The sequence below is a fragment of the uncultured Gilvimarinus sp. genome (assembly GCF_963975215.1).
Lineage (GTDB): Bacteria > Pseudomonadota > Gammaproteobacteria > Pseudomonadales > Cellvibrionaceae > Gilvimarinus.
The window spans coordinates 1-51,699 of the sequence record NZ_CAXBFW010000025.1; the positions used below are offsets into that span (position 1 = coordinate 1).

General features: G+C 55.2%; 51 protein-coding genes. 31 read left to right on the plus strand and 20 right to left on the minus strand.

Annotated elements, in window-relative coordinates; genetic code table 11:
- Positions 1-210: 210 nt before the first annotated feature.
- The gene (nadC, locus tag AAC019_RS14170) at positions 211-1,071 is read right to left on the minus strand and encodes a carboxylating nicotinate-nucleotide diphosphorylase (protein WP_339899716.1); all 861 of its coding nucleotides are present in this window, start codon (positions 1,069-1,071) and stop codon (positions 211-213) included.
- A 305-nt stretch (positions 1,072-1,376) separates the two neighbouring features.
- On the opposite strand from nadC, the gene AAC019_RS14175 reads away from it, so the two are divergent.
- From AAC019_RS14175 to AAC019_RS14190, 4 genes are all read left to right on the plus strand, one after another.
- On the plus strand, positions 1,377-3,842 hold the full coding sequence (locus AAC019_RS14175; RefSeq protein WP_339899717.1) for a DUF1631 domain-containing protein: 2,466 nt from the start codon (positions 1,377-1,379) through the stop codon (positions 3,840-3,842).
- Positions 3,843-3,962: 120 nt separating this feature from the next.
- Complete coding sequence (gene ampD, locus AAC019_RS14180; protein ID WP_339899719.1) at positions 3,963-4,535, plus strand: 1,6-anhydro-N-acetylmuramyl-L-alanine amidase AmpD; 573 nt, start codon at positions 3,963-3,965, stop codon at positions 4,533-4,535.
- A 12-nt stretch (positions 4,536-4,547) separates the two neighbouring features.
- Positions 4,548-5,456, plus strand: a complete 909-nt coding sequence (ampE, locus tag AAC019_RS14185) for a regulatory signaling modulator protein AmpE (RefSeq protein ID WP_339899720.1) — start codon at positions 4,548-4,550, stop codon at positions 5,454-5,456.
- An 11-nt stretch (positions 5,457-5,467) separates the two neighbouring features.
- On the plus strand, positions 5,468-5,950 hold the full coding sequence (locus AAC019_RS14190; RefSeq protein WP_339899721.1) for a YajQ family cyclic di-GMP-binding protein: 483 nt from the start codon (positions 5,468-5,470) through the stop codon (positions 5,948-5,950).
- 361 nt (positions 5,951-6,311) lie between these two features.
- Here the strand turns inward: AAC019_RS14190 and cysZ are convergent, their stop codons facing one another.
- The 5 genes from cysZ to gatC all read right to left on the minus strand — a co-directional run bounded on the left by cysZ (position 6,312) and on the right by gatC (position 10,651).
- Positions 6,312-7,058, minus strand: coding sequence for a sulfate transporter CysZ (gene cysZ / locus AAC019_RS14195; RefSeq protein ID WP_339899722.1), 747 nt, complete (start codon positions 7,056-7,058; stop codon positions 6,312-6,314).
- Positions 7,059-7,072: 14 nt separating this feature from the next.
- Positions 7,073-7,369, minus strand: coding sequence for a PA4642 family protein (locus AAC019_RS14200; RefSeq protein ID WP_339899723.1), 297 nt, complete (start codon positions 7,367-7,369; stop codon positions 7,073-7,075).
- Positions 7,366-8,814 carry an Asp-tRNA(Asn)/Glu-tRNA(Gln) amidotransferase subunit GatB gene (gatB, locus tag AAC019_RS14205; protein ID WP_339899724.1) on the minus strand — a complete coding sequence of 483 codons (1,449 nt, stop codon included), beginning with the start codon at positions 8,812-8,814 and terminating at the stop codon, positions 7,366-7,368. The genes AAC019_RS14200 and gatB overlap by 4 nt, the downstream gene beginning before the upstream one ends.
- A 12-nt stretch (positions 8,815-8,826) precedes the next feature.
- A complete protein-coding gene (gene gatA, locus AAC019_RS14210; protein WP_339899726.1) occupies positions 8,827-10,281 on the minus strand; it encodes an Asp-tRNA(Asn)/Glu-tRNA(Gln) amidotransferase subunit GatA in 1,455 nt (484 codons plus the stop codon).
- Between the two features lie 82 nt (positions 10,282-10,363).
- Complete coding sequence (gatC, locus tag AAC019_RS14215; protein ID WP_339899727.1) at positions 10,364-10,651, minus strand: Asp-tRNA(Asn)/Glu-tRNA(Gln) amidotransferase subunit GatC; 288 nt, start codon at positions 10,649-10,651, stop codon at positions 10,364-10,366.
- Positions 10,652-11,090: 439 nt separating this feature from the next.
- Between gatC and AAC019_RS14220 the strand changes: the two genes are divergently transcribed.
- From AAC019_RS14220 to AAC019_RS14245, 6 genes are all read left to right on the plus strand, one after another.
- On the plus strand, positions 11,091-12,125 hold the full coding sequence (locus tag AAC019_RS14220; RefSeq protein WP_339899728.1) for a rod shape-determining protein: 1,035 nt from the start codon (positions 11,091-11,093) through the stop codon (positions 12,123-12,125).
- A gap of 98 nt (positions 12,126-12,223) precedes the next feature.
- A complete protein-coding gene (mreC, locus tag AAC019_RS14225) occupies positions 12,224-13,045 on the plus strand; it encodes a rod shape-determining protein MreC (RefSeq protein WP_339899729.1) in 822 nt (273 codons plus the stop codon).
- 6 nt (positions 13,046-13,051) lie between these two features.
- On the plus strand, positions 13,052-13,549 hold the full coding sequence (gene mreD, locus AAC019_RS14230) for a rod shape-determining protein MreD (protein WP_339899730.1): 498 nt from the start codon (positions 13,052-13,054) through the stop codon (positions 13,547-13,549).
- A gap of 17 nt (positions 13,550-13,566) precedes the next feature.
- The gene (locus tag AAC019_RS14235) at positions 13,567-14,172 is read left to right on the plus strand and encodes a Maf family protein (RefSeq protein WP_339899731.1); all 606 of its coding nucleotides are present in this window, start codon (positions 13,567-13,569) and stop codon (positions 14,170-14,172) included.
- 57 nt (positions 14,173-14,229) lie between these two features.
- Positions 14,230-15,699: a ribonuclease G gene (rng, locus tag AAC019_RS14240; protein ID WP_339899733.1), complete on the plus strand. Its 1,470-nt coding sequence runs from the start codon at positions 14,230-14,232 to the stop codon at positions 15,697-15,699.
- Between the two features lie 53 nt (positions 15,700-15,752).
- Positions 15,753-19,766 carry a YhdP family protein gene (locus AAC019_RS14245; protein ID WP_339899777.1) on the plus strand — a complete coding sequence of 1,338 codons (4,014 nt, stop codon included), beginning with the start codon at positions 15,753-15,755 and terminating at the stop codon, positions 19,764-19,766.
- 36 nt (positions 19,767-19,802) lie between these two features.
- On the opposite strand, the gene yjgA is transcribed toward AAC019_RS14245, so the two are convergent.
- From yjgA to AAC019_RS14305, 12 genes are all read right to left on the minus strand, one after another.
- Entirely contained in the window at positions 19,803-20,324 is a 522-nt protein-coding gene (yjgA, locus tag AAC019_RS14250; RefSeq protein WP_339899734.1) for a ribosome biogenesis factor YjgA, read from the minus strand.
- A gap of 73 nt (positions 20,325-20,397) precedes the next feature.
- Positions 20,398-20,670, minus strand: coding sequence for an HPr family phosphocarrier protein (locus AAC019_RS14255; RefSeq protein ID WP_339899736.1), 273 nt, complete (start codon positions 20,668-20,670; stop codon positions 20,398-20,400).
- Positions 20,671-21,549, minus strand: coding sequence for an RNase adapter RapZ (gene rapZ / locus AAC019_RS14260; protein WP_339899737.1), 879 nt, complete (start codon positions 21,547-21,549; stop codon positions 20,671-20,673).
- Between the two features lie 12 nt (positions 21,550-21,561).
- A complete protein-coding gene (gene ptsN / locus AAC019_RS14265) occupies positions 21,562-22,017 on the minus strand; it encodes a PTS IIA-like nitrogen regulatory protein PtsN (protein WP_339899739.1) in 456 nt (151 codons plus the stop codon).
- Between the two features lie 13 nt (positions 22,018-22,030).
- Positions 22,031-22,321: a ribosome-associated translation inhibitor RaiA gene (gene raiA, locus AAC019_RS14270; RefSeq protein WP_339899741.1), complete on the minus strand. Its 291-nt coding sequence runs from the start codon at positions 22,319-22,321 to the stop codon at positions 22,031-22,033.
- Positions 22,322-22,445: 124 nt separating this feature from the next.
- The gene (locus AAC019_RS14275; RefSeq protein WP_339899743.1) at positions 22,446-23,975 is read right to left on the minus strand and encodes an RNA polymerase factor sigma-54; all 1,530 of its coding nucleotides are present in this window, start codon (positions 23,973-23,975) and stop codon (positions 22,446-22,448) included.
- 135 nt (positions 23,976-24,110) lie between these two features.
- Positions 24,111-24,836, minus strand: coding sequence for an LPS export ABC transporter ATP-binding protein (gene lptB, locus AAC019_RS14280; protein ID WP_339899745.1), 726 nt, complete (start codon positions 24,834-24,836; stop codon positions 24,111-24,113).
- Position 24,837: 1 nt separating this feature from the next.
- A complete protein-coding gene (gene lptA / locus AAC019_RS14285; protein WP_339899746.1) occupies positions 24,838-25,380 on the minus strand; it encodes a lipopolysaccharide transport periplasmic protein LptA in 543 nt (180 codons plus the stop codon).
- A complete protein-coding gene (gene lptC / locus AAC019_RS14290) occupies positions 25,370-25,906 on the minus strand; it encodes an LPS export ABC transporter periplasmic protein LptC (RefSeq protein WP_339899747.1) in 537 nt (178 codons plus the stop codon). The genes lptA and lptC overlap by 11 nt, the downstream gene beginning before the upstream one ends.
- 40 nt (positions 25,907-25,946) lie before the next feature.
- Positions 25,947-26,483, minus strand: a complete 537-nt coding sequence (locus AAC019_RS14295; RefSeq protein ID WP_339899748.1) for an HAD-IIIA family hydrolase — start codon at positions 26,481-26,483, stop codon at positions 25,947-25,949.
- A gap of 38 nt (positions 26,484-26,521) precedes the next feature.
- Entirely contained in the window at positions 26,522-27,493 is a 972-nt protein-coding gene (locus AAC019_RS14300) for a KpsF/GutQ family sugar-phosphate isomerase (RefSeq protein WP_339899749.1), read from the minus strand.
- Between the two features lie 49 nt (positions 27,494-27,542).
- Positions 27,543-28,505: a calcium/sodium antiporter gene (locus tag AAC019_RS14305; protein WP_339899750.1), complete on the minus strand. Its 963-nt coding sequence runs from the start codon at positions 28,503-28,505 to the stop codon at positions 27,543-27,545.
- A gap of 276 nt (positions 28,506-28,781) precedes the next feature.
- Here AAC019_RS14305 and AAC019_RS14310 point away from each other — a divergent pair, with 276 nt between their 5' ends.
- From AAC019_RS14310 to hisD, 5 genes are all read left to right on the plus strand, one after another.
- Positions 28,782-29,396: an ABC transporter substrate-binding protein gene (locus tag AAC019_RS14310; RefSeq protein ID WP_339899751.1), complete on the plus strand. Its 615-nt coding sequence runs from the start codon at positions 28,782-28,784 to the stop codon at positions 29,394-29,396.
- Between the two features lie 134 nt (positions 29,397-29,530).
- Positions 29,531-29,773, plus strand: a complete 243-nt coding sequence (locus tag AAC019_RS14315; protein WP_041522509.1) for a BolA/IbaG family iron-sulfur metabolism protein — start codon at positions 29,531-29,533, stop codon at positions 29,771-29,773.
- 12 nt (positions 29,774-29,785) lie between these two features.
- A complete protein-coding gene (murA, locus tag AAC019_RS14320) occupies positions 29,786-31,048 on the plus strand; it encodes a UDP-N-acetylglucosamine 1-carboxyvinyltransferase (protein WP_339899752.1) in 1,263 nt (420 codons plus the stop codon).
- 17 nt (positions 31,049-31,065) lie between these two features.
- Positions 31,066-31,698, plus strand: a complete 633-nt coding sequence (hisG, locus tag AAC019_RS14325) for an ATP phosphoribosyltransferase (RefSeq protein ID WP_339899778.1) — start codon at positions 31,066-31,068, stop codon at positions 31,696-31,698.
- Positions 31,699-31,710: 12 nt separating this feature from the next.
- The gene (hisD, locus tag AAC019_RS14330; protein ID WP_339899753.1) at positions 31,711-33,018 is read left to right on the plus strand and encodes a histidinol dehydrogenase; all 1,308 of its coding nucleotides are present in this window, start codon (positions 31,711-31,713) and stop codon (positions 33,016-33,018) included.
- A 38-nt stretch (positions 33,019-33,056) separates the two neighbouring features.
- Here the strand turns inward: hisD and AAC019_RS14335 are convergent, their stop codons facing one another.
- Positions 33,057-34,214 carry a trypsin-like peptidase domain-containing protein gene (locus tag AAC019_RS14335; protein ID WP_339899755.1) on the minus strand — a complete coding sequence of 386 codons (1,158 nt, stop codon included), beginning with the start codon at positions 34,212-34,214 and terminating at the stop codon, positions 33,057-33,059.
- A 48-nt stretch (positions 34,215-34,262) separates the two neighbouring features.
- Positions 34,263-34,757: a DUF1043 family protein gene (locus tag AAC019_RS14340; protein ID WP_339899756.1), complete on the minus strand. Its 495-nt coding sequence runs from the start codon at positions 34,755-34,757 to the stop codon at positions 34,263-34,265.
- Positions 34,758-34,920: 163 nt separating this feature from the next.
- Here AAC019_RS14340 and AAC019_RS14345 point away from each other — a divergent pair, with 163 nt between their 5' ends.
- The 16 genes from AAC019_RS14345 to AAC019_RS14420 form a co-directional block, all read left to right on the plus strand.
- Positions 34,921-35,580: an alpha/beta fold hydrolase gene (locus AAC019_RS14345; RefSeq protein ID WP_339899757.1), complete on the plus strand. Its 660-nt coding sequence runs from the start codon at positions 34,921-34,923 to the stop codon at positions 35,578-35,580.
- The gene (zapE, locus tag AAC019_RS14350) at positions 35,573-36,691 is read left to right on the plus strand and encodes a cell division protein ZapE (RefSeq protein ID WP_339899759.1); all 1,119 of its coding nucleotides are present in this window, start codon (positions 35,573-35,575) and stop codon (positions 36,689-36,691) included. The genes AAC019_RS14345 and zapE overlap by 8 nt, the downstream gene beginning before the upstream one ends.
- A gap of 150 nt (positions 36,692-36,841) precedes the next feature.
- Positions 36,842-37,270: a 50S ribosomal protein L13 gene (gene rplM, locus AAC019_RS14355; protein ID WP_339899761.1), complete on the plus strand. Its 429-nt coding sequence runs from the start codon at positions 36,842-36,844 to the stop codon at positions 37,268-37,270.
- Positions 37,271-37,284: 14 nt separating this feature from the next.
- On the plus strand, positions 37,285-37,677 hold the full coding sequence (gene rpsI, locus AAC019_RS14360) for a 30S ribosomal protein S9 (protein WP_041522518.1): 393 nt from the start codon (positions 37,285-37,287) through the stop codon (positions 37,675-37,677).
- A 306-nt stretch (positions 37,678-37,983) separates the two neighbouring features.
- Positions 37,984-38,577, plus strand: coding sequence for a ubiquinol-cytochrome c reductase iron-sulfur subunit (petA, locus tag AAC019_RS14365; RefSeq protein WP_339899763.1), 594 nt, complete (start codon positions 37,984-37,986; stop codon positions 38,575-38,577).
- A gap of 1 nt (position 38,578) precedes the next feature.
- Complete coding sequence (locus tag AAC019_RS14370) at positions 38,579-40,609, plus strand: cytochrome b N-terminal domain-containing protein (protein WP_339899765.1); 2,031 nt, start codon at positions 38,579-38,581, stop codon at positions 40,607-40,609.
- Positions 40,610-40,673: 64 nt separating this feature from the next.
- Positions 40,674-41,309, plus strand: coding sequence for a stringent starvation protein SspA (sspA, locus tag AAC019_RS14375; RefSeq protein ID WP_339899767.1), 636 nt, complete (start codon positions 40,674-40,676; stop codon positions 41,307-41,309).
- Positions 41,310-41,395: 86 nt separating this feature from the next.
- Positions 41,396-41,800, plus strand: coding sequence for a ClpXP protease specificity-enhancing factor (locus AAC019_RS14380; RefSeq protein ID WP_339899769.1), 405 nt, complete (start codon positions 41,396-41,398; stop codon positions 41,798-41,800).
- Between the two features lie 141 nt (positions 41,801-41,941).
- Entirely contained in the window at positions 41,942-42,559 is a 618-nt protein-coding gene (locus AAC019_RS14385; RefSeq protein WP_339899770.1) for a Yip1 family protein, read from the plus strand.
- Between the two features lie 199 nt (positions 42,560-42,758).
- A complete protein-coding gene (locus tag AAC019_RS14390) occupies positions 42,759-43,727 on the plus strand; it encodes a phosphate ABC transporter substrate-binding protein PstS family protein (RefSeq protein ID WP_339899771.1) in 969 nt (322 codons plus the stop codon).
- A gap of 154 nt (positions 43,728-43,881) precedes the next feature.
- Positions 43,882-46,167 (plus strand): ABC transporter permease subunit, encoded by a 2,286-nt coding sequence (locus AAC019_RS14395; protein WP_339899772.1) that lies wholly within the window; start codon positions 43,882-43,884, stop codon positions 46,165-46,167.
- A gap of 15 nt (positions 46,168-46,182) precedes the next feature.
- Positions 46,183-47,850 carry a phosphate ABC transporter permease PstA gene (gene pstA / locus AAC019_RS14400; protein WP_339899774.1) on the plus strand — a complete coding sequence of 556 codons (1,668 nt, stop codon included), beginning with the start codon at positions 46,183-46,185 and terminating at the stop codon, positions 47,848-47,850.
- Between the two features lie 142 nt (positions 47,851-47,992).
- Positions 47,993-48,757, plus strand: a complete 765-nt coding sequence (gene pstB / locus AAC019_RS14405) for a phosphate ABC transporter ATP-binding protein PstB (protein WP_339899779.1) — start codon at positions 47,993-47,995, stop codon at positions 48,755-48,757.
- A 59-nt stretch (positions 48,758-48,816) separates the two neighbouring features.
- Positions 48,817-49,551 carry a phosphate signaling complex protein PhoU gene (gene phoU, locus AAC019_RS14410; RefSeq protein WP_339899780.1) on the plus strand — a complete coding sequence of 245 codons (735 nt, stop codon included), beginning with the start codon at positions 48,817-48,819 and terminating at the stop codon, positions 49,549-49,551.
- An 82-nt stretch (positions 49,552-49,633) separates the two neighbouring features.
- Entirely contained in the window at positions 49,634-50,188 is a 555-nt protein-coding gene (locus AAC019_RS14415) for a thioredoxin family protein (protein ID WP_339899775.1), read from the plus strand.
- Between the two features lie 6 nt (positions 50,189-50,194).
- Positions 50,195-51,699, plus strand: a 1,505-nt coding sequence (locus AAC019_RS14420) for a mechanosensitive ion channel domain-containing protein (protein WP_339899776.1), incomplete at its 3' end; no start/stop codon positions are given.

Consider the following 51,699-nt stretch of genomic DNA (forward strand, 5'->3'; position numbering starts at 1 on the left):
GCACACACCTTCAAAATGGCGCCTAGATTACGAACCAGCCTGAAAGCCTGAGTACTTAAGGGGTTTTTCAGCAGTCTGCTAGCGTCCTGCACGCTAGGCATCAGGCTTGAGTGCTGCAGTCGCTGGATTCCCGCCTTCGCGGGAATGACGAGAGCCGTGGGGCGGGGGCACGTCGGGGCCTTGGGTGTAGGGCTTCGGCGACTGATGGCCTCACTCCACTCTCATCGACAAATCCACCGCCCGGCAGTGTTTGGTTAGTGCCCCCACCGATATCCGGCTGATATTTTTAAATAAGCTTTTCTGGGCGTTGATGTGCGCAATGTCTACCCCGCCCGATAGCTCTAGCTGCGCCGTAAAGGTTTTGCCTTCTAGGTGACGGTTTACGTCCTCTAAATCCATCTCGTCTAGCATCACGATATCCGCGCCGCTGGCCAGGGCTTGATTCAGCTCGGCGAGGGTTTCTACCTCTACCTCTAGCGGTTTGTCGGCGGCGATCTCGCGGGCTTTGGTTACGGCGGCCTCGATGCTGCCGGCGGCGGCTATGTGGTTTTCTTTTATCAAGAATGCGTCGTACAAGCCGATACGGTGGTTATGACAACCGCCACAGGCGACGGCGTATTTTTGTGCGCTGCGCAGCCCGGGTAGGGTTTTGCGGGTGTCGAGGATTTTTATGGGTAGGCCCGCTACCAGCTGGGCGTATTGCTGGGCGGTACTGGCCACGCCAGAAAGCAGCTGTACAAAGTTAAGGGCGGTGCGCTCGCCGGTAAGCAGGCTGCGGGCTGGGCCTTCTAGCTCAAACAGGGTGCTGTTGGCGGCGGCTTGCTGGCCGTCGGCAATGTGCCAGGTGATAGTAACCTCTGGGTCTAGTTGACGAAACGTCTCTTCGACCCAGCTTTTACCACAAAAAGTGCAGTCCTCGCGGGTAATGATGCGGGCTTTGGTGTGTTGGCCGGCAGGGATAAGCTGCGCGGTAATGTCGCCGCTGCCGATGTCTTCCTCTAGGGCGGCGGTTACATTTTTTATGAGGTCGCGGCGCAGGTTGGGGATTTGATCGGCGTATTGGCTAAGCATGGTGAGGCCCTGAGTGGTAAAGCGGTTATTGTATGAGATTTGTGGCCGGATGTGTGAGGGGGTGAAAGAGCGCGCGCCAGTGGCGCAATTTAACCTGATGTTGTAACGCGCGACGGCCCTTATAACCAAAAACGCAGATTGTTTTTGGTGTGGTCCATAAAGTTATAGTTGGCTGCTGTTTTTAGCCTTAAATGTGATAGATGCCGCATTTAAGGCTTTTGTTATTGGGAGTTTGTGTTGTGAAGCATATACTTATAGTTGTGAACAAGTCCTTATTTTGAGTTTTCCCTTAACGGGTTATCATCATGTCCGAATCGTCTAACCACGAAAATGTTGTGTCGCTCAGGGCCGAGCGTGAGGTAAAAACAACCCAGGGACGAGACCCCCAAGCTGTGCTGGCACGAATGCCCGCCGCTATGCACCTGCTGCGTGAAAAAGCGCGCCAGACGTTGCAGGGCTTGTTACGCAATTTGTTTGATAAAATCGATGACGCTTTATTTGAGTTGGCCGATCAGGCGACTAATAATCACGAACAAAACCTCTACTTTGACTCTATGCGCCAAGTGCGCCTGCACCGCAAAGACACCGAAGCGGAATTCTTTTACCAAGTCGATGTGGGCTTTGCCCGCATTATGGATGCGCAGGCCTTCCCCGAGGCGGGTAGCGATGATGAACCGGCCAACCTCGACAATCTCTCACTGGTAGCCAACGATGAGCTAGAAGAGATGGTTGCCAGCGAGACCATGGTTAACCGCGCCAATGAGCAGTACTCCGAGCGGGTGCAGCACTTAACCTTGCGAATGGATCAGCTGGTACCGGTTAAGGTGTATCAAAAGAACAACCCCGTGGGCTGCGACGCGGTTTGTGCGTCGTTTGTGGCGGCCTCTGGCAGTATTGATATCGACGTTAAGGCGCGCTTGGTACTGCTCAAATTGTTTGACCGGCTGGTTATGTGTCAGTTGGGCACCCTTTATGATCAGCTTAATCAGCACTTAATTGAAGCGAATATTTTGCCATCGCTGCGCGGTGGTGTGGCGGCGCGTAAGGAAAAGCCCAGTCCAGCAAAACGGGCTGAGCGGCCGCAACAGAGCGGTGCCCCTGAGCGTGACCAAGCGCAAGACGAAAACGCCGAAGAGCTGCTGGGCACCTTGCGCGAGCTGTTAAAAGCGCAGGGCGGATCGGCCGCTCAGCCACAGGCGGCGCCTGCCGGGCCTAGCCTGTCATCGCAAGACTTGCTGAGTATTTTAACCTTGGCGCAGCAGCGCTCGGCGCCCCAGGCGAGTGCCTCGCATAGCTTGAGTGCGGATGACATTAAAACTCAGGTGAGCCACCTGTTGGCGCGCGGCGGCGCTGGCGAGCGGCAGATTAACGATATTGACGAGGATGTGATTAACCTCGTGAGTATGATGTTTGAGTTTATTTTGGAAGATCGCAGTTTGGCCGCCCCCATGAAGGCGCAGCTTGCCCGTTTGCAGATTCCCATGATTAAAGTGGCGGTAGCCGACAAGTCGTTTTTTGGTAAAGGTGGGCACCCGGCGCGGCGCCTGCTGAACGAGATGGCAACCGCCGCTTTGGGGTGGCATGACTCGGGTGAAGAAAACCGCGGTAAAGATATGCTTTACCGCCAAATCGATCAAACGGTAGCCAAAGTGTTGAGCGACTTTAGCAAAGACGTGGGTATTTTTGATACTTTGCTACTGGAGTTTCGCGCGTTTCAAGAGAAAGAAAAGCGCCGCTCAAAGATCCTGGAGCAGCGCACCATTGATGCCGAAGACGGCAAGGCAAAATCTCAGCGCGCCCGCGCCGATGTCGATGCCGCGCTGGAAGAGATTACCGCCGGCGTTGCATTGCCGAGTGCGGCCGCCGAGCTTTTGGCCAGCGCCTGGTCGAATGTACTGTTTATTACCTGCTTAAAGCAGGGCCCCGAGAGCGAGACTTTTGGCAAGCAATTGCAAACCGCCCGCGAGCTGGTGTGGAGCGCAACGGCGCGTATGACAGGCGATAATCGCCAACGGCTGCTTAAACTGGTGCCACGTTTGCTGGCAGAGCTGCGCGGTGGGCTAGAGGATATCGCTTTTAACCCCTATCAAATGGGGCAGTTGTTTAAGTCACTTGAAAAGCTACACCTGGAAATCTTGCGCAGCAAACCTAAGGCCACTGCGCCAGTGGTCGAGCCGCCAGCGGCTCAGCCGGAGCCTCAACCGAAAGCGTCCGAGCCTCCGCAGTCGAGCTTAGAGCCTCAGGTGACTGATCAAGACGAGAAAGATGATGCGCCCGCTGCCCCAGTGGCTGCGGACGAATCGCCGGCACCGGAATTTTCTGCCGTAAAATCTGATGCGGTAGAGATGGTGCAGGCACTGGAGACGTTGGAGCCTTCTCAAGGCCTGGCTAGAAAACCTGAGGCCGCAAGCCCGGTGGAAGCCGGCGCCGAAGTGGCAGAGCCGGCAGTGAGCGATGTGCCCAGCACGGGTGATATTGATACCCAGCATCTGGCGCTGGTGTCTAACCTTACCCAGGGCAGCTGGTTTGAGATGGTCTCGGCCTCTGGTGAGGCCTACCGTTGTCGCTTGGCGGCGATTATCAAGCCCACCGGTAAATACATTTTTGTCAATCGCACCGGGATGAAAGTGGCCGAGGAAGATCGCCCAAGCTTAGCTAGAGCCCTACAAGAAGGGCGCATCCGGGTGCTGGATGACGGCATGCTGTTTGATCGGGCGCTAGAGTCGGTAATTGGCAGCTTGCGTCAACCGCGAGGCAATAGCGGTCGCTAACTAGCTGGCACGTGCGATTAGCAACACCGATGAGAACGGCAGGCTTAGGTCTGCCGTTGTCGTATCTGGCTGGCGCATTGATTATACTGGGGCAACTTAAGGGCCATCAGAGTCGTACCGTTGTTAAACACTCCACAGCACATTAAGATCAGTGAGTCCGGCTGGATTAACCCAGCGCGGCACGTTTGCTCGCCCAATTTTGGGGCCCGGCCCGCGGGCGCTGAAGTTAGCCTGCTTGTGGTTCATAATATCAGCCTGCCTCCCGGTGAGTTTGGCAACGGCTATATTGAGCAGTTTTTTACCAACCAGCTCGACCCCGACCTTCACCCCTACTTTGCGACCATCGCCGCCGTACGGGTTTCTTCGCATGTGCTGATTACCCGTGCTGGCGAGTTGGTGCAGTTTGTCTCGCTGTTTGATCGCGCCTGGCACGCGGGCCGCTCGTGTTTTGCCGGCGTTGCCGAGTGCAACGACTACAGTATAGGGGTAGAGCTGGAAGGCACGGATACGGATGCCTACACCGAGGCGCAATATGCGGCCCTGGGGCGTTTAACCGATGCGTTGCTGGCCTACTTTCCAAAAATGACGCCAGAGCGAATTACCGGCCATTGCGATATCGCGCCCGGGCGCAAAACAGACCCGGGCGAGGCGTTTGATTGGGCTAAATACTATTCACACATAACATTGCGTTAAGGCGGAGCGGCCGTGACATTTATAAGTTTAGTGATCGTGTTGTTGCTGGTGCAGTGGTGGGGCTCGGGTAAACCGCTGCATCGCGACCAATGGTTTTTTAATGGCTGGCAGAGGTTGCCGCACGCTAATCCGCGCGTGGCGCGTGGCCCTTGGTTGTGTGTGCTTGCGGTAGCCGTGCCGGTTGTGCTGCTGGCGGCGCTGGTTATTTATATTGCGCTGTGCGCCTCCGAGCTTTGGTTGTTGTTAATCAACATACCGGTGCTGCTGTATAGCTTGGGGCGTGGGGATTATGCCGGCGCGCTGCAGTCCTACACCGAGGCGGCCCACGCGGGTGACTCGGTTAAAGCGTCGAGCGTGCTCGACACGATGAATCTGGACCCGGATTTACGCGGCAGCCGCAATAGTGGTGACTGGACCGCGCTTAACCGCGAGGCGCTGCGGGTATTTACCTATCGCGGCTTCGAGCGGATGTTTGCGGTTATTTTTTGGTTTTTGCTGGCCGGTGCCCCCGGAGCATTGGCGTACCGGTTAACGGTGCTGCTGTGGGGGCATTTGCTGGATGTAAACGACTCCCGAGCTGGGCAAGTGGGGCGCTTTTTGACGATTATCGAGTGGCCTGCGGCGCGCTTGCTGGGGTTAAGCTGGGCACTGGTGGGGCACTTTGAGTGCTGCATGGTGCGCTGGCGGCACTTGTGGTTGTCGTTGCGTACGCTAACGCCGGTATTTTTGGTTTCGGTATTGGTAGGGGCGATGGGAGAGGAAAGCGATTGGTCTAAAAGTGGCGATGCTCGTCGGTTTCAGCCCGCGGCGCGAATCGAGCCTAGCTATTCATTACATTTGGTTGAGTCGGCGGCAAGTATGTTTTCGCGTGCTCTTTTGCTGTGGGTGTTTGCCGCAGCGGTCGTCACTTTAATGGTTTAACTGGAGATAATATGCCTTCGTTTGATGTGGTTTCTGAGGTAGAAAAACACGATTTAACCAATGCGGTTGATCAGGTAAAGCGGGTTATTGTAACGCGCTACGACTTTAAGGGCGTGGACGCCGATTTTGAGCTAAAAGACTATGTGGTTACCATGACGGCCGAAGCTGAGTTTCAGCTACAGCAAATGCTCGATATGCTACAAAGCGCGCTGCTTAAAAATAAAATCGATATCGCCTGTTTAGAGGTAAAGCCTGCGCGAGCTAGCGGCAAAAAAACGATACAGGATGTGGTGGTGCGTACCGGTGTCGAGACGGAATTGGCGAAAAAAATCGTTAAAATGATTAAAGAGCAAAAGCTTAAAGTTCAGGCGCAAATTCAGGGCGATCAACTGCGGGTGACTGGTAAAAAGCGCGACGACTTACAGGCGGTAATGGCGTTTTTGAAAAGCTCGGATATTGAGTTGCCGCTGCAGTTTACTAACTTTCGCGATTGATATTGGTGGGGGTGGGTGATGTGAAGCTCCTTTGCTCCATCGCCGTCGTCGTTCCCATGAAAATGGGAACCCAGTGTCTTTGGTTTATTTCACGCTGTAGACCCCCGAGCCGCTGGGTCGGCTTCGCTATCCCTGGCTCTTGCCGACATTAGTACTTCCCTGTACGTCATTCCGGGTCTCCGCTTCGCTGCGCCCGGGATGACGCTGTAGTTGGGGTGGTGGTGGGCTTCACGCTGCCCCTTTCCTCAATCGTCGTTCCCATGAAAATGGGAACCCAGTGACTTTGGGGCTAATTGATCACCCGTCGGTAGTCCACTTACTCATTATCAGGCAGGAATATTCTATTGAGTTCAGAGCGGCTTTATTGGGCGAGGTTTTGGTGCCTGAGCGACTCGACCCAGTATACAGTGGCGCCGGCAACGGCGATGGGCATGGCAAATATATTAACAATGGGGATCATGCTGGCAAGCATTACCATGCCGCCAAACGGGTAGCTGGTGAGGGGCGTCTGGCCTAACAGGTAACGCATACGGTCGAAGGGGGTTTGGTGGTTGTCGGCAGGGTAGTCGATATATTGCACGGCCATGCACCATGCGGACCAAAGCGCCCCTACCACGAGAACCACAAGGTTTAACCCAGGTATAAACCAGCTGACCAAAACGAGTAATAAGATCAGTATCCCGCGCGTAATAAAATACCAAATTTTTACCAGCTCGCGGCCAAGGGTGCGGGGGATAAGTTGCGCCCAGGTTTCTTCGGGCGGTGTTACGCCGGTGAGTTTTTGCTCGATTTTTTCGGCCAAAATGCCGTAAAAAGGCGCGGCAATTAAATTGGTGATGACGTTAAAGCTATAGCCGTACACAAATAAAATGACACAGGCAAAAATAGCCCACAGTAACCACGCCAGAAACTCTAACCAGCCGGGCAGCCAGCCCATTAAAAAGGTTAAAAAATCACTAAACAGGTGGACGAGTGCGAAGGTGGCTAATGCAAATACCACGATGTTGGCCAAAAGCGGTACGATGATAAACCGCTTTAACCCGGGGGAGACGAGTAGCCCCGCTCCCCGGGTTAAATAGTTTACGGCATGGGTTGGGTTGCCTTTCATTTTATGACGTGCCGTTACTTGGCTCCGGCTTGCTCCAGAGCGACAATATAGTCATCGGCTAAGCGGTGGGTTTTGATGGTTTGTAAAAAGGTTTTGCCATCAGCACCAGTGGCGTTTAGATCGTAGCCGGCCTCTTTGTAAAAGGTTAAGAAGGTGGCGAAGTTTTCTTCGCGCATACCCCGGTAGGCTTTTTCCAGTAAATGAAAGTCGCGGCTGACGCCCTCGGGCGCGGGGTATTGTAAAAAGCTTTTGATGCGTTTATCGTCAAAAACTTCGCCCAGTACTTTTTGCTTGTCTTTTTTCAGTGTCATTGCTCGTTCAACTTTTTCAGTAAGATTTCATTAACCGCTTGTGGGTTGGCCTGGCCTTTACTGGCCTTCATGATCTGGCCGACAAAAAAGCCGAGCATTTTGGGGCGCTTGGCCTCGTCGGCGTTAACGTAGTTTTGTACCTGCGCCTGATTGTTGGCAATAACGTCATCCACCATCTTCTCGAGTGCGCCGGTATCGCTGACCTGTTTCAGGCCGCGGGCTTCGATAATAGTGTCGGCGTCGCCTTCACCACTGCACATGCCCTCAAACACTTGTTTGGCAATTTTGCCCGAGATGGTGCCATCTTTAATGCGGCTGATAAGGCCGGCCAGATGCCCGGCGCTAAAGGGGCAGTCTTTTAACGCGGTATCGGTTTTGTTTAAGTAACCGGCCAGGTCGACCATGACCCAGTTGGCCGCAAGCTTAGGCTCGCCCGATTCTTTGGCCACGGTTTCAAAAAAGTCGGCGGTGGCGCGGTCGGTGGTTAATACGCTGGCATCGTAGGCCGACAGCTCGTATTCGCTGACAAACCGGTCGCGCTTGGCGTCGGGCAGCTCGGGTAGGGTGCTTTTAATGGCCGCGATGTAATCGTCGTCCAACATAACCGGCAGTAAGTCGGGGCAGGGAAAGTAGCGGTAGTCGTTGGCCACCTCTTTGCTGCGCATCGAGCGGGTCTCGTTTTTATCGGCATCGTACAGGCGGGTTTCCTGAGCGATACTGCCGCCATCTTCGATGATCTCGATTTGCCGTTCGGCCTCGACGTTAATGGCTTTTTCGACAAACTTAAACGAGTTGATGTTTTTAATCTCGCAGCGGTTGCCGAGCTTTTCTTCACCTTTTAAGCGCACGGATACGTTGGCGTCGCAGCGCATCGAGCCCTGGGACATTTCGCCATCGGATATGCCGAGGTAGGTAATGATCGAGTGGATCTTCTTCAGGTAGGCCACGGCCTCTTCGGCCGAGCGCATGTCTGGCTCCGAGACGATTTCAATCAGCGGCGTGCCGGCGCGGTTGAGGTCGATACCGCTCATGCCCTGATAATCTTCGTGCAGCGACTTGCCTGCGTCTTCTTCGAGGTGGGCGTGGTGTAAGCGTACCGAACGGGTCTCGCCGTTGGCCAGCTCGATGTCGATGACACCGGGGCCGACGATGGGCTCTTCCAGTTGGGTGGTTTGGTAGCCTTTGGGTAAGTCGGGGTAAAAGTAATTTTTGCGCTCAAAGACCGAGCGTTTGCCGATCTCGGAGTTCATGGCCAGGCCAAACATAACGGCGTAACGAAAGGCCTCTTCGTTGGCTACCGGTAAGGTGCCGGGCATGGCCAGATCGATCGCGCAGGCTTGGGTGTTAGCATCGGCGCCAAAAGCGGTGCTGGCGCCGGAGAATATTTTTGACTGAGTGGCGAGCTGGACGTGAATCTCAAGCCCGATAACAATTTCCCATTCCATCGTGTCGTCCTCTTAGGCGGTTGCCGGTGCCAGCTGCTGGTGAAAATCGGTCGCGAGCTGAAATTGGTGCGCGACATTCAGGAGTTTGCCCTCGGCAAAATAATTGCCGATTAGCTGTAGCCCAACAGGTTTGTTATCGACCATCCCGCAGGGGATCGATAGCCCGGGCAGGCCCGCCAGGTTGGTGGCGATGGTGTAGATGTCTTCGAGGTACATGGCGACCGGATCCTGGGTTTTGGCGCCAAACTCAAACGCCGGTGACGGCGATGTGGGGCCCAGGATGACGTCGACGTCTTTAAAGGCGTCGACAAAGTCTTGTTTGATCAGACGGCGCACTTGCTGCGCTTTGTTGTAGTAAGCGTCGTAGTAGCCGGCCGACAGCGCGTAGGTGCCCACCAAGATGCGGCGTTTTACTTCGTCGCCAAAGCCTTCGCTGCGCGAGCGTTTGTATAAATCAGCCAGATCTTTCGGCGCGTCACAGCGGTGGCCGTAACGCACGCCGTCAAAGCGTGACAGGTTGGCCGAGCACTCGGCCGGCGCAATCACGTAGTAAGCCGGTACTGCGAGGTCGGTGTGCGGCAGGCTGATTGAGCGCGTTTTAGCGCCCAGTGATTCGTAGGTTTTAATGGCGGCTTGCACGGCCTTGGCGGTATCCGGGTGCAGACCCTCGCCAAAGTATTCCTCGGGGATGCCGATGGTCAGCCCCGCGAGCGAATCGCCGAGATTGGCGGTGTAGTCTTCCAGCGGTTGATCGACACAGGTGGAGTCTTTGGCGTCGAAGCTGGCCATGGTGTTTAGCATTAAGGCGGCGTCTTCGGCGGTGCGGGTGAGGGTGCCGGCCTGATCGAGGCTTGAGGCAAAGGCAATCATGCCCCAGCGCGATACCCGGCCGTAGGTGGGCTTTATGCCGGTAAGGCCGCACAAGGCTGCAGGCTGGCGAATCGAGCCGCCGGTGTCACTGGCGGTGGCGGCAGGCGCCAGCAGCGCGGCTACGGCTGCCGCAGAGCCACCAGAGGAGCCTCCCGGCACACAGTTGGTGTTCCAGGGGTTTTTAACCGGGCCATAGTAGCTGGTCTCGTTGGAAGAGCCCATAGCGAACTCGTCCATGTTGGTTTTGCCCAGCATCACTGCGCCGGCGCGCTGGTAGTTTTCGACGATGGTGGCATCGTACGGGGCAATAAAGTTGTCCAACATTTTAGAGGCGCAGCTGGTGCGCACGCCCTGGGTGCAAAAAATGTCTTTGTGGGCGATGGGGATGCCACACAGCGGCGATGTATCGCCATTGGCCAAGCGCTCGTCGGCCGCTTTAGCTTGGGCCAGCGCGATCTCGGGCGTTACCGTGATAAAGCTGTTGTAGCGCGAGTCGAGCTCGGCAATACGATCCAGATAGTGCTGGGTGAGCTCGACACTGGTGATCTCTTTACTGCGCAGCGCTTTGCCGAGCTGGGCAATGGTTTTGGTGTGCATGGATTGTGTATCCTTTGGAATAACTTGCCGGTGGCGCGAATTCGCTCGCGCGTGGAGTTAGGGCGGTGTCGCAAAGGTGCGGTTATTCAATGACCCGGGGCACCAGGTAAAGACCGTCTTCCGTGGCCGGGGCCATAGCCTGGAGGGCCTCGCGTTGATTGGGCTCGGTCACTTCATCGCGACGCAGGCGCTGCACGGCATCCAGTGGGTGAGCCATAGGGCTAACGCCGCTGGTATCGGCCGCTTGCAGCTGATCGACCAGCGCGAGTACCTCGGAGATGCTCTGCGCCACGTTGGCGGCGGCTTCATCTGAGATGTCGATGCGCGACAATTCGGCCAGCTTTTCGATGTCGCTTTTGTTTACTGCCATGGGCGTGCTCCGTCTGGGGCGCAGACTCGTCTAAGGGCGGTCGGCGCAGGCGTACTCATCTTTAATTGGGCTAATTTTACGGGTAAATGGCCCATTGCGGCCATCATTCGCTAAAAAATAGCGAGATTCCCTCAAAAGGCGGTAAAGTTATCACATTTGTGCCTTGCCCTAAATCCCCGCCGTTGATAGAGTGCCAGCATCCCCAAGGGGTCTGTGGTTAGTGGCTCTTACCCTGGTGACCGGCGCAATGGTCAGCAGGTTACGTTAATACCCCGATAGGGCTATTAAGCACAGCATTTTTGGGACTCGTTAACTGTTTTCGGCGGGCGCCTAAGCGCTTACGCCGCCGTTTGCGTTAGTCCGTAACAACAAATAGAGCCCGGCTCGCCTGCGTTGGGGTGAGTTGAGCAAGACCAGTATCTTAAGGCCATCAACACTCATGTTTAAATATCTTCGCGGCGCGTTCTCCAATGACCTCTCTATCGATCTAGGCACAGCTAATACGCTGATTTACGTGCGCGGACGCGGCATTGTGCTCGACGAGCCCTCGGTAGTGGCGATTCGTCATCACAACGGGCAAAAAATTGTCGAGGCGGTGGGTATGGAGGCCAAGCGCATGTTGGGCCGCACCCCAGGTAACATTACCGCTATTCGTCCCCTAAAAGACGGTGTGATTGCCGACTTTCAGGTGACCGAGAAAATGCTGCAGCATTTTATTCGCAAAGTCCATGAAAACAGCTGGTTTGCCCCAAGCCCCCGGGTATTGATTAGCGTGCCGTGTCTGTCGACTGAGGTTGAGAAGCGAGCCATTCGCGAGTCGGCTTTAGGCGCCGGAGCACTGGAAGTTCGACTAATCGAAGAGCCCATGGCGGCGGCGATTGGCGCCGGCTTAAAAGTGGCCGAGGCTAACGGGTCGATGGTGGTAGACATCGGTGGCGGGACGACCGAGATTGCCGTTATCTCACTTAACGGCGTGGTTTACTCCGACTCCGTGCGCATCGGCGGCGATCGTTTTGATGAGGCCATTGTGAACTACGTGCGCCGTCACTACGGCAGCATCATTGGCGATGCTACCGCCGAGCGCATTAAGCAGGAAATCGGCTGTGCCTACGCCAGCAGTGAAGTGCGCGAGATCGATGTGCGCGGCCGCAATCTGGCCGAAGGGGTGCCCCGCAGCTTTACCCTTAACAGCGATGAGATTTTAGAGGCGCTGCAAGAGCCACTGGCTGGCATCGTGCAATCGGTTAAAAGTGCTTTAGAGCAGTCGCCTCCGGAGCTGGCCTCCGATATCGCCGAAAGCGGCGTTGTGTTAACCGGTGGTGGCGCGCTGCTACGTGATATCGATCGTTTACTGGCCAATGAAACTGGCCTGCCTTTTGTGGTGGCCGAAGATCCTTTGACTTGTGTCGCCCGTGGCGGCGGTATGGCGATGGAGATGAACGACAAACGTAACATCGATTTATTGTCTTCGTAGTTCCGCCCGGATATTGCTCGCGCGGCAACTAGGGGCCACCCTTTGATGCCGCGCCTATCGACGAGTGCGTTGCGCCAGGAGATGCCACCATTAAAACTTTGTTCACTAAAGGCCCTGCTGTCAGCTTTCGCTTTGCCTTTTTTGGCCTGATTGCTCTGGCGTTGGTGTTGATTAGCCTGTACACCGACTGGCTCGACCCGGTGCGACGTGAGCTCAGCACGTTGGCCAAGCCGTTTTATCAAATTACCGATGTACCCCGACGTATCAGTGACTGGAGCGATGAGACCTTTGTCTCTCGTGCCGCGCTGGTGCAAGAAAAAGAGCGCCTCGCCTCCGAGCTGCTAATTCACCAGCGCAAACTACAGCAAATGGCCGCCCTGGCCGCCGAGAATGTCCGTCTGCGGCAGTTGCTTAATGCCACCGAAATCCTCGAAGACGATGTTTTAGTGGCCGAATTAATCGGTGTATCACCCAACCCGCTCAGTCATACCCTAGTGCTTAATCGCGGCAGCGACGATGGCGTCTCGGTGGGGCAGCCGGTGCTGGACGCAAAAGGCTTGATGGGGCAAGTGATTGAGGTGGGGCCCGACAGTGCGCGGGTGTTGTTGCTTACTGACCCCTCCCACGCCCTGCCGGTGCAGGTTAATCGCAACGGTATACGTACCATTGCCGAAGGCACCGGCTCCCTGGATAGCCTGACACTGCGCCATGTGTCGAACACCACGGATATTCGGGTAGGAGACTTGTTGGTCAGTTCGGGCTTGGGCCAACGTTTTCCGGCGGGCTATCCGGTTGCCGTGGTCGAAAAAATCGAGCGCGACCCGGGCCAGCCTTTTGCGCAAATCAGCGCGCGTCCTATGGCTCAGATGGATCGCACACGCAACGTGTTGCTGGTGTTTGAAGCCCCTCAGGTTGATTAGCGCACTATGCTGCCCGATCGTTTCCCCGTTTACTTTTTAATCGTCTTAACCGTGTTTGTGGCTATGCTGCTGGATGTTTATCCACTGGCACTTGAGTATCGAATTTTTCGGCCACAATTCACCCTGCTGGTGGTGATCTACTGGGTTTATATTCTTCCGCAAAGCAGCAGTATGGCGCTGTTGCTGCTGCTTGGCATGTTGCTGGACGTAACGGTGGGGTCACCGCTGGGGCAGCACCCGCTGATGTTGGTGTTAGTGGGTTATTTGTGTCTGCGCAGTTACCGTCGCGTGCGTCACTTTGCCCGCTGGCAGGAGTCGCTGTGGGTGCTGCTGTTGGTTGCCTGTGCCCAGTTGCTGGCTTACTGGGTGCAGGCGCTCTTTGGGCGGCCGATGGATGGTTTTGAGTTTTTGCTGCCGGCGGTGGCCAGCGCTTGCTGTTGGCCCCTGTTGGCAATGGTGTTTGACCGGCTGCGGCGTTACTACCGCATTGCCCGTCAAGTGTAGCTGGAGCGGGTTTCGCCATGAGCCACACTTCTTGCCAATTGTTTCTCGCGTCCGGCTCGCCAAGGCGCGCCGAGTTGCTGCGCCAAATTGGCGTAAACTTTACCCGAGTACGCATCGATGTGCCGGAGGCGCTCGCGCCGGAGGAATCCCCCGAACAGTATGTTACCCGGCTGGCCCGCACCAAAGCCGAGGCGGGGTGGCGCGCACTGGAGTGTGCCGGCGCCAACCAGGTGGTGCTTGGGGCCGATACCCTTGGGGTGCTCGATGGCCAGTTGCTGGAAAAGCCCCAGGGGCAAGCGCACGCCGCGCAATTGCTGCGGGCGATGTCCGGGCGCAGCCACACGGTGATGACGGCGGTTGCCTTAACCAATGGCGCCTCCACGGATGTTGCCCTGGTGCGCACCCAGGTGCTGTTTCGCGAGCTCAGCGATAGCGAAATCGCCCAATACTGGCATACCGGAGAGCCCGTCGACAAAGCGGGAGGTTACGGTATTCAGGGGTTGGGGGCCGTGTTTGTGCGTGAAATTCGCGGCAGTTATTCCAACGTTGTGGGGTTGCCACTAGAGACGACAGCACCCCTGTTGAGCAAGTACAATGTTCCTTTTTGGCTTGGCCGGGAGTGAGTACACCACGCTTTTTGCGAGTGAGTACTGTCGGATGACACGGGTGGGAAGCGCACAGTGAGTGAAGAAATTCTGATCAATGTATCTCCGGTGGAAACGCGGGTGGCGCTGGTTGATAACGGCGTATTGCAAGAGCTGCATGTCGAGCGCAGCCACGGCCGCGGGTTTGTGGGCAATATCTACAAGGGTAAAGTGGTCAGGGTGTTGCCAGGAATGCAGGCGGCGTTTGTCGATATAGGCCTGGAGCGCACCGGTTTTATTCACGCTCAGGAGCTGGTGCCCGAGCACGCCGAAGGTGAGCCGCGCCCGTCCGAGTTGCCCGATATCCGCACCTTAGTGCGCGAGGGGCAGACACTGCTGGTGCAGGTTAGTAAAGACCCCATCAGCACCAAAGGCGCCCGCCTTACCACCCACATCACCTTGTCTTCACGCTACCTTGTTTATATGCCCAACAGCCCGCACATCGGTGTGTCGATACGCATCGACGACGATGCCGAGCGCAAGCGCTTGCGCGACGCGGTTGAGGCCAGTGTGCGGGAGCAGAGTATCAGCGGCGGATTTATCGTGCGCACCGTGGCCGAGGGCATCCCTGCCGATGCGATTGTCGGGGACATCCCTTTTTTGCAAAAACTCTGGCAGGATTTAACCGAGCGCTTGGCGGCTATCACTGCGCCGGCGGTGATTTATGAAGACATGCCGTTGACCTTGCGCTCGCTGCGGGATTTAGCGCGCTTACCCATTGAAAAAATTCGGGTGGACTCGCGGCAAAGCTGGTCGCAAATGCGAGAGTTTGCCAATGAGTACTGTCCGCAACTGATTAACATCATTGAGTGCTATCAGGGTGAGCGGCCTCTGCTGGATTTGTATGGTGTCGAGGATGAAATTGCCCGGGCACTGGACCCGCGGGTGCCGTTAAAATCCAATGGTTATCTGATTATCGAGCAAACCGAGGCGATGACTACGGTGGATGTTAACACCGGTGCCTTTGTCGGACGGCGCAACCTTGAAGAGACAATTTTTAAAACCAATATGGAGGCGGCCGGCGCCATCGCCCGCCAGCTTCGGGTGCGCAATATTGGTGGCATCATCGTGTTGGATTTTATCGATATGCAAGATCCCGAGCATCAGCGGCAAGTGTTGCGCACATTGGAGAAAGCGCTCGATCGCGACCACGCCAAAACTAAAATTACCGGTGTGTCGGAGTTAGGCCTGGTTGAAATGACCCGCAAGCGGACCCGTGAGTCACTGGGCCAGTTACTGTGCGAGAGTTGCTCGGTGTGCCGGGGGCGCGGCAAGGTGAAGTCAGCCGAGACGGTGTGCTACGAGGTGTTTCGCGAAATTTTGCGCGAGGCGCGGGCCTACGATAACGAAAAGTTTTTGGTCTTAGCCGCCTCGGTTGTGGTCGATCGCCTGCTCGACGAAGATGCCGCTTATGTGGCCGATCTTGAAGCCTTTATTGGCCGCACCATCGAGTTTCAGGTGGAGCCTTTGTTTACTCAGGAGCAGTACGACATTGTCTTGGTGTAAACGCGATATGCGCAATTGGCTGTCTGTTTGGGTGCGGGACGAGGTTTAACTTGATGCTTCGGGCTCTGGGCTACTTACTGCGTAAACTTTGCCTGACGTTGGCGGTGTTGGTGATCGCCCTCGCCGTGCTGATTCAGGCTGGCCGCAGTTTTTCGTATCTAGTGACCGACTACCGGCAAGAGTTAGAAACGCTTTTGTCCGAGCAAACCGGAGGGCGGGTAAAACTGGCCCAGGTAAACGCAGACTGGAGCGGGTTGCAGCCGGTGCTGGAGGTTAAGGGCCTGGAGGTAGACGCGGCCACTGGCGAGCGTTTATTGGCGATGGATCGGGCGCGCTTGCGCCTGGATATTGTCGGCTCGGTGCTCGCGTGGCGCCCGGTGTGGGGTAATGTTGAGTTGGCCGGTGGGGCTATGGCGCTGCGTCAAGATGAACAGGGCCACTGGCGCTTACAGGGTATTAGCAACGATGGTGCGCGCCCGGCGGGTAATTTGCACGATAAAATACTCGATATCTTATTGGCCTCTCGGCGCATCGCGTTTAAAGAAACCCATCTCGATTTTTATTTTACCAATGGCGAGCAAGTTCGCCTTGAATCCCCGTCACTGCTGTTGGAAAACAGTGGCGATTTTCATCGTCTGTTATTGCAGTTAGATGTTGCCGAGCGAGCCGGCGCCCTGTTTTTTTTAATGGAGGGGCACGGTGACCCCAGAGATAAACGCTTTAGCGCCGATGCCTACCTGCAGCTGCGAAATTTTCCGGCCAATAAAATTATTGCGGCTGTACTTAAAAAAGCGGGGCTTGCGGATGAGCCGTTAGCCTCCGAGGGCAATCTCAGTGCGAGTTTGTGGTTTGGCCGCAAAGCCGAGAACGCCAGTGTCAGTGTGGTGGGCGACCTTGATTTGGCCGGGGTAAAAGTGGCGCTGCCCGAAACGGACGCCTCCTTGACTCGTGTTCGGGCCGACGTCAGTGGTCAGTTTGCCAGCCTCGATCGCTGGCACCTAGCGCTGCAGCAATCGCTGTGGGTACTCGATGAAGATACTCACATGGAGTTCGATTTTGTGGCGGGCCGAGCCGGGCCCAAAGCGCCGATGAGTGCTCAGACCTCGGCATTAGATTTGGCCAAGCTAACGCGTATTTTGCAGCAGGGGCGTTTGTTGACGCCGTACCCGGCCCTGACAAAACTGGTAAATAGTCTCGATGCCAGCGGTAACGTAAAGTCTTTAGAGTTAACGGCTATGCCTGGCTCCTGGGCGGATTGGCGGCTGGCGGCAGTGCTCGATGATGTGAGTGTCGGCAGTTGGAATCAGGTACCTGCCTTTGAGCATGTCTCCGGTTTTGTCACAGCCGGTGTTGACGGTGGATACGTACAGCTTGATGCGCACAGTGGTTTTAGCATGGCGTTTCCGGGTGTGTATGAGCGAGCACTCGAGTTTGATAGCGCCCGTGGCCGGGTGGCGTGGCATTTGAGGCCCGAAGATAATCGCATTTTTGTGAACAGTGGCCCGCTCGATGTTACCGATGGGGCCGAGCAGGCTCAGGGTTATTTTCATCTTGAGCTGCCCTGGCAGCGCAACAGCGGCCCCATTGATTTAACAGTGTATGTGGCTGCGCAAAACGTGGCCGCTGGGCAGTATAAAAAATATTTGCCGGCGGTTGTGCCCGAGGATCTAACTCGATACTTAACCCGTGGTATCGGCGATAACAACCCTGGTATCGCGCAGCAGGCCGCTTTTATTTATCGCGGTGCTATCAATAGCCGGGCGCCGGCTGATCACAGTATTGCGCTCAAGCTTGATATCGATAATGGCTATTTTAATTACCACCCGGATTGGCCTGCCGCGCGCAATTTGCAGGGGCGCTTATTACTGGATAACGCCGATCTTTATACCACGCTTAAGCACGGTCAGATATACAACAGCGATGTGCAAAACGCGATCATTACTCTGCACGATAACCCGGTTGACGACGGCAAAATCTTGGGCGTAACCGGGCGGCTAGAGGGCATTGCCAGTGACGGGTTACGTATTTTACGCCAGAGCGTACTGCGCGATTACGTCGGCGACAGTATGGATACCTGGTATCTGCATGGCGATTTAATCGCGGCGGTAGATCTTGCGATCCCCTTAAGTGCCGGTGCCGCGGGCAGCCACCACGATGTGCAAATCGAGATAGATGCCACAAGCTTTGCTCTGGATAACTACGGCCTGGAGCTTGCTGAGTTTAACGGGCGTATTTTTTACAACAGTGATGATGGGCTTAGCTCAGAGAGGCTACAAGGGCAGCTTTTTGGCCACGATGCCACTATCGCGCTTGGCACTGAATATGACGGGCAGCAAACGCGCACTCTGATCGATGTGGCGGCCGAGGCAAGTGTGCGACAACTGGCCGAGTGGCGTACCCAGCCGGCCTTACTGTTTGCCGAGGGGCGTGTGCCTTTTAACGTGCATGTAGCGCTTGATCACCGCCCGCGATCAGAGCCTGTTAACACGGAGCCGAACGAATTTTTGACGGATGACACGGCGCCGGAGGATGAGTTAATTGCCGCCGTCGGTGTGACCGCAGACTTAACGCACACAAGTGTCAGCTTGCCCGAGCCCTTGGGCAAAGTGGCCGGCACGCCCGGCGAACTGGTGGTGAATTATATTTTAGGTCGGCAGACTGCGCTGGCTGATGTGCACTATTTAGACGAGCTGCGGGCAACATTGCACATCGCCCCGCAAACGCAGACTCTGCTTGGTGGGGCAATTGCTTTGGGCGGTGAGCCTGAATTGTTGCCGCAGCCGGCGTTACACCTTAATGGGCAGCTCGATACGATCGACGTTGCCGCCTGGCAAGAGGTCCAGCAACGATTTAATGGGTATCGCAGGGAAATGCTGGGTGACTCTGAAGTCACCACGGAGGGCGCCATGGACGACGTTGTGGCACTAACCTCGCTGGATGTACCTTTGGCGGCTGATCTGCATATCGCCGAGCAACCTGTCGGGGCGCTTAAGCTGACGCAACTGCGCCTGCAGTTGCGTCAGCTGCCCGACGCCTGGGACTTTGTGATCACCAGCGATCGTTTAACCGGTGAATTAAACTGGCCGCTTGACCCTCAGGCCAGGGCCCGCTTGGCAATTTCGAATTTGCAACTGCCAGCAATGTCCGCCGATGACCGTGATGCGCAAGACGACGTGAGCACTGCAACTGGCATGACGTTAACCGCCGAAACATTGCAACAGCTGCGCCGGGCCGACGTATCCATTGACCGGTTGCAACTCGGGGAGGCGGACTACGGGCGCTGGCAATTTAACCTGGAGCCCTTTAGTAATACGTTACTGTTAACTGAGCTTCAGGGCGAGGTGCGTGGCCTAAGTGTTGCGGGCACCGAAGGTGTGGGTGGGACGTTACGTTGGCAGCTTGCCCCGGAGATGACCGAGTTAAAGGTAACCGTGGCGGCCGAGGATATGGCCGAGGTTATGCGCCAGTGGCAGGCACCGCAAAGCATCGAGAGTGAGTCGGCCGAGTATCAGTTGGCGCTGAGCTGGCCCGGTGGCCCTCAGGCGTTTGAGCTGGCAAAGCTTGAGGGGGATGTCGCGGTGGATATCGGCTCGGGGCGGTTTGTGCGCGACTCGGCCATTGCCGGCGAAGGTTTGCTGCGCCTGATGGGGTTGTTTAATTTCGATTCGCTGGCGCGTCGTTTACGGTTGGACTTCTCGGATTTATACAAAAGCGGTTTAACCTTTGATGAAATTACCGGGTCGGTGCGCTTCGAATCGGGCCAGATGGCCGTGGTCGAGCCGGTACTGCTGCGTTCTCCGTCGAGCCGGATGCAGCTTACCGGCACGGTTAACCTGTTGGACCAGACGTTGGATACTCGTTTAGTGGCCACCTTGCCCATGGGCGGGAACCTGACGGTGATAGCTGCGCTTGCCGCCGGTTTGCCAGCCGCCGCTGGTGTGTTTGTGATCAGCAAATTATTTGAAGAGCAGATGAACAAAGTGACCAGCTTAAGCTATCGCATTAGCGGCGATTGGGATGATCCGGTAACAGCGTTTGACCGGGTGTCCGAGGTAGAGTCACAGTAGCCGCGGCGGGGCTGCGGAGCAAGACTGGCCCGTGGGCTATTCGTGTTGCGCGAGAGTATCGCGGATACAGCGAAATAGCTTGCGCGAATGCCCCGTCGCTTTTTCTTGTGGCTGCGCTTTGCCTGCCTGACGAATAAGCTGGCGCAAGTGTTGGATGTCGACCTCGGGGTACTCACTGATAAAGCGATTGAGCGCCTCGTTATCGCCGCTTAGAAGCTCATCGCGCCAGCGTTCAATTAAGTGCTGGCGCTGGACGCTTAAGGTCCCTTGCGATTTAATGGCGCTCAGCTGAGTGGTGAGTTGCTCACTGTCGACCAGCTGCATTAACCGGCCAATGCGCTGTAACTGGCGGCGCTTAGCCTCGCGTTGGCGAATACGCCCCATTTCGGTAATGGCCTCGCGCAACTCATCCGGAAGCTCTAAAGCCGCTAAGTGCGATGCGCTTAGCTCGGTGAGCTCTTGCCCAAGTGCTTGCAGTGCATGCATGTCGCGTTTGCGCTGAGATTTACTGGGGCCTTCGTCGAACTCTTCGGTTTCTGATTCAAAATCGGTTGTCATGGTGTTGCGGACGGCTCGTATTGGGTGGGCGCGGGATTATAGCAGCTTGTCGGACAGGACGCAGCGCAGCGCGTTATTCGTCCTGTTCGTCGAAACCTGCCTCTATCAAAGCACAGATGGCCTCTATTGCCTCGTGATCCTGAGGCCCTTCGGTGCGTACGCAAATTTCGGTACCGATACCGGCGGCCAGCATCATCAGGGCCATCATGCTGGCCCCGTCGGCGGATTTGTCGGCCACCACGAGCTCCACCTGGCAGGGGTACTCTTTGGCCAGTGCTACCAGTTTTGCGGCGGAGCGGGCGTGTAACCCTTTACGATTGACAATCGTCACAAATTTTTCAGGCATTTAATGGCTCTCTTTTGTTGCGTGGCCAAGCTCGCGATGCCTGACCTGAACGTTATCCAGCTCTTGGGCAAAGTGAGCCTGCAACTTTTGGCACAGGTAAACCGAGCGGTGTTGGCCCCCGGTACAGCCTATCGCGATAGTAATATAGCTGCGGTTGTTGGCTTGGTAGTGTGGCCACCAACGGGTTAAGTAACCTTTGATATCCTCTAGCATATCCTGCACCAGCGGTTGTTCGTCCAGAAACAGCATTACGTCCTGTTCGAGCCCGGTTTGTGCGCGCAAATTAGGGTCCCAGTGGGGGTTTGGCAAACAGCGCGCGTCAAACACTAAATCGGCGTTGCTGGGTGGGCCGTGTTTAAAGCCAAACGATTCAAACAGCACCGCCATACCGACGGCGTTGGGCTCGGCTACCCGCTCTTTAATTAAGTCGCGCAATTGGTGTACGTTAAGCGCGCTGGTGTCGACCACTAAATCTGCGCTGTCGCGCATGGGCAATAGCAGTTGGTGCTCGGTTTGGATGGCTTCGGTCAGGTTGGTGTGCTTATCGCTGAGCGGATGTTTGCGGCGGGTTTCACTAAAGCGCTGAATGATTTTTTCGGCCGTCGCATCAAGAAATATGACGGTAAAGGGCAAGCGCGCATCGCGCAGCGGCTCGATAGCGCTGGGGAACATGGCGAGGTCTTGCCAAGCATCGCGAATATCAATGCCGATGGCAAAGCTCTGGTTGGCCGCATCTTTGTGCAGTTGGATTTGATCGATCAACATGGGCAGTAAGCTTACCGGAAGGTTGTCGATACAGTTATAGCCCGAGTCTTCCAGTGCGTTAAGCGCTGTGCTTTTGCCCGAGCCGGATAATCCACTGACGATCACTAGGTGCATACGGCGTACCGATTAGTTATCGTGAGCAATGGCAGCAGCGTACAGCGCCGCTGCCGAATCTGCATCGCGCAGCGATTGGCGGTAATCGCCCTCGTTAAGCGCCCCGGCGAGTGCCGCCAATGTGTGCAGGTGTTCATCGTTAGCTTGATCGGGAACCAGCATGGCAAAGAGCACGTCTGCCGGATTGCCGTCAATCGCGTCAAAGTCGATTGGGGCTTTTAAGGTGATGAGTGCGGCGATAGTCGCATCGCAGCCTGGCAGCCTACTGTGGGGAATGGCAATGCCGTGGCCGATGCCGGTGGAGCCGAGTTTTTCCCGGGCTATTAAGCGGCGGAAGATGTCGTCGGCGTCCATGCCGGGAATACTCTCGGCGATGGTGTTGGCGAGTATCTCTAGCGCGCGCTTTTTACTGACGCCCTCAATACGGCTTAGGGTGCGTTCCGGCGATAAGATCTGTGCAATTTGCATAGTTATTGAGTCACTAACGGTGGCTGCGAAGTTTTTCTTTATGTTTTATAAGCTGTCGGTCGAGCTTGTCGGTCATGGCATCGATCGCGGTGTAGAGGTCTTCGGATTCGGCGTCGGCGAATAAGTCTTTGCCGTTTACATGAATCTTGGCCTCGGCTTTTTGTGTCAGCTTTTCGACAGATACCGTCACGTTGATGCTGGTGATTAGGTCGCTGTGATGAGTGAGTCGCTCGAGCTTTGATTCGATGTAATTATGAATCGCCTCGGTTACATCTACATGATGGCCGCTGATCGTTACTTGCATACACTGCTCCTCGTCTGACTTGCCTAAATGACGGCCCCGGCGCGCTGCTGCGGACGCCGGGGCTTAACTTGTGGCAGAACTTCAACATAGCAAGGATTGCCAGTTCTGTCACATTGGCCTCGCCTTAACCGAGCCCTTTGCGCTCGTTTGAAGGCGGAATATTCAGTGACTCGCGATACTTGGCGATGGTGCGCCGCGCGACCCGAATCCCTTGCTCGGACAGCATTTCGGTAATCTTGCTGTCACTTAAGGGTTTTTTGGGGTTTTCGGCCGCCACTAGCTTTTTAATAATAGCTCGAATTGCGGTGGATGAGCACTCGCCGCCGGAGTCCGTACTGACGTGGCTGGAGAAAAAGTACTTGAGCTCGAATATGCCCTGCGGGGTGTGCATATACTTTTGTGTTGTCACCCGGGAGATGGTCGACTCGTGCATCTCGACCAGCTCGGCAATATCGTGCAGTACCAGAGGCTTCATCGCCTCGGCGCCGTACTCCAAAAAGCCGCGCTGCTTTTCGACAATGCAGGTGGCCACTTTTAGCAGCGTCTCGTTGCGGCTTTGCAAGCTCTTTAAAAACCAGCGAGCTTCCTGCAGGTTATCTTTTAAGAAGGTGTTGTCGCGGCTTGAATCGGCGCGCTTAACCATAGAGGCATAGCCCGAGTTAATACGCAGCTTGGGGGCAATGTCAGGGTTGAGCTCGACCGTCCAGCGGCCCTCTTTTTTATCGACAAAGACATCGGGCACGACATACTCGGTTTCGCTGGTGCTGATGCTGTCGCCCGGATGGGGGTTTAGGGTTTTAATCAGTGCCACGGCCTGGGCCAGCTCGGGCTCTTTAAGCCGTGTTTTACGCATTAGCTGGCGGTAATCGCGGCTGCCCAGCAAGGGCAGATACTGGCGCACGATGAGCTGGGCCGCCTCGAGGTGCGGGGTGTTTTTGTCAAACTGTGCCAGCTGTACCAGCAGGCAGTCTACTAAGTCGATGCTGCAGGTGCCGCACGGGTCAAATTGCTGTAGGCGATGCTGAACCGCCTGGACTTCGTCGAGCTCCAGATCATCCCAGTTGGCGGTTAAACCCTCGTAGATGTCCTCGATGGTGCTGCTGAGCAGGCCGGAGGGTTCTACCGAGTCTATGATGGCCAGAGCGATGATCTCGTCCCGCTCGGACATTGGCGTCAGGTTAAGTTGCCACATCAGGTGATCGTACAGCGATTCGGTATTGCCGCGGCGGCTTTCAAAATCGTTGTCGTCGCCTTCGTAGTTGCTGGCGGGTAGAGTCGAGGCAGAGCTCTCGTAGACGTCATCCCAGCTGGTATCAACCGGTAAGTCCTGGGGGATTGACTCGTTCCACTCGCCTTCGGCTGTGGATTCGTCGGCCTCGGAGGCTGTGGTGTTGCTCGCTGCATCAGCGCTGTTCAGGCCGTCCTGGCCGTCGTCGCGACGGTCGTCTTTGCCGTCGGGGTCATTATCCTTTTGTTCGCTACCGCTGGTGTCATCGAGGTTTTCCTCGACTTCGAGCATGGGGTTGGAGTCCAGCGCCTCCTGGATCTCTTGTTGCAGATCCAGCGTCGACAGCTGCAGCAGGCGAATGGCCTGTTGCAGCTGTGGCGTCATGGTGAGCTGTTGACCCAACTTTAGCTGTAGGGACTGCTTCATAATGTTAGCAATGGCACTCAGATTGTGTTGTTGTAACTGTGGAGTTTAGTCATCAACATCAAGCCAAGCAATAGCATCAAGCAATCTTTGTGCCTGAAAGGCGAAAAATTAAAATTGTCAAGGGCGGCGGCGCCCTTACAGCATAAAGTTATCGCCCAGATAGACTTTACGTACTTTTTGGTTGGCAAGAATCTGCTCTGAGCTGCCCTCGGCGATGATGTTGCCTTCGCTGACAATATAGGCCTTTTCACAGATGCCGAGGGTTTCCCGCACATTGTGGTCGGTAATCAGAATGCCGATGCCACGATCTTTAAGGTGGCGCACAATATGTTGAATATCGCTGACTGAGATGGGGTCGACCCCGGCGAAGGGTTCATCCAACAAAATAAAAGCGGGATTGGTGGCCAGCGCGCGGGCGATCTCGACCCGGCGTCGCTCACCGCCGGATAGTGACATGCCCAGATTGTCGCGAATGTGGGTGATGTGAAATTCTTGCAGCAGTTGTTCTAGTTGTTCGTGGCGCTGCTTTTTATTGAGGTCGCGGCGCGTCTCGAGAATGGCGAGAATGTTGTCCGCTACCGATAGCTTGCGAAAAACCGAAGCCTCTTGCGGCAGGTAGCCAATACCCGCGCGGGCCCGGCCGTGAATGGGCAGATGGGTAAGATCAAGCCCGTCGAGCGTCACCCGGCCGTTATCGGCTTTGACGAGCCCGGCAATCATATAAAAACAGGTGGTTTTGCCGGCGCCGTTGGGCCCGAGCAGGCCGACGATTTCGCCACTGCTGACGGACATGGAGACATCGGCGACCACTTGCCGGCGCTTGTAACTTTTAGCGAGATTTTGTGCGGTAAGAGTAGCCATATTATTGCGTGCCAGCCCCTGCAGGAATCACCATTTTAATGCGCTCGTTAGAGGTTTCGTCGCTCTGGGCATTGATCAGCTCGCGGGTCAAATCGTAGTGGATACTGTGGCCCTGCATAATGGCGCCGTCCTGTTCAAGCTTGGCGCTGTTGTTGAGGGTGACGGTGCGCTCGTCGTGGTTGTAGCTGATCTCTTGTGCCTCGGCAAACACTTTGCCTTTGTTGGCCTGTGGTTGCTGTTGAAAGTGGGCCGGTGAGCCGCTGGCCTCGATCTTGGCGACCGAGTTGTCGCTTTTAAAATGGATAACGATCCGGTCGGCATCGATAATTAGCGAGCCCTGCTGTAAGCGAGCGGAGCCGGTGTAGGTAACCAGGCCATTTTTTTGGTCAAACAGTTGTTTGTCGGCCTGCAGCTGGAAGTCCTGTTCGCGGTCGTCCGGTAGCGCCTGTGCGGTAGTGGCAATGGTTGCCGTCGCCAACAGCGCGGCGGCGTATTTAAGCAGTCCGCGCTTGTTTAGGTGACGTAAAATGTAATTAGGGAGCATAGGTGGCTTTTACCTCGGATAACAATTCAATACGTCCGTTGTCGAGCTCGGCATTGAGGCCTACTGCACGAGTGGTGCCGCGCTCGCTACGCATGGTAACAGGTTTGTCGGTATGCGCGTATTGCTGGTCGGTGTCGATGGTGAGTTCGTCGGTGGTCAGGGTGACCCAGCCGTATTTGCCTTTCTCATTCCAGACCTGAACATTATTTTGCAGCGTAATGGAGTTGTTTTGGCTGCGCCCTTCTTTGGCGGAAAGTTGCCACGGGTCGGTGTCGGGTGCGCCATAAATGGTGACGTGAGGGTGGTTGACTTCACTGTTGGCGATGGCGCCGTCACTGTAGGAGACCGCCGATCGGGCGACCATTTTATGCTCTAAAATACCGCTATCGCTGTAGGTCCGGTCGACCACGCCCACCATATAAGATTGCGGGAAGCGTTTTTCGTTTGCTTGGTCGTCCTCTGGGGCAAGCATTTCCTGGGGCGAGTATTGCAGCGTGCCGTAAATCAAGGCGCAGCACAGCGACATAAGCAGAATCCAGGATTTGGGTTGACGGCGCCGCACAGCGTTAGCCCTCGGTTGCAATATATGAGGCAAGCATATCGGCGTAGGTGCCTTGCGCTTGCATAATTAGGTCACAGGCGTCGCGTACTGCGCCCTCACCGCCGCGGTTGTGGCTGATCCAGTGGGCGCGCTCGGTGACGGCACTGTGACCGTTGGGTACCGACAGAGCCAGGCCTACCCGGGTCATAATCGTCAGGTCGGGCCAGTCGTCGCCCATGTGGGCGATTTCATCGGGGGCGATATTCATGCTTTCGATCATTTCTCCCAGGGCTGCCCATTTGTCTTCGCGGCCCTGAATGAGCAGCTCAACACCTAGCTCGCGTGCGCGTCGGGCGACGAGTGCGCTGGAGCGCCCGGTAATAATGCCCACTTTAACGCCGGTTTTTTGCAGTAGCTTAAGGCCCTGTCCATCGAGTGTATTAAAGGCTTTTAGTTCATTGCCGGCGTTATCAAAGTACAGTTTGCAATCGGAGAGTACGCCGTCTACATCCAGTAATAAGAGTTTGATGCGGCGTGCTCGTGCGAGAGTGTCTTCAGTCATAAGTCTACAGCTGTGTTGGGGTTAAAATGGCGGCGCGATTAAATCACACCGGCGCGCAATAAGTCATGCATATGCACAACACCGGTGGGAATTCCATGCTCATCGGTGATCACCAGCGCGGTAATTTTGCGCGTCTCCATTAAATTAAGTGCTTCGGCCGCGAGTGTATCCGGGCCAATGGTGGTGGGGGTGGGGTGCATGATCTCGTGCATCTGGACTGAGTGAATGTCCACTCCGCGGTCGATGCTGCGGCGCAAGTCGCCATCGGTAAAAATGCCTGCCAGAGTACCGTCGTCATTGACAATGGTGGTCATGCCGAAGCCCTTGGAGGTCATTTCGAGCAGTGCCCGGGCCAATGTGTCTTGGGGTTTTACCGCGGGCAGGGCATCGTCATCGTGCATCACATCGCTGACGCGCAATAACAGTTTGCGCCCCAGTGATCCGCCCGGGTGTGAAAACGCGAAATCTTCGGCGGTAAAGCCGCGAGCCTCGAGCAGCGCAATGGCGAGTGCATCGCCCAGCACAGTTGTTACGGTGGCGCTTGAGGTGGGGGCCAGTGCCAGTGGGCAGGCCTCGCGCTCGACCGCAATGCTTAGGTGGACATCGGCGGTTTGTGCCAATACCGAACTGGCTACGCCGGTCAGGCTGATCATGGGGACGCCCAGACGCTTGATTAGCGGCAAAAGCGCCAACAGCTCGGGGGAATTGCCCGAGTAAGAGATGGCAATCAGCAGGTCGTCACGGGTCAGCATACCTAAATCGCCATGGCTGGCTTCGCCAGGATGCATAAAAAAGGCCGGGGTACCGGTGCTGACGAGGGTGGCGGCAATTTTTTTGCCCATGTGGCCTGATTTGCCCATTCCCGAGACGATCACGCGACCGCTGCATTTTAAAATGTGGCGGCAGGCGAGTGCAAACTGCTCGTCGATATGACCGCGCAGCTCGGCGACCGCCTGTGCCTCTAGTTCAATGGTGCGCAGTGCTGACTGAGCAAAGTCGAATTCGGTCATGATCCCTTTAGCGTCTCAAAACATTTTGGATGGGCGTAAGTATAATGTATTAACCCAGCAGTAGTGCGTAATAGCCCGCATACAACACAAGCAGTAATACCCCTAATGGCTTGCCGAGGGACGCCCCGCCGCTGTTGCGGCGTGTCAGGTAGCTGATATAAAGGGCGAGCGCCAGAACCAGGGTTAAGCCGCCCATGGCCATAAAGTCGCGGTTAAATACAGCCGGCTCCATATCGAGTGGTGCGACAATACCCGGTATTGCCATCACGGCTAATAGGTTAAACAGGTTGGAGCCAATCACGTTGCCAATAGCGATGTCATAGTGGCCTTTTAAAGCACTGACCACAGAGGCCGCCAGCTCTGGCAGGCTGGTGCCTACCGCTACCACCGTCAACCCGATAACCAAAGGGCTGACGCCAAAGGCGAGGGCGAGTTGGCTGGCGCCGCGCACCAACAGATCAGAGCTGATGATAAGGATGGTTAAGCCGATCAAAAACCAGGCTATTGAGGCGAGTCGGCTCATGACCGGGATGTCGTCTTCAACCTCTTCGGGGTGGTGGCGTTTGCTCCATATAATTAACCCCATAACGCAGGGTAACAGGACCAGCAGTGTCCAGCCTTCGGCGGTGGATAGATTGGCGTCGCTCAAGAACCAGCCGGCCAGCGCGGTAACCAGTAGCAGTATCGGCAGTTCAATTTTTAGGAGGTGGTTTTGTACCGGTAGGGCGGCAATCAGTGCGGTTGCCCCCAGTACCAGGCCAATATTGGCCAGATTGGAGCCGAGTGCATTACCTATGGCGAGGTCGCCGGCGCCTCTCAGTGCGGCGTTTAGCGACACGACGACCTCTGGGGCCGAGGTGCCAAAGGCGACGATGGTGAGGCCGATAATCAGCTTGGATATACCAAAAGTGCGCGCCATGGCAGCGCTGCCTGCCACAAATTTATCGGCGCTCCAGATTAAGCCGACAAAACCGACCAAAACTAATAGGGCGGGGATCCAAAGCTGGGACATAAAGTGATCTCGGTAGAATACGGGCTGATTTTTCGCAAAGGGTTGGCACCATTTTACTGTGCGGTTGTCAGTAGGTTGGCGCGGGGCTAAATGGTATAGTGTTACGCCGCGCACAGCAATTAAGTGCGGTTAGCTTGTGGCTTTTTAGTCTTATTTTAAAGGGCTGATAATCTGGCGGGCCCTGTTGTACGTATCTCTATTAAGAAGACTCGCACGTGGCGTTGGCTGGGGTCTGAGGAAGAGTTTGTGGTAATTTACTCGTTAAGGAATGGAAAGATGAATCGATTTTTTGTGCAAAAGTCGCTGCAGATTGCTGCGGTGCTTTTTATGTTTGTAGCCCTGGGTGCACGTGCCGAGGGTGCGGACCCTTATCAGGTGGTGGACAAGGTGACCGACCAGCTGGTCAGTGCGGCTCAGGAGCACAATAAAGGCGGCGACCAAGCCAGCTTTGACGCTCAGGTGATGGCCGCGCTAGAGCCCGTAGTGGCGTTTGATTACATCGCCCGCGTGGTGATGGGCAACTATTACGGTAAAGCGACTGACGAGCAGAAGCGCGCCTTTGCCGATAAATTTCAGTCGGGCTTGGTTACTACCTATGCCAAGGGTATTGCTACGTATGCCGACAGTAATATCCAGCTGCTGCCAGCCCCCGAGCCGGTGGGAGATTCGCGTCGTGTCACGGTAGAGCAGCAGGTTAGTCACGAAGGGTCCACCCATAAGCTGTCATACACTATGGGTAAAAACCGCGACGATCAGTGGAAGTTGATTAACGTTGTACTCAATGGCGTTAACCTCGGTCGCTCATTTAGCAGTCAGTTTGAGCAGTTGGCCAATAAGTACAATGGTGATATCGATCAGGTTATCAGCCATTGGAACTCATCCGAAGGCTAAAACACCCCTGTCAGTAGCGCGCGTGCGCCTTGGAGGTGCGCGGGGCGCTACAATCCGGTAATATTCCCGCCTTGAGATTTCCACTTAGTTGGCCCGCTTCGTTGCTGCGGCCAACCCAGCCCTATGGGAGAGCTATGCAAGCCCACGAGATTCAAGCGCTTATCGAAAGCCACATTGCCGATAGTCAGGCGCAGGTCACTATTGAAGGTAGTCATGTGCACCTGGTGGTCGTGAGCCCTGCTTTTGCCGGTGTTAGCCCTGTTAAAAAGCAGCAAATGGTGTATGCCGTGCTGACTGATCAAATCGCCAGCGGCGTTATTCACGCCGTCCATATGAAAACGCTAACTCCCGAAGAGTTTGCTCGCCAGTCCAGCTAACAGGTAGCCCGCATGGATAAATTGATGATTCAGAGCGCAGGCCCGTTGGCCGGCGAGATTCGTATTTCCGGGTCAAAAAACTCGGCGTTGCCCATTCTTGCCGCCACCTTGCTGGCCGATACGCCGATTAATATCTCGAATTTGCCGCACTTAAATGACATTACTACCATGTTGGCGCTGCTGCGCTGTATGGGGGTTGGGGTTACGGTAGATGAGCGGATGTCGGTGGAGATCGACGCCAACGCCATTAACGATTTTACCGCCCCCTACGAGCTGGTAAAAACCATGCGCGCCTCTATTTTGGTGTTGGGGCCTATGTTGGCGCGCCACGGCGTGGCGAATGTGTCGTTTCCGGGGGGCTGCGCCATTGGCTCCCGCCCGGTGGATATCCATTTGCGCGGGCTCGAGGCCATGGGCGCTAATATTGAGGTCGACGAAGGTTACATTCGCGCCACGATGGATGGCCGTTTAAAAGGTGCCCATATCTTTATGGATACGGTAACCGTGGGTGGCACCGAGAACTTATTGATGGCGGCCGTGCTCGCCGAGGGTCGCACGGTGCTGGAAAACGCCGCGCGCGAGCCCGAGGTGGTGGACTTGGCGAACTGCCTGGTGGCCATGGGTGCTCAGATTGAAGGCATCGGTACCGCAACTTTGGTGATTAACGGTGTTGAACGCCTAAGTGGTTGTCATTACAACGTTATGCCCGACCGTATTGAAACCGGTACCTACCTGGTGGCTGCGGCCGCCACCCGAGGCAGCATTCGCGTTAAAGACACCCGCGAGGATATTCTTGAAGGGGTACTGCTAAAGCTGGAAGAGGCCGGCGCGCATATTCGCACCGGCAGCGACTGGATTGAGTTGGATATGAAGGGCAATCGCCCCCGTGCAGTGAGCCTAAAAACCGCGCCTTATCCAGCGTTTCCCACGGATATGCAGGCACAGTTTACCGCCATGAACGCGATTGCCGAGGGCTCAAGCACGGTCACCGAGACGATCTTTGAAAACCGCTTGATTCAGGTGCACGAGCTCAACCGGATGGGGGCCGATATTACCCTGCAGGGCAATACGGCCATGATCCGCGGGGTGGAGCGGCTTAAAGGGGCGCCGGTAATGGCGACCGACTTACGGGCATCGGCAAGCTTGGTGATTGCCGGCCTTGTGGCCGAGGGCGCGACTTTGGTGGATCGTATTTACCACATCGATCGCGGTTACGAATGTATTGAGGAAAAGTTGCAAATGCTGGGCGCAAATATCCGCCGGGTTCCCAACTAGGTTGAATTATGAGTGACATGATTACCATCGCCCTAACCAAGGGGCGGATTCTGGAAGAGACGCTGCCACTGTTGGCGGCGGCGGATATTCTTCCGGAAGAAGACATCAATAAGAGTCGCAAGCTGGTGTTTGCCACGAACCAGGCTGATGTTCAGTTGCTGGTGTTGCGCGGCGCCGATGTGCCTACCTACGTGCAATTTGGCGCGGCCGACATGGGTATATCGGGCAAAGACACATTGATGGAGAACGGCGCGGAGGGCTTGTACGAGCCTTTGGATTTGCGCATTGCGCGCTGCCGGTTGATGACCGCCGCCATTAAAGATGCGCCGGCTAAATCGGGCCGCATTCGGGTGGCCACCAAATACGTTAATATTGCCAAGCAATATTACGCGGCTCAGGGGCGCCAAAGCGATATTATTAAATTGTACGGGGCAATGGAGCTGGCGCCTATTATGAGCCTCGCCGATGAGATTGTGGATATCGTCGACACCGGCAATACCCTAAAGGCCAATGGGCTTGAGGCCCGTGAGTTTATTGCCGACATTAGCTCGCGATTGATTGTAAATAAAGCGTCAATGAAGATGAAGCACGTGCGTATTCAGGCGATTATCGACGGTATTGCCCGGGCGGTAGGCGCGGGCAACGACTAAGCAGAGAGTACTATGACTGACAACTCCATGATCGCTCGTCTCGATGCGTCGCAGGCTGATTTTTCCGCCCGGCTCGATGAGCTGCTGGCCTGGGATTCGGTATCTGACACCAAAGTGGCCGACATCGTGGCCGAGATTATCGCGGCGGTAAAACAGCGCGGTGACGCGGCCGTGATTGAGTACACCAATCGCTTTGACCGGCGCCGTGTCGCCGCGATGGATGAGCTGGTGGTGTCTGCCGAGCGCATCGCTACGGCGCTGGCCAGTATCACTCAGGCTCAGCGCGAGGCGCTGGAAACAGCGGCTGAGCGTGTGCGCGCTTATCACGAGCATCAAAAGCAGGCGTCCTGGCGTTATGCCGAGGCCGATGGCACCGTGCTGGGCCAGCAGATTACCGCCATGCAGCGGGTGGGGTTGTATGTGCCGGGTGGCAAAGCGTCTTATCCGTCATCGGTGCTGATGAACGCTATCCCCGCCAAAGTGGCCGGCGTTGATGAGCTGACCATGGTGGTGCCGGCACCCGACGGCGAGCTCAACGATATGGTACTGGCTGCCGCGGCTATTGCGGGTGTGGATCGTGTGATTACCGTGGGCGGCGCGCAGGCGGTGGCGGCGCTTGCCTATGGCACCGAAACCATTGCCCGGGTTGATAAAATTGTCGGCCCGGGCAATATTTTTGTGGCGACCGCTAAGCGTGCGGTGTTCGGTCAGGTGGCGATCGATATGATTGCCGGGCCATCCGAAATTTTAGTGCTGTGCGATGGCGAAACCGATCCCGATTGGATTGCGATGGACCTGTTTAGTCAGGCCGAGCACGACGAGCAGGCGCAATCGATTTTAATTTGCCCCGATCAGCAGTACCTCGATAAGGTGGCGGAGTCCATGGCGCGGCTGCTGCCAGGCATGAGTCGCGAAGCCATTATCCGGCCGTCTCTGGCCAACCGCGGTGCGCTGATAAAAGTGGCGGATATGGACGAGGCGGTTGCGCTGTCGAACCGTATCGCCCCGGAGCACTTAGAGTTGTCAGTGGCTGACCCGGAGGCATTGCTGCCCAGTATTCGTCACGCGGGCGCTATTTTTATGGGGCGCCATACCCCGGAGGCGCTGGGGGATTACTGCGCTGGCCCCAATCACGTATTGCCAACGTCGGGCACCGCACGGTTTTCGTCGCCACTTGGGGTGTACGACTTTCAAAAGCGCAGCTCGATTATCTTTTGCTCGCCCGAGGGGGCGTCGGTGCTGGCCGAAACAGCCTCGACCCTGGCGCGCAGCGAAGATCTGGAGGCGCACGCCATATCGGCGGAGTACCGCAAGCGTTAAGCGCCATTAGCGCCGGTTTTACCCGGCGCTAATGAGTTTTACGTACGATTTACTTCGAGATTGTCCGGCCGCTCACCCACGGTAACTTCTATCTCTAGCTCCTCGGGGAGCGAGCCCTGCGAGTGGGGGCGCAATATCCGCACCGTAACTTGTGTTCCCGGTGATAGGTCGGCCACTTCGCGCAGCCCCTGTCGCTCGTTGCCAATAGGCTGGCCATTGATGTGGGTGATCACATCGTTGGGACGAATACCGGCAATGTGGGCTGGGTTGTTGAGGAATACATTGGTCACCCGCAGGCCGCTCACGTTTTTTAGCCCCAGTGCGGTAATGGCCGCCGGCGTTAGGCGCTCGGCATCCAGCCCCAGCCAGCCACGGACAACACGACCGTACCTGATAATGTCCTCGAGTGACTTCATGGCATCGTCGGCGGGTACCGCAAAGCCGATCCCAACCGTGTCAAAGATAATCGCGGCGTTAATGCCCAGTAAGTTACCGTGAGTGTCGATCAGGGCCCCGCCCGAGTTGCCCGGGTTGATGGCCGCGTCGGTTTGAATATAATTTTCGTAGCTGCTGATGCCGAGACCGTAGCGGCTCAGGGCGCTGATGATCCCCTGGGTCACTGTTTGGCCTACGCCAAAAGGATTGCCTATCGCCAGTACCACATCGCCGACACGCGCTTGATTGGGGTTGCCGATACTGATTGGTGTGAGGTTGTCCAGCTCAATTTTTAGTACGGCCAGGTCGCTGCCGGGATCATTGCCAATAATGGTAGCGCCGGCGCGGCGACCGTCGTGCAGCAGCACTAAAATCTCATCGGCCCCCTCTATCACGTGGTTGTTGGTCAGCAAGTAGCCCTCAGTGCTGACAATAACGCCCGAGCCCAAGGCGGATTTGACGCGCTCTTGCTGCCCTGAGTTGCGAAACATTTTTTCGTACAGAGGGTGGTCGGCCAGTGGGTGGCGGCGGGTCTCGATGACCTTGCGCGAGTATATATTGACCACCGAAGCCGCTGCCCGGTCGACGGCGTGGGCGTACGACAAATTGGCAAACGAATTGTCGTGGTGGTTACTCGCGGCCGTGCTTGAGGCCCAGCCTGCAGGGCGTAGCTCGGGGACGGTTATTAATAGTAGCAGTGCGGCTACTAAACCGATCATAACGGGCCAGGCAAAAAAACTCAGCAGGCGGCTGGGTCGCATGGGGGCTCCTCTTGTTGGACGCTCTTATAATGGCTCGGGTGAGCCGTCTTATTGACGTCCAGAGGCTGAGTGTGGCTCGGGCGCAACCGTGGTGTCCGAGGTGTCCGGGTTTTGCTCGTCCAAGCCATACTCTTCGCTCAGGGTCGGTTTGTGCCCCTGACGCTTAGGGGCCCAGTCGCGCGGCGCCTGAATTTGTTGCTCGTGCAGCTCGTGGTGCTTGCCGCCGGGCAGCTGGTGCTCGGCATCGGCCAGCAGTTGGCGGCTGATCTCCGGTGTGCTCAGTTTTAAGGCGCTGCTGGCCAGGTGCTCGTGCATGTCGCGATAGCTTTCGTTGAGGCTGTTGACCAGCTCTGTGGTGCGGGCAAAGTGGTCGGTAACATCGCGCTGATAATTGTTGAGCGCTTCTTCGGCGTCTATCAGTCGCTTTTCAATGTCGGCATTGCGAGCGTTGCCCGGGCGGCCGCGCGAGAACACGTAGCCGGCTATGCAGCCCGCAAACAGGGCGATAAGGGCGCTTATAATGACGGTGGCGAGTGAGTACACAACGGCTCTCCTGAAGTTGCCGGATAAAAGAGTCGCAGGTCTTGGCGTGCAAAACCTACCTTGCAGTCGGTATTATACGGTCTTTTACCCGTCAACGTGAGGTGTCCGGTCGTGCCGGCGCAAAAAAGTTGCTCTCGTCGTCATATTTAGGTGAGTTGAGTTTATGGTAAATGATGTGTTTGACCGCGATCAGCGGCAATCGCTGTCCGGTCCCGCTGGTGCGCTTGAGGTGTGTGTTCACGCCGGGGCTGAAGGGGGTGCTTTAAGGCAGGCTGGCGCTGTCGCTATTGTCTGCCATCCGAACCCGCTGCACGGTGGCACTATGGATAATAAAGTAGTGACCACCCTGATGCGCGCCTACCGGGACTTGGGGATGGCGGTGGTGCGTTTTAATTTTCGCGGTGTGGGTGCCAGTGAGGGCGAGTACGCCGAGGGCGTCGGCGAGCGTGATGACCTGCACGCTGTGATGGACTTTGTGCGCCGTGAGCGCCCGCAGGCGCCGGTGTATATTGCCGGCTTTTCGTTTGGTGCTGCGGTAATCGCAAATGCCAGTGCTCAGCTTGGGCCATTGCAGCATATAGCGTTAGTGGCGCCGCCGGTGCCGCGCTATCAGCTTTTAGGGTTAACAAAATTAGCCGCCCCCGCCAGTGTTTTTCAGGGGGCGCAGGATGAGCGGGTGGTGGCCGCTGAGGTGGCTGGCTGGAGCGCGGCGCTGGGGGTTAGCTATCACGAGTTTGCCACTGCCGGGCACTTTTTTCATGGCGAGTTGAGCCCATTAAAAGCGGCGCTCACCCAGGCAGTGCTGGGGGTGGCGGGTGAGTGATCGGGCCGGGAGTAAACCGCTGAGTCCGCAGGCGCGCTACGAAGAGGATTTAAAGCGACCGGGCTTTGTGGCTGACGCCACGCAGGCCGACGCGGTGGTGAGGTTGCAGCGCTTGTATGAGCGGCTGCAAGAGCCAGTAAAAAAGCCCGGCCTGTGGCAGCGCCTGATGGGGCGCGAGCAGCAAGAGCCGGTGGTCGGGTTGTACTTTTGGGGCGGTGTTGGTCGCGGCAAAACGTACTTAATGGACAACTTTTACGAGAGCTTGCCCTTTGAACAAAAAATGCGCGTGCACTTTCATCGCTTTATGCGGCGGGTGCACGGCGATTTAAAGCAGTTTGCCGGGCGTAAAAATCCGTTGGAGCAAGTGGCGGAGGGAATCGCCGCCGAAGCCCGGGTTATATGTTTTGACGAGTTTTTTGTCAGCGATATTACCGATGCCATGATTCTGGCCGGGCTGCTGCGGGAGCTGTTTGCGCGGGGCGTGACCTTGGTGACCACTTCCAATATAGAGCCCGCCGGGCTGTATCGCGACGGGTTGCAGCGCGAGCGTTTTTTACCGGCCATCGCGCTACTGCAAAAATACACTGAGGTGGTTAACATGGATGGCGGTGTTGACTACCGGCTGCGGGCGCTGAGTCAGGCCGAGCTGTATTACTCGCCGCTGGGTGCGGAAGCCGAAGCGGCGCTTAGTGCTGCGTTTGAGCGTTTGTTGCCGCCCGGGGCACAGGTGCGCGAGAGCACCACCATAGAGGTCGAACAGCGCCGCATTAACGTGCGCAAACAGGCCGACGATGTTGTCTGGTTTGATTTTGCGGCGCTGTGCGACGGGCCGCGCTCGCAAAATGATTACATTGAGTTGGCGCGCGAGTTTCACGCGGTGCTGGTGAGTGATATTCCGGTGCTTGGCGGCGCTAAAGACGATCAGGCCCGGCGCTTTATTAATCTGGTGGATGAGTTTTACGATCGGGGGGTGAAATTAGTGGTGTCGGCGGCGGCGCCTCTCAGCGATTTGTACGCCGGGGGACGGTTGGAGTTTGAGTTTGGTCGCACCGAGAGTCGGCTGCTGGAGATGCAGAGTCACGAGTATCTGGCGCGGGAGCATCAGCCCTGATGGGCCTTGCGCTGGCGCGATTTTCGTTGCGGCTTTAAGGGCTCTGCGAAACCCCGTAAAAAACTTCAAAAAAGGCTTGAATTGGTGCGGCGCGTTATGTAGTATTCGCGCTCTTTTTGTGGGAAGCACCACCTAGTAGGCAGGTATAACATGAAGACATATAGTGCTAAAGCAGAATCAGTCGTTCGCGATTGGTTCGTGATTGATGCAGAAGGTAAGACTCTGGGCCGCATGGCTGCGGAGATCGCTACTCGTCTGCGCGGTAAGCACAAACCTGAGTACACTCCCCATGTTGACACCGGCGACTACATTGTAGTCATCAACGCGGAAAAAGTTCGCGTTACCGGCAAAAAAGCGACTGACAAGATGTATTACCATCACACCGGTTTTATCGGTGGCATCAAGTCAATCAGCTTTGAGAAGTTGATCGATAAAGCCCCGGAGCGCGTGATTCAGCGTGCTGTTAAAGGCATGTTGCCCCGTGGCCCGCTCGGTCGGACTATGTTCAACAAGTTGAAAGTGTACGCAGGTAGTGAGCATCCGCACACTGCTCAGCAGCCGCAAGAACTTAACCTCTAAACGGAAAGCTGATTATGGCAGTTACTCAATATTACGGTACCGGCCGTCGTAAGACCTCGACCGCTCGAGTGTTCATTACTCCCGGCACCGGTAAAGTTACGATTAATGATCGTTCGCTAGACGAGTATTTCGGTCGCGAAGTGGCACGCATGGTCGTGCGCCAGCCTCTGGAACGCGTCGAGCTGACGGAAAAATTTGATGTTAAGGCCACCGTTGCTGGTGGTGGTAGTTTCGGCCAGGCCGGTGCTATCCGCCACGGTCTGACTCGTGCTCTGATGGAGTACGATGAGACCTTGCGTCAGTCGCTGCGTGGAGCAGGTTACGTTACCCGTGACTCGCGTGCGGTTGAGCGTAAGAAAGTTGGTCTGCGTAAAGCACGTAAGAAGCCGCAATTTTCCAAGCGTTAATTCGGCTGTGCCTGGCCTGTCGGTTTACCGGCGGCAGCTGGCTTTTAAAAGCGCTCAGGGTTACCCCTGGGCGTTTTTTCGTTTGTAGGGTGTTGTTTTGTTGCCCGCTCGCCGCCTCGGCCAGTGGTTTTCCGGCTCCGCCGGTGCCGCTGTAGCCCTTACGCCACGTGGCCTCGCGTGGTTATTCTTGTAACAGGCGCACAATTTCTTTAAGATTGGCCAATTTTTACAAGACAATAACACGATTCTAAATCGTTGAAATTCAGTGATTTACTGGCCGTTGATGCTGTTAGGGGAGAAGTCGTCATGACCAATGACGTTGTCAATAAAACGCGCCGTCGCGTACTCACCGCCGCTACTACAGTGGTGGGCGCGGTAGGTGCGGTAGGTGCTGCGGTACCATTTGTGGGTTCCTGGAATCCAAGTGCCAAAGCCAAAGCGGCTGGTGCACCGGTAAAAGTCAATGTAAGCAAAATTGAACCCGGCGCCATGATTACTGCTGAGTGGCGTGGTCAGCCGGTTTATATTGTACGCCGTACCGAGCAAGCTTTGAGCACATTAGAGGGTAACGATGAGCTGCTACGTGATCCAGCCTCTGAGAACCCGCAACAACCCACCTATGCGCAAAACCCTACCCGATCGATCAAGCCTGACTACCTGATTTTGGTCGGCCTGTGTACGCATTTGGGGTGTGCGCCCTTGTTTCGCCCCGAGGTAAACTCGGTAGACCTCGATGGCGGTACTTGGCAGGGCGGTTTCTTTTGTCCCTGTCACGGCTCTAAATTCGATCTCGCTGGGCGTGTTTTCAAAGGTGTTCCAGCACCAATTAACCTTCTGGTGCCACCGCATAAGTACGATAGCGACGCTGTGGTGACCATCGGTGTGGATCAGGAGGCATAACATGAATTGGATGAAAGGTTTGTGGAACTGGGTCGATGCGCGTTTGCCGGTACAGCGCGCCTGGGATACCCACATGGGCAAGTACTACGCGCCCAAGAACTTTAATTTTTGGTATTTCTTTGGTGTTTTGTCACTGCTGGTGCTGGTTAATCAGCTATTAACCGGTATTTGGCTGACCATGAATTACAGCCCCACCGCCGACGGCGCCTTTGCTTCGGTTGAATACATCATGCGTGATGTCGACTACGGCTGGTTGCTGCGCTATATGCACTCCACCGGTGCCTCGGCATTCTTTGTGGTGGTGTATCTGCACATGTTCCGCGGTTTGATGTATGGCTCGTACAAGGCCCCGCGCGAGTTGGTGTGGATCTTTGGTATGACCATCTATCTGGCCCTGATGGCAGAAGCTTTTATGGGTTACGTACTGCCTTGGGGGCAGATGTCTTACTGGGGCGCGCAGGTAATTGTGTCCTTGTTTGGCGCGATCCCTGTGGTGGGCGATGGCCTGGTTGAGTGGATTCGCGGTGACTACCTGATCTCGGGTATTACCCTAAACCGCTTCTTTGCGCTGCACGTGGTGGCCTTGCCCATTGTGTTGCTGGCCCTGGTGGTGCTGCATCTGCTGGCACTGCACGAAGTAGGCTCTAACAATCCCGACGGTATCGAGATTAAGAAGAACAAAGATGAGAACGGGGTGCCTAAAGATGGCGTGCCTTTCCATCCGTTTTACACCGTGCACGACTTGGTGGGTATCGCGGTCTTCTTGTTTGTGTTTTGTTTTGTGTTGTTCTTTATGCCAGAGATGGGCGGCTTCTTTTTGGAGTACGCTAACTTTGAAGAGGCAAACAACCTCAAAACGCCGGAGCATATTGCGCCTGTCTGGTACTTCACTCCGTTTTACGCCATTTTGCGAGCGGTGCCCGATAAGTTCTTAGGCTTGGTAGCCATGGGCGCGGCGATTGCGGTGCTGTTTGTGCTGCCTTGGCTGGATCGCAGCCCGGTTAAATCCATGCGTTACAAGGGTCACTTTAGCCGTATCGCGCTCATTGTATTTGCCGCCGCGTTTGTGATTTTGGGCTACTTAGGGGTTAAGGCTCCTACCCCAGGACGCACAATTTTGGCGCAGATTTGTACCGTGCTGTACTTCCTGTACTTCTTTGCCATGCCGTTTTGGACGACCCGGGAAAAAACCTTCCCGGTGCCGGAGCGTGTTACCAGCAAAGGTTTGCCGGCTTATTTGGTGATTTCAGGGTTTATCCTGTTTGCCATTTTGGTGGTGTTGCCCATTAAAGCCGTTGGTGCAGAGAGCCACTTTGCTTGTGGCTCTATTCCCTGCGACGAGATTGAAACCGACTTGTCGGATAAGGCCTCGTTGCAAAGCGGTGCTAAATACTTTGTAAACTACTGCATGGGCTGCCACTCGGCTAAATTCTCGCGCTTTGAGCGGGTCGCAGACGATCTGGATATTCCCCACGATGTGATGCTGGAGAACATGATCTTTGCCGATAAGCGGATCGGGGAGCTGATGGAAATCAGCATGAAGCCCGATTTGGCAAAACAGTGGTTTGGCGCATCGCCTCCGGATCTGACGCTGGTGGCGCGCTCGCGCTCACCTGAGTGGCTGTACACTTACCTGCGTAATTTCTATAAAGACGATGCCCGTCCTTTGGGCGTAAACAACCGGGTGTTCCCCAACGTGGGTATGCCCCATGTGATGCTAGAGCTGCAAGGCTTACATGAGTGTGGCGCGGGCCCGAAGCTTGATCACCACGGGCACGCCGAGCGCGATAATCTGGGCAACCCGGTGATGAACGAGCACTGTGGCGCGCTGGTTGAAGGCGACATTAAAGGCAGCATGTCTGAGGAAGAGTTTGATAAGGCGATTTACGACTTAGTTAACTTTTTAGAGTATGTGGCCGAGCCCTCACGCATGGATAGTGAGCGCATAGGTATCTATGTGCTGCTGTTTTTGTGTGTATTTTTTATCTTTGCCTACCTGTTGAACCGTGAGTACTGGAAAGGTATTCACTGAGTTTTTATAAGCGGGCGACGCTATGTCGCCCGCGTCCTATGTTTATAACTATTGAGGTGCCCTAATGGGTGTTGTGACCAAGCGCTCATCCATGACTTTTTTCTCTGACGCCAGTGACCACTATAGTCACCGGGTACGTATTGTGTTGGCTGAAAAAGGTGTTTCTGTTGACTTAGTGGATGTCGATGTCGATAACAAACCGCAGGAATTGGCGGACTTAAACCCCTATAACTCGCTGCCTACACTGGTCGATCGCGACCTGTCGCTGTATGAGTCAAAAGTGATGATGGAGTATCTGGATGAGCGATTCCCGCATCCACCATTGTTGCCGGTTTATCCTGTGGCGCGCGCACAGAGCCGTTTGTGGATGTACCGCCTGGAGCGCGACTGGGCGCCGCTGGTAGATTTAATCCGCAGTAGTGACGACAAAGCCGTCATAGAAAACGCCCGCAAAGAGCTAAAAGATAGCCTGCTGACTATCGCACCTATTTTTGCCGAAATGCCGTTTTTTATGAGCGAAGAGTTCACGATTGTCGATTGCTGTTTGGGCCCCATCTTGTGGCGCCTTAAGTCTTTGGGTATCGAGTTTCCTAACACCCGTCAAAGTCAGCCGCTTAAGCAGTATATGGAGCGGTTGTTTTCCCGCGAATCATTTCAGGAAAGCCTGACCGAGTCTGAGCGGGAGATGAACCCCGCCTAATTCGTAGCAGGTGCGTTGCCGCACCTGCTTGCTTCTAACTGCATCGTGGTTAGTGCGCTCACGCTTTTGCGCCGAGGAGAGAAACCATGACAATGACCTCTAGTCGACCCTATATGATTCGCGCTCTATACGAGTGGATCGTCGATAATAACTGTACGCCTTACCTGTTGGTTAATGCACATGCGACAGGTGTCGAAGTCCCTCAAGAGCACATCAACAAAGACGGACAGATTATCCTGAATATTGCCCCGGCCTCGGTGGCCGAACTCAATATGCTGGATGATAGTGTATCGTTTAGCGCTCGTTTTGGCGGTGTTCCGCGAGACCTGTTTATTCCCTGTTACGCCGTGCTGGGTATCTACGCGCGGGAAAACGGCCAGGGTATGGTGTTTGAGGCCGAGGCCGAGCCACCAGAGCCCCCCAAGCCACCGGCACCTTCGGGTAGCGGTGATAGCGATGCAAAACGACCTAGCCTGCGAGTGGTGAAGTAAGCCACTCGTTCGCTATATTCGGTTGTGCATTTAGTAGCCGATTGTATATAGCTAATACTTCTTTGCGGCATTTGCCAGCGCCTTGTTATCTTTGACCTACAGATCCACTGAATAATAAAAACTCAGACGTAGGAGAAGTATATGGCGATGTTGCAACACACTTTAGGCATCTTCACCAATCCCGACCGCGAATGGCAGCGTATTCGCAACGAAGAGCACAGTTTTTTTAAGGTCTACTGGACCCACGTGCCGTTGCTGGCGCTCATCCCTGTGGTATGTGCCTATTTTGGTGTTACCTACCAAGGCTGGAGTATTGGCAGTGGCGGAATGGTCAAGTTGACCGCTGAGAGCGCCTTGATTCTGTGCGCTTTTGCCTACCTCGCCGAGCTTGTAGCCGTTTACGTGCTGGGTGAATACATTAACTGGATGAGCCAGAGCTTCGGCGTCGATGACGAGGCGAGTAAGCGTCACTACGAGGGAACCGCTCTGGCTGTTTACTCGGCCACCCCGATGATGCTTGCCGGCTTGGTACTTTTATACCCCGAGTTGTGGTTAGTTGCCGGGGTATTTATTGCCGCCGCCTGCTACTCCACTTACCTGATTTATGAGGGGATTCCGATTTTGATGAATATCCCCAAAGAGCGTGGCTTTATTTACGCAAGCTCGGTGATTACCGTGGGTCTTGTGCTGGCCGTGGTGGTGATGGTGGCGACGGTCATCGTCTGGAGCTCTGGTATGGGGCCTATTTACGTAAGCTGAGTGATAGCACTGGCTGCGTTAAAAAAGCGGCTTCGGCCGCTTTTTTTGTGGCGGCGAGCATTCCGGGATGTCGCTTAAGAGTAAATATTTCTATTTGGTGACAGTTTTCTTACAGTCTGTCACATAACTGTCATACAGCCTCGATAGAGTGCGCCCCAGATTAACATTTTAATGAATGTCATCAATCGAGGAGCGCTCCATGAAAGCCAATACTCTATTTCGCGGTTTAGCCCTGGCCGGGGCACTGTTCAGTGCCGCAACACAGGCCGATGTCGATCCCAAGCTGCCTGACTATGAAGCCGCCTCTGGCGTTTCAGGCAATGTTAATAGCATTGGTTCCGACACTCTCAACAACCTAATGACCCTGTGGGCCGAAGAGTACGCCAAGTACTACCCCAATGTGAATATCCAAATTCAGGGCGCGGGATCCTCCACGGCGCCGCCAGCGCTGACCGAAGGTACGGCTAATTTCGGCCCTATGAGCCGTGAGATGAAGGCCTCAGAGATCCAGTCGTTTGAAGCCCACTTTGGCTATAAGCCTACGGCCGTGCCTGTTGCCATTGATGTGGTTGCGGTGTACGTCAACAAAGATAACCCGATTGAAGGGCTGACCATGGCGCAAGTGGACGCGATTTTTTCGGCCACCCGCAGCTGTGGTTACGGCAAAGATATTACCCGCTGGGGTGAAGTAGGCCTAGAAGGCGCCTGGGATAACCGCGATTTTACCATTTATAGCCGTAACGCTGTTTCGGGCACCTATGGCTACTTTAAAGACGTGGCGCTGTGTGGCGGTGACTTTAAAGCCAGTATCAATGAGCAGCCGGGCTCCGCATCGGTAGTGCAGGGCGTTAGTGAGTCCATCAATGGCATTGGCTACTCCGGTATCGGCTATGTCACCTCAAGCGTACGGGCGCTACCTTTGGCTCCGGAAGAGGGGCAGCCTTTTGCGCCGGCCGATGCCGAGCATGCGGCTGATGGCACCTATCCCATGGCTCGCTTCCTTTACGTTTACATCAATAAGCACCCCAATCGTCCGCTGAACCCACTGCAAGCGGAGTTCTTAAAAATGGTGCTGTCGAAACAGGGGCAAGAAGTGGTTGTGCGCGATGGTTATATCCCGCTGCCAGCAACGGTTGCCGAGCGTGTTAGCACTGAGTTAGGGCTGTAATAGCGCTTTAACCTGAACCCGCTGTACCGTGTTAGCCGTGGTACGGCGGGTCAAAATATCGCAAATTGTCTTTTAAATGTTAGGGCTTCGCCGCTTTAAGCTGTGGTTTTCAAAGCTGGGCCGCCCGCACATAACACCATCAGGATTACGCATTATGAGTGAGACAACTCCAGCCGTGGCGGGAGGAGAGAGTCTGATGCCCGATGCTCAGCAGCGAGCCAGACTGCGCAACACTCGCCGGCTGAAAGATAAGTTTTCACGTTGGGGGGTTGCGAGTGCAGGTCTGGCCGTGGTCGGTGCTCTGGGGCTGATCTTTTTCTACCTGTTCTCGGAAGTTGCCCCCTTGCTGAAGGGTGCTGATGTCGAGGTGCTGGAAACCTATCCGCATACACAAACGTCGCAGTCAGAGCCCTCTCAGCATATGGTTTTGGAGCGCTACGAACAAATTGGCGCGACCTACACCGCCTCGGGTAACGTTCAGTTTTTTACCGCTGATAATGGCAAGCCGGTGAGTGAGTTTGCTGTGCCTAAAAGCAGCGGCGCGAGCTTTAGTAGTATTGGTTACGGCACACCGGTTGACGGTTTAGTCGCCTACGGCTATAGCAACGGCGAGTTGATGCTAACCCAGCTGAATTACCGCTTAAGCTACCCTAATGATACCCGCAAAATTACCCCCGAAATTCTCTATCCACTAGGCGATGAGCCGGTGCTGCTGGATGATCAAGGGCACGCACTTGCCCATGTGGCAGTGCAAAAAACGGCGCGTGGGTATGCTTTAGTTGCTGTTACAGACGACGGGCGCTTGCGTTTTGGGCGCTATACCACTCGTGAAAATATGATGACCGGTAAGGTGACGACCAACGGTCAGGTTGACGCTTTACCCCCCTTGCCGGACGGCGCAAAAGTACAGTTTGTGCAGATTGATAAAACCGCCCGCCATCTTGTGGTGGCCGATGATCAGGCCCGCTTGCACATTTATGATGTCGCCGATAACGCCAATTTAATGCTTACCGAATCGGTACCTACGGGTCGTGGGCAGGTGACGGCCATGCAATATTTGGTGGGTACCGGTTCGTTGGCAATAGGCACCGAAACCGGAGCGGTTAGCCAGTGGCTTCTAGTGCGGGATCAGGACAATATCTTCCGCTTACAGCTAGTGCGCGATTTTGAATCGTTACCGGGTACGATTACCGCGATTAGCCCAGAGTATGCCCGCCGGGGTTTTCTGGTCGGTGATGATCAGGGGTCTCTCGGTATTTATTACGGCACCTCGTCGCGAACATTATTAGTAACACAAGTTGCCGATAGCGCCATTGAGCAGCTGGCGATATCGCCCATCAACGGCAAGCTACTCATTTACGATACGTCGGGCCAGGTTGCTGTGGCCAGTGTCTGGAACGAACACCCGGAAGTCTCGTTTAGTTCGCTGTGGCAAAAAGTTTGGTACGAGGGTCGCTCTGAGCCGGAATACGTTTGGCAAGCTTCCTCGGGTGGCGATGGCTTTGAGTCAAAAATGAGCCTGGTACCTCTGTCGCTGGGCACGCTTAAAGCGGCATTCTTTGCCATGCTGTTTGCGATTCCGCTGGGTATCGCGGGCGCGCTTTATACCGCCTACTTTATGACCCCCAAAATGCGCGGTTTGGTTAAGCCCTCCATTGAAATTATGGAAGCGCTGCCGACGGTGATTCTGGGCTTTTTAGCAGGTTTGTGGCTGGCACCCTTTTTAGAAAATCACCTGCCCGCGGTATTCAGTATTTTAATTTTTATGCCGATCATGATGGTGATGGTGGGTTTTGGCTGGAGCCGATTGCCTCAGGCTATTCGCACACGGGCACCGGAGGGATGGGAAGCGGCGATTTTGATTGTGCCGATACTTCTGACCGGTTGGTTGTGCATCGAGCTTAGCCCGCACATCGAGGTCTGGCTGTTTAGTGGCAGTATGCGTCAATGGTTTACCGATTACGGTATTAGCTATGATCAACGCAACGCTTTGGTAGTGGGTATTGCCATGGGCTTTGCGGTTATCCCGACCATTTTTTCGATTGCCGAAGATGCAGTCTTTAATGTGCCTCGTCACCTGACGCAAGGCTCGCTGGCGTTGGGGGCGACTCGCTGGCAAACGGTTGTTGGTGTTGTGTTGCCTACCGCGAGCCCTGGCATTTTTTCGGCGGTGATGATGGGTTTTGGCCGCGCAGTGGGTGAAACCATGATCGTGTTGATGGCTACCGGTAATAGCCCGGTCGTGAACTTCAATATCTTTGAAGGTATGCGCACTCTGTCGGCCAACATCGCGGTTGAGCTGCCAGAAACCGCCGTGGCCAGCACACACTTTAGGGTATTGTTTTTAGCGGCTCTGGTGCTATTGGCTTTGACCTTTATCGTCAATACTTGCGCTGAGATTATTCGTCAGCGCCTGCGCAAACGCTACAGCAATCTGTAATCGGGAGTGGATGCAATGAAAAACTGGTTTAAAAGTGGCGCTCCCTGGGTTTGGTTAAACGGCGGTGCGGTGGCACTTTGTATGGTGATGGTGGTGGGCCTGATTGGTCTGATTGCCATCCGTGGCTTCGGTCATTTTTGGCCCGCCGATGTGGTGCAGCTAACAGCGGTCGAGCGCGACGGCACAGAGCAAAAAGTGCTGGGTGAAATCGTTCGCTCCGAAGTCGTACCGGCAGCGGTAGTGCGCGATGGCGGTTATCAAATTGCGCCCGAGCAAGAGCTGGTAACGCGCTATTTAATAAAGCGCGGCAACCGCGATATAAGCTCGCGGGATTTTAACTGGTATCTCGAAATCGGCATGAGCGAGTGGCAAAAACCGCTAAATGCCATGGTGATAGAGCGCCGCGAGTGGGGTAATTTTTACGGGTTTCCGGTATCGCTTAAAGAAAACGGCGAGGTTATCGCGCAAGCGCAAGACGCCGATTTTTGGTCTTTGGTGCAAGAGCGTATCGAGCGCAGTCTGGACCTGCATCATGAGATTAACTACATCGAGAAGGTTGAGATCGGGCGCATCAACCACAAGTTAGAGCGTCTGCGCTTAGAGCGCCGCCGGCTTGAGCTGGACGGCGTCGATGCTGCAACACTTGCTGCAGCCGATGCTGAGTTTGCCGCTGAGCGGGCTGAGCTGGACGAGCAGTATCGGGTGGTAAAAGCCGAGCGCGATGAGCTATACAGTCAGTTAAAGCGCGACACGTTAATGGCCGAAGTTGTCGACGGCACTGAGGTTACCATTACGCTGCAGAATATCGTGCGTTTAACGCGCCCCAATGCGATGGGGGTATTTGCCAAAATGGGGCAATACCTAGAGCGTTTTTGGGAGTTTTTATCGGACGAGCCGCGTGAGGCAAACACCGAAGGCGGTATTTTTCCGGCGATTTTTGGCACCGTCACCATGGTGATTGTGATGTCCATTATCGTTACCCCGTTTGGTGTGCTGGCGGCGATTTACCTGCGCGAGTACGCCAAACAGGGGCCGGTGCTGCGGGTAATTCGTATCTCGGTTTATAACCTGGCCGGTGTGCCCTCTATTGTTTATGGGGTGTTTGGCTTGGGGTTCTTCGTCTACTTTTTGGGCGGCAGTATCGACGAGTTGTTTTATCGCGAGTCGCTACCGGCGCCGACATTTGGTACTCCCGGTCTATTCTGGGCATCGCTGACGCTGGCCCTGTTAACCTTGCCGGTGGTGATTGTGTCGACCGAGGAGGGCTTATCGCGTATCCCAACGACTATTCGTCAGGGCTCGCTCGCGCTTGGGGCCACCAAGGCCGAGACTTTGTGGAAGGTGGTCGTGCCGCTGGCGACTCCGGCGATGATGACAGGCTTAATTTTGGCGATCGCCCGCGCCGCCGGCGAGGTCGCACCATTGATGCTCGTGGGGGTGGTGAAGCTTGCCCCTTCCTTGCCGGTGGATGGCAACTACCCTTATTTACATTTAGACCAGAAGATTATGCACCTGGGTTTTCATATCTACGATGTGGGTTTTCAAAGCCCTAATGTGGAGGCCGCCCGCCCGCTGGTGTATGCCACAGCGCTGACATTGGTGTTGTTGATTATTGTTTTAAACCTGGCGGCGATTCGAATCCGTAACAGCCTGCGTGAAAAATACCGCAGCGCATCCGATTGATAGCGGGAGTGATATCATGTTAGAACAAACCGATGTTGTCGAGCGCGGCGCCACTATACCGGGCACTGATAGCGTATCAAAAGAGCCCGGTGCGCAGACGCCAAGCCATAAGCAGACCTTTGATCAGGCAGAACCTTTAGCTATGGAAAACGAGACAATTAAACTTGAGGTCGAAGACCTGAAACTGTATTACGGCAATGATCAGGCGTTAAAAAATATCAGTCTGAAAATTCCGGAAAAAAAGGTAACGGCTTTTATTGGCCCGTCTGGCTGCGGCAAGTCGACCTTATTGCGCTGCTTTAACCGCATGAACGATTTGGTCGATAGCTGCCGCATTGAGGGAAAGATCCTGCTTGACGGTGATAATATTTACGACCCATCGGTGGATGTTGCCGAGTTGCGCCGTCAGGTGGGTATGGTGTTTCAAAAGCCAAACCCATTCCCTAAATCGATCTACGAAAACGTTGCCTACGGTTTGCGTTTGCAGGGGGTTAAGTCTAAGCGCATACTCGATACGGTGGTCGAGAACTCGCTGCGTGGCGCGGCTTTGTGGGACGAAGTGAAAGACCGCTTGCACGACAATGCCTTTGGTTTGTCAGGTGGTCAGCAGCAGCGCCTGGTAATCGCCCGGGCCATTGCTATTGAGCCTGAAGTTATTTTGCTGGATGAACCCGCCTCGGCACTCGACCCTATTTCTACCTTAAAGATTGAAGAGCTAATCTACGAGTTGAAAGACAAATACACCATCGTTATTGTGACCCACAATATGCAGCAGGCGGCACGGGTATCCGACTACACCGCGTTTATGTATATGGGCGATTTAGTAGAGGTGGGCGATACCGATCGTTTGTTTACCAACCCGATCCAAAAGCAAACAGAAGACTATATTACTGGCCGCTACGGTTAGTGTGAACACAGAGTACGCTGCGCGTTAGCGGCGTTATTACGGAGTGACGGGCTATGGCTATGGATATTACCAGTCATACACACCATATTTCTCAGCAATTTAACATTGAGCTGGACGACATTAAAACCCACTTGTCAGAGATGGGCGGAATGGCCGAGCGCCAGGTCAACGACGCCATAATGGCGATGATTGATGTTGATGTGGAAAAAGCCGAGCAGGTGGTGCGTGGTGACCATAAAGTGAATTCAATGGAGGTGTCCATTGATGAAGAGTGCGTACGTATTCTTGCTAAGCGTCAACCGGCGGCGGGAGATCTGCGGCTGGTGATCGCGGTTACCAAGGCGATCACCGATCTCGAGCGCATTGGCGATGAGGCGGCGAAAATTGCCCGCCAGGCCATGGCGTTAGGGCGCGATGGCGCCGCGCCGCGCGGATACGTAGAAATGCGCCATATTGGTGAGCATGTCTCGCGCATGCTGCACGACTCGCTCGATGCATTTGCGCGCTTGGATTTGGATGTTGCCTTAAAAGTGGTACAAACCGATCGCACCGTTGATATGGAGTACGGCACGGCGATGCGTGAAATGATCACCTATATGATTGAGGATCCGCGCAGTATCACCCGGGTGCTGAATATTATGTGGTCACTGCGGGCGCTGGAGCGGATTGGCGACCATGCCCGCAATATTGCCCAGTACGTTGTGTACCTGGTGATGGGTGCCGATGTGCGCCACGGAAGCATTGAAGAAATCGAAGAGCAGATACAGCAGGAGCAGGACGACACAAGAGGTTAATGAGCCGTTTTTTTACACGGGTTTTACATTGGGCGCCTCACGCGCTTTAATGGCTCTGTGTAAATAATAGAAGGAAGTTTTTATGGCTCGTACTCCCTCCAATATGCTGCCCCTGGGGACTGCTCTGCCTGAGGTAGAGCTCCCCGACGGGGCAGGTGACCTCTATAATATCAGCGCTAATGTTGGCTCGAACGGCTTGGCTGTGCTGTTTATCTGTAATCACTGCCCGTTTGTTCTGCATATAGCCGATTTCTTAGCGCCTTTGTCGCGTCAGCTGGCCCAGCTGGGAATTGGCTGTGTTGCCATTAGCTCTAATGATGTTGCCAATTACCCGCAAGACTCGCCAGAGCATATGTTGGCCTTTGCCGCTCAGCACGATTTTCCGTTTCCGTATTTATACGACGAATCACAAGCGGTAGCCAAGGCGTTTGAGGCGGCTTGTACCCCGGATTTTTACTTATTTGATCGCGACAAAAAGCTTGTTTACCGCGGCCAGCTGGACGATGCCCGGCCCGGTAACGATGTGCTGGTTGATGGCCGTGACCTGCTGGCCGCCGCCCACGCTATGGCTCAGCAAGAGCCGATCCCAACCGAGCAAAAACCAAGTTTGGGTTGCAATATTAAATGGAAGGAATAGCGCCTGATGGTATTAATGGCCCGTTTGCTGCTGGGGTTGATCGGGTTTTTGGCGGTTAATGCCTGCGCTCAGGACCCTGACGTCACTTTAAAGGATATCGTTGAAACAAACGCTCAGGCGGCAGAGGAGGCAGCGCAAATTCAGCGTGAGCAGCCAATGGCAACCCCTTTGGGCGCGGTGCTACTGATTCGCGAAGCCGGGCTTCGCCAACAGTGGGACCGTATGGCCGGGTATGCCGACTTTCGCTACGTCGCCCCCGAGGTGGTGGAGCAGGGCCCCGGCAACCTGATGCGCAAACTGGTGCTGGTGTGGGAGCAGTATCAGCTCCTTGAGCTAACTGCGATCAATGATACCGAAGAGGGTGACCTGAACGACGGTTTGCCGCCGTATCGCGAGCTATTGGGCAGCTTAAATGATGGCGCCGATCAATTTGATATTTTGCTGCAGCGTATACCTGATGCGAACGGCAACCAAGTGTGGAAAATTTCCAGCGCTACCGTCGAGCAAATCCCGGCGCTTTGGGACAAGTTTGGCTACCCGCCACAACTAGAGCAGCTGGAGCAGTGGCTGCCGCAATTTCGCCTGTTCCATATGCACAATTGGCAGGTGTTAATGCTGGTTGTCATCCTGCTGGCGGGGTGGCTGATAACCGGGGCTATCCGCTGGGTCCTGCTGAAGATAGTCAGCCATATTTCAATTTACGGCGATACGATGCAACGGCTTATTCGCCAGCCGCTGCGACGCTTTTTATTTTTCTGTTTTGTTAATTGGGCCGTTTACCAGCTGGGGCTGCCGCTGAAAGTCCGGGTTATCTTCGACTCGGGCTTTTTGGCGTACTTGGCGGGTATGTTTTTAGTACTGGGTATCGTCGAATTTTGGCATGCCGTGTACATCGCCCGGGCGATGGCTAAAGATAAAAACTTTAGTCCCGGGTTTATTCGCCCTCTGGTTACTATTGTTAAAATTCTTGTCATTATTTTTGCCGTGCTGCTGTGGCTGCAAAACGCCGGCTACAATATGGCAACCATCTTAACGGGGTTGGGTATTGGCTCGTTAGCGGTGGCCCTGGCCGCGCAAAAAACCTTAGAAAATGTGTTTGGCGCTTTCACCTTGTTTATTGCAAGGCCTATAAAACCGGGGGATTTTTGCCGCTTTGGGCCTATTTTAGGGACTGTCGAAGAAATTGGTTTACGCTCTACCATGTTGCGCAAACTTGACCGTACTCTGGTAAGCGTGCCCAACTCGATCTTTTCGGTTGAGGTGCTCGAGAACCTCTCGATGATAGATCAGCGCTTGTATCGTCAGAGTTTTTATTTGGCAACGGACGTCGCGACGGCCAAACTTGAGCCTTTGTTGGCTGATATGAATTCGGTGCTTGAGCGTCACGAACGGGTGTTGTTTGATTCCCGGAGGGTACGCTTTGAAACCGTCGAGCGAGAAGGGTTTATTGTCCAAGCTAACGAGACCGTAGAAATACGTTTTTCACAAGCAACTCTACAGCCGTCTTCTTT

Excerpts from the sequence above, each read along its gene's own strand:
- nadC (WP_339899716.1), bottom strand. The coding sequence starts at position 1,071 with ATGCTTAGCCAATACGCCGATCAAATCCCCAACCTGCGCCGCGACCTC.
- AAC019_RS14175 (WP_339899717.1), top strand. The coding sequence starts at position 1,377 with ATGTCCGAATCGTCTAACCACGAAAATGTTGTGTCGCTCAGGGCCGAG.
- AAC019_RS14190 (WP_339899721.1), top strand. The coding sequence starts at position 5,468 with ATGCCTTCGTTTGATGTGGTTTCTGAGGTAGAAAAACACGATTTAACC.
- cysZ (WP_339899722.1), bottom strand. The coding sequence starts at position 7,058 with ATGAAAGGCAACCCAACCCATGCCGTAAACTATTTAACCCGGGGAGCG.
- AAC019_RS14200 (WP_339899723.1), bottom strand. The coding sequence starts at position 7,369 with ATGACACTGAAAAAAGACAAGCAAAAAGTACTGGGCGAAGTTTTTGAC.
- gatB (WP_339899724.1), bottom strand. The coding sequence starts at position 8,814 with ATGGAATGGGAAATTGTTATCGGGCTTGAGATTCACGTCCAGCTCGCC.
- gatA (WP_339899726.1), bottom strand. The coding sequence starts at position 10,281 with ATGCACACCAAAACCATTGCCCAGCTCGGCAAAGCGCTGCGCAGTAAA.
- gatC (WP_339899727.1), bottom strand. The coding sequence starts at position 10,651 with ATGGCAGTAAACAAAAGCGACATCGAAAAGCTGGCCGAATTGTCGCGC.
- AAC019_RS14220 (WP_339899728.1), top strand. The coding sequence starts at position 11,091 with ATGTTTAAATATCTTCGCGGCGCGTTCTCCAATGACCTCTCTATCGAT.
- mreD (WP_339899730.1), top strand. The coding sequence starts at position 13,052 with ATGCTGCCCGATCGTTTCCCCGTTTACTTTTTAATCGTCTTAACCGTG.
- AAC019_RS14235 (WP_339899731.1), top strand. The coding sequence starts at position 13,567 with ATGAGCCACACTTCTTGCCAATTGTTTCTCGCGTCCGGCTCGCCAAGG.
- AAC019_RS14245 (WP_339899777.1), top strand. The coding sequence starts at position 15,753 with ATGCTTCGGGCTCTGGGCTACTTACTGCGTAAACTTTGCCTGACGTTG.
- yjgA (WP_339899734.1), bottom strand. The coding sequence starts at position 20,324 with ATGACAACCGATTTTGAATCAGAAACCGAAGAGTTCGACGAAGGCCCC.
- AAC019_RS14255 (WP_339899736.1), bottom strand. The coding sequence starts at position 20,670 with ATGCCTGAAAAATTTGTGACGATTGTCAATCGTAAAGGGTTACACGCC.
- rapZ (WP_339899737.1), bottom strand. The coding sequence starts at position 21,549 with ATGCACCTAGTGATCGTCAGTGGATTATCCGGCTCGGGCAAAAGCACA.
- ptsN (WP_339899739.1), bottom strand. The coding sequence starts at position 22,017 with ATGCAAATTGCACAGATCTTATCGCCGGAACGCACCCTAAGCCGTATT.
- raiA (WP_339899741.1), bottom strand. The coding sequence starts at position 22,321 with ATGCAAGTAACGATCAGCGGCCATCATGTAGATGTAACCGAGGCGATT.
- AAC019_RS14275 (WP_339899743.1), bottom strand. The coding sequence starts at position 23,975 with ATGAAGCAGTCCCTACAGCTAAAGTTGGGTCAACAGCTCACCATGACG.
- lptB (WP_339899745.1), bottom strand. The coding sequence starts at position 24,836 with ATGGCTACTCTTACCGCACAAAATCTCGCTAAAAGTTACAAGCGCCGG.
- lptA (WP_339899746.1), bottom strand. The coding sequence starts at position 25,380 with ATGCTCCCTAATTACATTTTACGTCACCTAAACAAGCGCGGACTGCTT.
- lptC (WP_339899747.1), bottom strand. The coding sequence starts at position 25,906 with ATGTCGCTGTGCTGCGCCTTGATTTACGGCACGCTGCAATACTCGCCC.
- AAC019_RS14295 (WP_339899748.1), bottom strand. The coding sequence starts at position 26,483 with ATGACTGAAGACACTCTCGCACGAGCACGCCGCATCAAACTCTTATTA.
- AAC019_RS14300 (WP_339899749.1), bottom strand. The coding sequence starts at position 27,493 with ATGACCGAATTCGACTTTGCTCAGTCAGCACTGCGCACCATTGAACTA.
- AAC019_RS14305 (WP_339899750.1), bottom strand. The coding sequence starts at position 28,505 with ATGTCCCAGCTTTGGATCCCCGCCCTATTAGTTTTGGTCGGTTTTGTC.
- AAC019_RS14310 (WP_339899751.1), top strand. The coding sequence starts at position 28,782 with ATGAATCGATTTTTTGTGCAAAAGTCGCTGCAGATTGCTGCGGTGCTT.
- AAC019_RS14315 (WP_041522509.1), top strand. The coding sequence starts at position 29,531 with ATGCAAGCCCACGAGATTCAAGCGCTTATCGAAAGCCACATTGCCGAT.
- murA (WP_339899752.1), top strand. The coding sequence starts at position 29,786 with ATGGATAAATTGATGATTCAGAGCGCAGGCCCGTTGGCCGGCGAGATT.
- hisG (WP_339899778.1), top strand. The coding sequence starts at position 31,066 with ATGATTACCATCGCCCTAACCAAGGGGCGGATTCTGGAAGAGACGCTG.
- hisD (WP_339899753.1), top strand. The coding sequence starts at position 31,711 with ATGACTGACAACTCCATGATCGCTCGTCTCGATGCGTCGCAGGCTGAT.
- AAC019_RS14335 (WP_339899755.1), bottom strand. The coding sequence starts at position 34,214 with ATGCGACCCAGCCGCCTGCTGAGTTTTTTTGCCTGGCCCGTTATGATC.
- AAC019_RS14345 (WP_339899757.1), top strand. The coding sequence starts at position 34,921 with ATGGTAAATGATGTGTTTGACCGCGATCAGCGGCAATCGCTGTCCGGT.
- rplM (WP_339899761.1), top strand. The coding sequence starts at position 36,842 with ATGAAGACATATAGTGCTAAAGCAGAATCAGTCGTTCGCGATTGGTTC.
- rpsI (WP_041522518.1), top strand. The coding sequence starts at position 37,285 with ATGGCAGTTACTCAATATTACGGTACCGGCCGTCGTAAGACCTCGACC.
- petA (WP_339899763.1), top strand. The coding sequence starts at position 37,984 with ATGACCAATGACGTTGTCAATAAAACGCGCCGTCGCGTACTCACCGCC.
- AAC019_RS14370 (WP_339899765.1), top strand. The coding sequence starts at position 38,579 with ATGAATTGGATGAAAGGTTTGTGGAACTGGGTCGATGCGCGTTTGCCG.
- sspA (WP_339899767.1), top strand. The coding sequence starts at position 40,674 with ATGGGTGTTGTGACCAAGCGCTCATCCATGACTTTTTTCTCTGACGCC.
- AAC019_RS14380 (WP_339899769.1), top strand. The coding sequence starts at position 41,396 with ATGACAATGACCTCTAGTCGACCCTATATGATTCGCGCTCTATACGAG.
- AAC019_RS14385 (WP_339899770.1), top strand. The coding sequence starts at position 41,942 with ATGGCGATGTTGCAACACACTTTAGGCATCTTCACCAATCCCGACCGC.
- AAC019_RS14390 (WP_339899771.1), top strand. The coding sequence starts at position 42,759 with ATGAAAGCCAATACTCTATTTCGCGGTTTAGCCCTGGCCGGGGCACTG.
- AAC019_RS14395 (WP_339899772.1), top strand. The coding sequence starts at position 43,882 with ATGAGTGAGACAACTCCAGCCGTGGCGGGAGGAGAGAGTCTGATGCCC.
- pstA (WP_339899774.1), top strand. The coding sequence starts at position 46,183 with ATGAAAAACTGGTTTAAAAGTGGCGCTCCCTGGGTTTGGTTAAACGGC.
- pstB (WP_339899779.1), top strand. The coding sequence starts at position 47,993 with ATGGAAAACGAGACAATTAAACTTGAGGTCGAAGACCTGAAACTGTAT.
- phoU (WP_339899780.1), top strand. The coding sequence starts at position 48,817 with ATGGATATTACCAGTCATACACACCATATTTCTCAGCAATTTAACATT.
- AAC019_RS14415 (WP_339899775.1), top strand. The coding sequence starts at position 49,634 with ATGGCTCGTACTCCCTCCAATATGCTGCCCCTGGGGACTGCTCTGCCT.